Here is a 51499-nt window from a genome sequence, read left to right as displayed (position 1 = left end):
ATGCAGCGGGTGGGGCAGCATCGGCGGTGCCGGCGCCAGCAGCGAGGCGTGCGGCGCGGTCGGTGCGCCGGGCGCCGGGTCGGGGCGGGCAGGTGCAGCGGGGCGCGGGGCCGGGCCGGGGCGGGCGCGGCGGGGGAGACCGGGGCCGGCGGGGTCTGTTGCTCACCGTCCGGCGCGGGAGCGGGCGCCGGCTCAGCGCTGCGCTGCGGCGGCACCGTGTGCGGCCGGTCCTCGTCCCGCTCCGTCATCCGGCCGGCCAGCCACAGCAGTTCGGCCAGCTCCAGCGCGCTCGGGCGCGGGCCGCCCGCCGCCTCGGCCAGCACGTCGGCGAGACGGGCCAGGGCGGCCGGCCACCCGGACGGGTCAGAAGACATCGGTCTGCGCGCCCTGGCCCAGATACGGCATCAGCCGTTCCGCCAGGTCGTCCAGGGAGGTGGCGTCCAGGTCGGCGGAGCGGGCCAGGTAGATCGCGTTGAGCAGCTGGTCGGTGGCCAGGTCCCCGGCGCCCGCCCGGGACAGGAACCGCTCGATCAGCCGCCGCGCCCGCTCGTCGGGCTCGCCCAGGTGCGCGCGGACGATCTCGGCGAGATGCCGGTCGTCGGGCTGCCGCAGCCGCAGCGTGACACAGCGGCGCAGGAAAGCGGGCGGGAACTCCCGCTCGCCGTTGCTGGTCAGCACCACGAACGGGAAGGCCCGGCAGCGCACCCGGCCGCGCTCCACCGGCACCCGCTCGTCGGTGCCGTCGACCATCACCTGGGCCCGGCCCTCGGGCGTGTGCCGGGCGGAGCGCACCAGCTCGGGGATCTCGTACTGGCCCTCCTCCAGCACGTTCAGCAGGTCGTTGGGCAGGTCCAGGTCGCTCTTGTCGATCTCGTCGATGAGCAGGGCGCGCGGGCGGTCGTAGGGCAGCAGGGCGGTGCCCAGCGGGCCGAGGCGCAGATGGTGCTCGATGCCGGCGTCCGCCGCCTGCGGGCCCTGCCGGGCGGCGTACAGCCGGGACAGCGGGTCGTACTGGTACAGCCCGTCGTGCAGGGTGGAGCGGCTGGTGATGTTCCAGCGCAGCACCGGCCCAAGGCGCAGCTCGCGCGCCACCGCGTACGCCAGCGACGACTTGCCGGTGCCGGGCGGGCCGGTGACCAGCAGCGGGCGGCGCAGGTACAGGGCCGCGTTGACCAGTTGCACGGTCTCCTCGGTGGCCTGGTAGGTGGCGGCGCGGTGGCTGCGGTCGGGGGAGACGGCGGCGGCGTCGGCGCGCTCGTCCGGCACCGGCAGCACCGGATGGCCGTCGAAGGCCCGCCAGGGCGGTGGCGGCGGCAGCCGGTCGATGCCGTCGTGCGGCTCGCTGGTGCCGGTGTAGACGGGCCACAGGGGCATGGGTTCGTGTCTCCAAGGGTGGTTCAGGGGGTTCTCACGCGACCGGGGTGTGCAGGCTCGCGGCGGGTTCCGGGAAGCAGCGCGGGTCGTCCCACAGCAGCTGCAGCTCGCGGGCCCAGTGCCCGTCCGGGCCCTCGGCGTCCGCGTCCAGCCGCAGCTTCTGCACATGCCGGGGCAGCTCGGCGGGGGGTACGCCGGTCAGGGACGCCGTCAGCTCGTCGAGGAACTCCGCGCCCGCGCACGGACCGTCGTGCCCGCCGCCGGGGCAGCCGGTGCGGCGCCACAGCAGGACCGGGACCGGAACCGTCAGCGAGACGTCGAAGTACTCGCGGGCCGCGCCCGGCGGTGAGGCGAAGCCCGCCACATGGGCGTCGCCGTCCCACAGCCGTCTGCGCAGCCCACCCGGGCGCTCCCGGGTGCCGCACTCCACGCGGTGCACGGCCGCGCCCGGCGACACGTCCAGCTTCTGCCACTTCTTGCGCAGCTGCCGGCGCAGCCGGCCGCTGCGGTGCCGGGCCCGGTCGGTGACCACCAGCGGGTAGGCGCAGCCCAGCGGGGTGGAGTCCTCGGCGCTGCACTCCCACTGCGCCACCGGCTCGTTCAGCCACTCGCGCGGCAGCACGAACGTCACCAGCTCCTCGGCGTCCGGCGCCAGCTGGTCGGCGGCCTCGTCCAGGCGCTGCTGGACATAGCCGCGCACGGCGCTGGTCGGCAGCCGGCCCGCGCCCACGGGCCGGCGCCGCCCGTCGCGGTACGCGGACACCGCGACGGTGACCTGGTCGGGCCCGGCGCCGCTGTGGTCGATCTCCACCACGACCGGCGACCAGGAGGAGGCCGGCCGCGCCCCGACCGCCGCGTCCGGCCCGTCGAGGAGTTCCTGGAGCCGGTCGGCGAGACGGTCCGCGGCCTCCGGCTCGGGGACCTCCCACTGCACGTACGCCGCGGCCCGGGACAGCGAAGGGAAGCCGCCCGGCGGCAGCGGCGGACCGAACGGACCCACCGCGTCCCCGTACAGCCGGTTGGCGTCGACGCCCGTGCCCTCGGCCTCGGCCCGCCGCACCAGCGCGTACAGCCGGCGCAGCGTCTCGGGACGGTGGCCGGTGGGCACCAGCTCGCCCAGCCCGGACCAGTACCGGGCCATGACCTCGGTGGGCAGCATCCGGCCCACCCGTACCTCCCGGCCGCCCGCGACCGCCGTGACCATGCCGACGACCGAGCCGTCCGCCAGCGTCACCGCCGCCCCGCTGAACCCGGCCACCAGCGGCTGCCCGTGCCCGGTCAGCGCCTCCAGCTGCACCCACTCGTCGGAGATCCGCGGGCCGGGCAGCGCCCGGTAGGCGGCGAGCATGCCCTCGTCGTAGCCGCGCGGGAAGCCGTAGGCGATCAGCTCCCGGCCGCCGTGCTCGGCGCCGGGCGGCGCGAACCGGGCCGGGCTCAGCGGCACGTCCTCGGCCAGCTCCAGCACCGCCAGGTCCCCGGGGTCGGCGGGCCCGCCCCGCCAGTCGCCGCGCACCGCGACGGCCGCCGATAACGCGCCCAGCGAGCGGGAGTTGGGGAACGCCACGGTCACCGGGTCCGTGTCGCTGCAGCGCACCACGTGCGCACAGGTGAGGACATGGCGGGCGGAGACCAGGAACCCGGCGCCCACCTCGGGGCCGCACTCGACGCGGGCGTGCCAGGCGGTGCCGCTCATGACGAGGTCTGCTCCGGGCCCCGGGCGGCCCCGCCCGGCGACCAGCTCAGCTTCACCACCAGATGGGCCTCCGCCGCGCCCTTGGCGATGACCGCGCCCGCCTCCGCGCTCATCTTCACCCCGAACTCCAGCTCCACCGCGTCCGGTTTCAGCGCGCCGTCGCGCAGCACCCGCAGCGCCGACTCGGCCGCCGCGCGCACACCCGCGAGGGAGTTCTCGAAGGTGCGCGTGGCCTGCGCGGTGCCGCCGCGTGAGACGAGCCGTGCGCCGGCGGCGTCCTCGACGCCCTCCACCACGACCAGGGCGCCCTCCTCGGTGGTGAACTCCACCAGTTGCTCCATCGCGCCGCCAACTCCCCCGTGAGGTTCCGACCTTGCCGGCTCCCATTGTTACGGACGGTGCGCGTGCGGTGTACCCGGTTACCGCGTCCGTCACCGGACACCTGGCGGGAATGCGCCAGGGCAGCTTTCCGCCGTCTGCCGTCAACTCCCCGTCACCACACGGCACATGACACTCTTCGGACACACGACGAAGAGAGGCGTGGATGAGCACAGGACCAGTCAGACGCGGGGCGGCCCTCCTGTCGGCCGGGCTCGTGATCGCCCTGCTGCCGGCCGGCGCGGGCCGGGCGGCCGGCCCCGGCCCGGGGACCACTCCAAGCGCCGCCCGCACGGCGGACGCCGCCCGCACCGTCACCCTCGTCACCGGCGACCAGGTCACGGTCACCGACCTCGGCGGCGGCAAGCGGACCGTGACCGTCCAGCGGCCCCGGGGCGCGAGCGGAAGCGTGCGCACCCAGACGGCGAACGGCGAGATCAGCGTCGTACCGGACGAGGCGCTGCCGTATCTGCGGGCGGGCACGCTCGACCGGCGGCTGTTCGACGTCAGCGCCCTGATCCGGCAGGGGCTCACCGACGACAAGGCCGGCGAACTGCCCCTGATCGTCACCCACGGCAAGGGCGGCAGGGCCGCCGTGCCGCCCGGCGCCCGGCGGGTGCGGGCGCTGCCGAGCGTGGGCGGGGACGCCGTACGGGCGCGCAAGGGGCGCGCGTTCTGGCAGGCGCTCACCCGGCAGGGCGGCGCCGGCAAGGTGTGGCTCGACGGGCGGGTCACGGCCGGCATGGCCGAGAGCAACGCCCAGATCGGCACGCCGAAGGCCTGGGAGGCCGGGCTGACCGGCAAGGGCGTCACCGTCGCCGTCCTCGACACCGGCGTCGACGCCGGCCACCCCGACCTCGCGGGCCGGGTCACCGCCACCAGGAGCTTCGTCGAGGGCCAGGAGGTCGCCGACCGCAACGGCCACGGCACCCACGTCACCTCCACCGTCGGCGGCAGCGGCGCCGCCTCCGACGGCCGCGAGAAGGGCGTCGCGCCCGAGGCCACGCTGGCGGTCGGCAAGGTGCTCGGCGACCAGGGCTCGGGCAGCGAGTCGCAGATCATCGCCGGTATGGAGTGGGCCGCCCGGGACGTGCACGCCAGGATCGTCTCGATGAGCCTGGGCTCGACCGAGCCGAGCGACGGCACCGATCCCATGGCCCAGGCCGTGAACACCCTCACCCGTGAGACCGGCGCGCTCTTCGTCGTCGCCGCGGGCAACACCGGTGCGCCCTCCTCGATCGGCTCGCCCGGCGCCGCAGACGCCGCGCTCACCGTCGGCGCCGTCGACTCCGCCGACCGGGCCGCGTACTTCACCAGCGCCGGGCCCCGCTACGGCGACAACGCCCTGAAGCCGGATGTGTCGGCGCCGGGCGTCGACATCCTCGCCGCCCGCTCCCGGCTCACGCCGGGCAGCGGCCCGTACACCTCCATGAGCGGTACGTCGATGGCGACCCCGCACGTCGCCGGCGTCGCCGCCCTCCTCGCCCAGCGCCACCCGGACTGGACCGGTGCGCGGCTCAAGGACGCGCTGATGTCCACCTCCCGGCAACTGGACGCCCCGGCCTACGAGCTGGGCAGCGGGCGGGTCAGCGTGCCGGACACGATCGACGCGACCGTCACCGCCACCGGCAGCGCCGACCTCGGCTACTACAGCTGGCCGTACGAGGCGAACAGGCCGGTGACCCGCACGATCACCTACACCAACACCGGTGACGCACCGGCCGAGTTGAAGCTCGCCGTCACCGGTGCGCCCGACGGCGTCGCCACCCTCGCCGACACCACGCTCACCGTCCCCGCGCACGGCACGGCCTCCACCACCGTCACCGGTGACGGCTCCCAGGCCCCCGTCGGCAACACCAGCGGGCAGATCGTCGCCTCCGACGCGGCCGGAACCCCCGTCGCGCACACCGTGTTCGGGCTGGTCAAGGAGGAGGAGCGGTACACGCTCACCGTGCACGTCAAGGACCGCGACGGCGGGCCCACGGCCGCCGACCTCGCGGTGCAGCAGCTCGCGGCCGGTGTCGACCCCTTCCCCGCCCGGGTCGGCGACTCCGGCACCCTGAAGCTGCGGCTGAAGCCGGGGACGTACAGCCTGACCTCCTTCCTCGACGTGCGCGGCAGCCGGGGCGCCGACTCTCTCGGCCTCGGCTTCCTGGCCGCCCCCGAGGTGGCCCTGGACCGGGACCGCGAGGTCACCCTGGACGGGCGCACCCTGCGTGAGGTGCGGGCCGACGTCGGCCGGCGCACCGAGACGCGGCAGCTGCTGATGGAGTACGACCGTGCCGGAGGCGGCTCCGACCTGTTCGGCGCGGTCCAGGTGCCGGTGAAGTACGACAGCGTGTTCGCGGCGCCCACCCGGAAGGTCACCCGGGGCACCTTCGAGTACCGGACCGTGTGGCGGCTGGGCAAGCCGCTGATGGAGGTGCGCGGCGTCGGCGAGGCCCTCGCGCAGCCCGGCGGCGCCCTCACCGACGGACGGCTGCGGCTGCCGCTGGCCGACGTCGGCGACGGGCCGTTCACCGGCGTCGCGGGCAAGGCGGTCCTCGCCCGCCTCACCGACGGCACCGACCCGGTGGCCCTCGCGCAGGCCGCGCAGGACGCCGGTGTGAAGGCCCTGTTCGTCACGGACGACGCGCCCGGCCGGCTGAACGCCTGGTGGGGCGCCGACGACGGCGGCGACCGGCCCTTCCCGATCGCCACCCTGAGCACCGCCGACGCCCAGCGGCTGCGTGCCGAGGGACGTGTGGACCTGACCGTCACCCGCGACACGCCCTATGTGTACGACCTGTCCGAGGGGCACCCGGGCGCGATCCCCGACCGGGACCTCACCTACGCACCCGGCGCGCGGCAACTCGCCGCCGTCGGCGTGCGGTTCCACGCCGCGAAGCCGGCCTTTGGCGGTGAGTTCCGCTACTCGATCACGTCCGCCTTCCCCGTCGGCATCGGCTTCCAGGAGCGCGCCGACTTCCCCGCCACCCGCACCGACTACGTCTCCACCGGCCCCGGCCAGCTGTGGCACGAGTCGGTGACGGCTGCCGACGGGGCGCTGGAGGAACGCAGCGGGCTGGTCGCCTACCGGGGCGGCACCCGGCCCGGGCTGAACTGGTTCCGGCCGGTGTGGCACCCCTGGCTCGGCACCGGGCTCGGCTGGGGCCAGCAGCGCAGCGGCAACCAGCTGCAGTTCAACACGCCCGGCTGGGGCGACTCCGGGCCCGACCACACCGGCTTCGGCGACGTCTGGAGCGAGGAGAGCGGCATGCACCAGACCACCTCGGTGTACGTCGACGGTGCCCTGGCCGACCGGGGGGCCGGCTCCGCCGCCTACGTGTGGAACGCGCCCGCCGACGAGCGCACGTACACGGTCGTCACCGAGACGGCACTGGACGCCGGCCGCTGGGGCAGGGCCCGGGAAGGCCGCTCCGAGTGGACGTTCCGCTCGGCCGCGACCCCCGAGGACCGCTGGACCTTCCTGCCGCTGATCAACCTCGCCTACGACGTCGGCACCGACCTCGCGGGGAATGTCCGGGCCGACAGCCGGGTCCCGGTCGGGCTCGGCGCCTCCTACGTGGTGGGCGCGAGGGGCACCGGCACGCTCGGTGGCGGGCGGCTGGAGGTGTCGTACGACGACGGGCGGACCTGGCGGGACGTGCGCCTGGACGGGTCCGGGGCGTCCTGGCGCGGCACGCTCACCGTGCCGCGTGACGCGCTCTCGGTCTCCCTGCGGGCCTCCGCCGGCGACGACCGCGGCGGTTCGGTACGCCAGGAACTCCTCGGCGCGGTCGGTGTGAAGTAGCCCCGTACGGATACCCATACGGCGGCGCCGCCTCCCTGGGACGGGGAGACGGCGCCGCCTTGTGCTGCCTCGGGCCTTCGCCCTCAGACCAGCCAGCCGATGAAGTGGACGAGGCCGGCGAGGACGTCGGTGAGCAGGTTCATGATCGTGCTTCTCCTTGCGGTGGTGCTCTGATGTGGGACCTGTGCGTCGACTACGGTCTGCAGCCCGTCGCTTGCACACCGTAAGTATCGTGCGTCTCGCCCGCCGCAGTCGCCCTCATGAGTGACGATCACCTGTTCCAGGGAGCAACTGATCGCCTGTTCGGATCACCCCGAGCTCGCCCAACTCCCTCGGTGTGATGCGGAGTTGATCCGCCGTCGCCGCCACCTCCTCCTGCGGGCGCTTGAGGATCGCCGCCGCGAGCTCGGGTGCGATGACGGAGAAGTAACTGTCCGGCGTGGCCCAGGTGTTGCCGGGTGCCGCGAGCGCCAGCGCGCCGCCCGAGCCGCCCTCGCCGATCAGCAGCGTGGTGAGGGGCGTGCGCGCGGACGCCACCGCCGCGAACACCTCCGCGATGGCCGGCCCCGCGCCCTGCCGCTCGGCCTCCGCGTCGTTGGCCGCGCCCGGCGTGTCCACCAGCGTCAGCACCGGGACGCGGAGCCGGTCCGCGAGCCGGATCAGCCGGGCCGCGGTCCGGTAGCCGGCCGGCCGCGTCGCCGTGCCGGTCTGCGCGGCGTAGGCGATGGTCCGCCCCTCGTGCTCGCCGAACCCGCAGAGCATCCCCTCCGGGTCGCGGCCGCCGCAGCGGTCGCCGCTGATCTCGACGCGCTCGGTGAAGTAGGCGTCCAGATACGCCCGTGCCCGCGGCCGGCGCGGGTCGCGGGCCCGCTGGACGGCGTCCCAGCCGGAGGCGGGCAGCTCCCGGGCCCCGAGCGCGGCCGGCACCGGAGCGGGCGCGTCACAGGGGCGCGTGAGCAGCCGCAGCCACCGGCCCAGCTCCGCCCGCAGCCGCCCCGGCTCCACGACCGCGTCCGCCGATCCCGCCGCCACCTGCGCCTCCGCCGTGTACGCGGCCGGATCGGCGTCCGGCGGCCGCACCCGGGAACCCGCGAAGCCGACCTGGGCGCCGGGCAGCGCCAGCACCACGTCGGCGCCCGCACCGAGCGTCGCCCAGCCGCCGCCGGTCGTCGGGTCCCGCAGGACGGCGATCTGGGCCAGGCCCGCCTGCCGCGTCAGCGCCGACTGGCGGGCCACCCGCTGGAGCTGGGTGAGCGCGAGCATGCCCTCCTGCATCCGGCTGCCGCCCGTGGCCACCAGCGGCACCACGGGCAGCCGATGCGCGCGGGCGTGCTCGTACGCCGCCTCCAGCCGGTCCCCGGTGCGCTCGCCGAGGGAGCCGCCGAGGAAGCCGAACTCGAAGGAGACCAGCACCGCGCGGGTGCCCTCGACGGTGCCCGTGCCGCACACCACGGACTCCCGCTCGCCGGTGCGCTCGGCGGCACGGGCGCGCTGGGCGTCGTAACCCCGCCAGGCCAGCGGCCCGTCGGGCCCGGAGCGCCGGTCGGGGGCGGGCAGTTCGGTGAAGTCGTCGGTGACCAGGGCGAGCGCGGCGCGCGCGGACAGGCGCTCAGTCATGGGGCAGGGCCCGCTTCATGATCTTCCCCATGTCGTTGCGGGGCAGGGCCTCCAGGTAACGGACCGTGCGGGGCCGCTTGTGCGGGGCCAGGCGGGCGGCGACGTGGTCCGCCAGCTCCCCGGCGGAGGGCGGGGAAGCCGGGTCGGCGGGGACGATCCACGCCACGACCCGCTCGCCCAGGTCCGCGTCCGGCTCCCCGGTGACGGCCGCCTCCCGCACCCCGGGGTGCTCCAGGAGCGCGTTCTCGATCTCCCCCGCGCCGATCTTGTACCCGCCGCTCTTGATGAGATCGGTGGCCTTGCGCCCGACGATCCGCACATACCCGTCCCCGTCGCGCACCGCCATGTCCCCGGTGCGGAACCAGCCGTCCCCGGTGAACGCGGCGGCGGTGGCGTCGGGCCGGTTCAGGTACTCGGTGAAGAGGTTCGGCCCGCGCACCTGGATCTCACCGACGCTCTCCCCGTCGTACGACGTGATGACGGTCCCGTCCTCCTCGACGAGCCGCAGCTCGACGCCGGGCAGCGGCACGCCCACCGTCCCGGCCCGGGCCTCCCCGTCGGCGCGGACGCTGGTGTTCATCAGCGTCTCCGTCATGCCGTACCGCTCGATGACCCGCCGTCCGGTCGCCGCGGCGATCCGCTCGTGGTCGTGCACCGGCAGCGCGGCCGACCCGGACACCAGCAGCCGGGCCCCGGCCAGCGCCTTCGCCAGCTCCGGGTCGCCGGGCAGGGTCTCGGCGATGCGGTGGTACATGGTCGGCACGCCGAAGAGCATGGTGGCGCCGCCGCCCAGCTCCCGGGCGACCCCTTCCGTGCTGAACCTGCCGAGGTGGCGCACCGACCCGCCGCGCCGCAGCGGGCCGAGCACGCCCAGCACCAGCCCGTGCACATGGAACAGCGGCAGCCCGTGCACCAGCACGTCGTCGCCGGTCCACTGCCAGGCGTCGGCGAGCGCGTCCAGGGTCGAGGCGATCGCCCGGCGCGGGAGGACGGCGCCCTTGGGCGGGCCGGTGGTGCCGGAGGTGTAGACGATCAGCGCCGGGTCGCCCTCGTCGCGGCCGCGGTCGTCGGGGAGCGGCCCGGCGCCGCGCACGTCGACGTCGACGCGCTCCAGACCCGCCAGGGCCGCCGGGAGTTCGTCCCCGGGCGCGGCCAGGACGAGCGCGGGCGCGCTGTCGGTGAGGATGTGCCGCAGCTCCTTCTCGCCCGACTTCGGGTTGAGCGGCACGGCCGCCGCACCGGCGAGCAGCACGCCCACGACGCCGACGGCGGTCTCCAGCGCGGGCGTGGCCCACACGGCCACCCGGCCCGGCCCGCGCACCCGCTCCCCGACGGCCCCGGCCGCCGCGGCGAGTTCCGCATACGTCAGGACCCGATCGCCGAACCGCAGGGCGACCTGCTCGCCCGGATCACCGGTGAGGGCGGGGAAGAGGGAGGACACGCGGCGACTCCTTCGACAGGGGCTGCTGTACTGGCACCAGCCTCTTCCTTACCCCAACCGCACCGCTCGGGCCGCGTCGGCCGCCATGACGTCGGCCACTGGGCAGGCACGGCGCCGGCCACTACGCGGCCTGCCCGAAGGGGAAGGCCAACCCCGGCCGTCCGCTAGTCCGAGACGGCCGTGCGTTGCAGCAGGCCCCAGGTGAACTCGGCGACCACCTCGTGGCGTACGCCGCGCGCGTCCGGGGCGGTGAAGGCCAGGCCCCAGCGGGTGGGCGCGGTGCCCTCCAGGGGGCGGGCGGGGGCGAAGGCGCGGGCCGCCTCGTCGACCGTGCAGGACCAGGGGGTGAGGTCCTCCAGGGTGCGCAGGGCGGGGGCGGGAGCGTCGGGCGCACGGACCAGCCACTCGTTCCAGACGGCGCCGCGCGGGCCGACGAGCACCTCGAAGCGCAGGTCGGGCCACAGGGGCAGCGGCCACTGCCAGGCGGCGCACTCCAGGTCGCCGATCGTGCGCTTGCCCTCGGACTCCGGGGGGCCCAGGACCGAGCGGTAGCGGGAGGCCGCCGCGCGGGCGCGGGGTGAGCGGACCATCGCCTGCCAGCGTTTGTTGGCCTCGCGCATCTCGGCCAGGGAGACGCCCAGCTCACGGCGGGCGTCCTCGACGAGGCCGGGGTTGTGGTCGGCCATGCGGCGCAGCAGGACCAGCTGGAAGTCGCGGCGGGTGAAGGGGGCGGCGGGGCGCTGGGAGGAGGGCGGCACGCCGTCCATCGTCGCCCAGCGCAGCCGGGACCGTCCTCACCATTGCCCGCGCGAACGGGATATGACTAGCCTGTGTTCGCCATGCCGATCGCCTGTTGATATTTCGAACGCATCCATTCCGACCAACAAGGGAGGGGGCCGGTCGTGGGACGCCTCGTACCTGCCGTGACCCGGGCTCTCGACATTCTGGAGCTCTTCCTCGACGGGGACGGCACGCTCTCCGCCCCCGACATCGTGCGCAGGCTGCAGCTGCCGCGCACCACCGTGCACGAGCTGGTCACCACGCTCGCCGCCCGGCAGTACCTGGTCCCCGTCCCCGGCCAGCCGGGACGCTACCGGCTCGGAGTGCGCCCGTACCAGCTCGGCAGCCGCTACGCCGAACAGCTCGACCTCGCCGCCGAGGGCCAGCAGGTGGCCCGCGCCGTCGCCGAGACCTGCGACGAGACGGTGCACGTGGCGATCCTGGAGGGCACCGACGTCATCTACATCGCCAAGGTGGACTCCACCCACGCGGTGCGCATGGTGTCGGCGGCCGGCCGCCGGCTGCCCGCCCACTGCACCTCGGTGGGCAAGATGCTGCTGGCCTCCCTCCCCGAGCAGGAGCTCGCCACCCGCATCCCGGACGACGCCGAGCTGGTCGCGATGACCCCGAACAGCATCACCGATCCGGCCGCCCTGCGCGAGGCCCTGGCGGAGATCCGCGCCCGGGGCATCGCGGTGGAGTCCCGCGAGTCCAACCCGGACGTGTCCTGCGTGGCCGCACCGGTCCGCGACCGCACCGGGCGGGTGGTGGCCGCCCTGTCCATCTCCGTGCCCATGATCCGCTGGAGCGAGGAGCGCCGGGCCGAGCTGGAGCAGCTCGCCGCCAAGGGCGCTGCCGAGCTGTCGGAGCTCCTCGGCTTCCGGAGCGCCGCATGAGGTACGAGGTCGCGGTGCGGGCCGAAGCGGCCCTCGGCGAAGGACCGACCTGGGACGCCGGAGCCGGCCGGCTGGTCTGGGTCGACATCCTCGGCTGCCGCGTCCACACCTACGACCCCGTCACCGGCCGCCGCACGGTCCGCACCACCGAGCAGCACGTCGGCGCCGCCAAACCCCGCGCCGGCGGCGGCCTGGTGCTCAACCTGCGCGACGGGGTCGGCCTGCTGGACGACGACGGCGCCTTCCGCTGGCTGCACCGCGAGCCCGTGCCCGGCCGCCGCGCCAACGACGCCGCCGTCGCGCCCGACGGTGCGCTGTGGGCGGGCACCATGCGCTACGACGAGGCCCCGGGCGGCGGCACCCTCTCCCGGCTCACCGGGCACGGGGCGGTCGAGCTGGTCCTCGACGACGTGGCGGTCAGCAACGGCACGGGCTGGAGCCCGGACGGCCGCCTCATGTACTACATCGACTCCCCGACCCGCCGCGTCGACGTCTTCTCCCACGACGGGGGGCGCGTGACGGACCGGCGCCCGTTCGTGGAGATCGAGGAGGGCGCCGGCTTCCCCGACGGCCTCACGGTCGACGCCGACGGCTGCGTGTGGGTGGCCCTGTGGGACGGCGCGGCGGTGCGCCGCTACACCCCCGACGGCCGCCTGGAGAAGGTGATCGAGCTGCCCACGCCGCGCGTGACGGCGTGCGCCTTCGGCGGGCCCGGCCTGACCGACCTGTACGTCACGACGGCCCGCGTCGGCCTGACCGCCCCGCATCCCGTCGCCGGCTCGCTGCTGGTGGTTCCGGACGCCGGCAAGGGCCTGGCCCAGCCGGCGTTCGCGGGTTAGGCGCCGTCGTCCGGATCGTCCGGTGTCTGGATCGCCTCGGTGTCTCGATCGTCCCGGCGCCCTGATCGTTCGGGTGTCTCGATCGTCCCGGCGCCCTGATCGTTCGGGTGTCTCGATCGTCCCGGCGCCCTGATCGTTCGGACATCGCGGGGCTCGGGCGTCAGGCGTCGGTCGCCGGTCCCCGCTCCAGCTCCGCCAGGATCTTGCGTTCCGCCGGGGTCATCGGCGGGCCGGACAGGGGCGGGAGCAGGGGGCCGGTCAGGGCGGCCAGCACCGCGTCGGGGCGCAGCAGGCGGGTCGGGCCGGTGCGCAGGCTCGTCACGTCCCACAAGGCCCGGGCCGCGCCGAGGGAGGACGCCGCCGAGCCGGTCAGGCGGCGTGAGTAGCGGGTGACGAGACGGTCGCCGAGGCCGGGCCGGCCGCCGCGTACGTCCGGGAACCAGATGTCCTGGCCGACCGCCGACGCCCACGCCGCCTCCACCGCCCGACCCGCGCGGCGCTGCGCCCGCCGGGCCAGGCCGGGCGCGGCCGGGCCGCCGCTCTCCAGCTCCCGCAGCAGGCCCACGGCACCCAGCGCGGCCACCGACATGCCCTGCCCGTAGGCCGGGTTGAACGTCGCCACCGCGTCCCCGAGCACGACCAGGCCCTCCGGCCACGCCCGTACCTTCTCCAGATAGCGGCGGGTGTTCTTCGTGCTGCGGCTGACGTGCACGTCGCCCAGCGGCTCGGCGCCCGAGATGAGCCGGCCGACGATCGGGTGCGGCAGGTCGAGGGTGTACCGCAGGAAGCCCTCCGGGTCCGCCGGCGGCTCCCCGCCCCGGGTGCCGGCCAGACTGACCATCCAGCGGCCCCCCTCGATGGGCAGCATCATGCCGCTGCGGCCCGGCCGGGAAGCGTACGGGTCGGCCTGGACGACGGTGAGCGGGAAGTTCTCCGCGCCCTGCGGGGTGCGGTACACGCGCGTGGCGTTGACGAGCCCGACGTCCACGGTCTTCTCGCGCACGTCCGTGATCCCCAGCGCCCGCAGGCGCTCGCCGATCCGGGAGCCGCGCCCGCCGGCCTCGACGACGAGGTCCGCCGCGAACTCCTGCTCGCCGCCGTCTCCCGCGACCCGGACGCCGCGCACCCTCTCGCGCGAACCGGTGAACTCCAGGGCCTGCCCCCGCTCGACGCGGACACCGGTGTGCTTCAGCACCAGGTCCCGTACGACCCAGTCCAGCAGGGCCCGGCTGCAGGTGATCATGCGGGGCCCGCCGTCGCGCCAGCGCCGCAGCCAGCCCTCCGGGGTAAGCGCCAGCATGCCCGAGCCGAGCGGCACCTCGTGCGCGCCGGCCGCCAGCAGCGCCTGACGCACACTCACCCCGGGTATCAGCTCCTCCATCGCGGCCAGACCGCCGGGCATGAGCAGATGGGCGTGCCGGCCCTGCGGCAGCCCCTTGCGGTGCTCCGGGCCGTCGGGCAGGTCGTCCCGCTCGACGACGACCACCTCGTCCACGGTGGCCGACAGGGCCGCGGCGGCCAGCATCCCGGCCAGGCCGGCTCCGACGACGACAGCTCTGTGCGGCATGGGGCTCCTTGGGTTCATCGAACGGGAGTTCAGCGAGGGGAGGCGGCCCTTACCGTACCCGCGCTCCCGGTCGCGCCGAGGGGGGATCGGCACAGTGCCTGCGCCAGTTCCACCAGGCCGCCGGTGCCCGGGACCTCCGTGGCGTGCAGCCGGTAGGGGCAGGGGGCGTCCAGGGGCGGCTCCTGCGCGGCGGCCCGGCGGGTGGCGGCGGCGAGCATCGCGGCCTCCCCGGCGATGCGGGCCTGGTGGGTGGAGCGGCCCGCGCGCAGCGCCTCGTCCACGGCGCGGGCGCGGACCCGGTCGTCGAAGTACGGGGCCAGCGCGAGCAGCGCGTCGTGGATGGACACCTCGCGCCAGCGCAGCCGTTCCTGCGGCAGCCACCACCAGGACGCCTCCGGCTTGGGCGCGGTGGAGGCGAACCGCACCGCCGACCACAGCGGGTGCAGCGCGCGGTGGTCGGCGAGCCCGCGCCACTGCGCCACGGCCGCCGGCAGCAGCCGCGGCAGCACGAACCCCGCCGAGCAGATCAGCGCGCCCAGGGAGGCCATGGGCGGGGCCAGGGTGGTGGACAGGAAGTCCAGGTCGTGACCGGTCCAACGGGCGGCGATCGCCGTGTACTTGGTGGCCTGGAAGCCCAGCAGGTCCAGCAGCGCGCCGGCCAGGATCAGCCGCAGCCCGGCGCGCAGCAGGCCGGTGACCTCGCGGCCCCACTTCAGGCACACCGCGCACATCACGACCATGGCGGCGCTGTGCCCCAGCAGGTAGAGCAGGATCATCTCGCGCAGGCCGGGGGTGGTGGCGTAGAACGTGTCGAGGTCGCGCAGCCGCTCGGTGCGGGCGTCGCCGAGCGCGAACAGCACGACGATGGCGACGATCAGCGCGCCGTAGGCGGCGACGCAGCGCAGCACCAGGCGCCGGACGTGCGCCCGTGAGCCGCCGCGCCAGTTGATCAGCAGGATCAGCAGGGAGCAGCTGTACGCGGAGAGCATCCCGTACGTGAGCGGGGCGCCGAAGTTGGGGATGCCCGTGAGGTCGTTGACCGCGGACAGCGTCAGCGGGGCGGCGCACACGAAGACGAGCGAGCCGAGGACGATCGCCGCGCACGTCGACACGGTCAGGGGGTTGCGCAGCGCGGTGCGGGGCCGGCGGAAGATCAGCACGGACGACAGCCCGAACACCAGGGCCGCCAGATACACGACGAGACTCATACCGGCCGCACCCCGTTCACCGCCCGCGCGGCGGCGACGAGAGGAGAGGACACGAGCGCGTCGGCAACCCGCCCCAGATCCACGGGCCCACCCACGGGAAGAACCGCCCGCCCGCCACCGTGCCCGACCGACACTTGCCGCGCCGCGGAGACGGCGCCGGGCGAGGGGGCCGGTGCCCCGGCGGGGCAGGGGAGCGGAGCGCTGGCGAGGCCGGGGGAGGGCGTCCCGGCGGGGCCGGGAAGCCGAGTGCCCGTGACGCCGGGCAACGGCGCTGAGGCGGGGAGAGGGAGCGGCGGTGCCCCGGCCGCGCGGGCGGGATCGGGAAGGGTCCCCGTGGCGGTGGGCTGTTGGGCGGGGTCGGCCGGAAGCGGCGTCCCGCCCGGCTCGGGGTACTGCCTTCCGACTGCTCCGAGGCGCGGCGTCTCCGCAGCATCGAGGAGCGGCGCCCCGACGGGGGAGACGAGCTGCGCCCCGTCGGCCCCGGGCGGCGGTGTTCCGCCGGGGCCGGGCAGCGGCGCCCCTTCTGTTCGCGGCACCGGTGTCCCCGTGGCGGTGGGCTGTTGGGCGGGGTCGGTGGGTGGGTGGGGCCGGCGGTCCTGGTGGGCCGCTGCTGCTATGACCGCTGCCCAGGCCGTGGCCTCCGCCTGGCTCGGGTCGCCGTCGGTGTGCAGGGCCGCCGCGTAGGTGTCCGCGTACAGCAGCGGGTCGTAGGCGCTGTCCAGATGGCCCAGCGCGTTGTGGATGCTGGTCTGGCGCCACATCAGCCGGGTCGGCGGCGATGCCCAGCGCGGCCTCGGCAGCCGCAGGGCGCGGCGGGTGAGGACGTCGTCCAGCTCCCGCTCCAGCGGCGCCAGACGCGCGTACGCCCGCCCCGCCCGGCGCCACTGGGCCAGCCGGGGCCCGGTCAGCGGTACGAGGATGCCGATCGAGGTGAGCAGCGCGCCCAGCCCTGCCGCGGCCGGCGAGACGGCCGTGTCCAGCGCCGACCAGTCGCGCCCCGACCAGCGCGCGGCCACCGCGACGAGCTTGGCGGCGCTGAAGCCGGCGCTGCCCAGCGTGCCCACGCCCAGCGTCAGCAGCCCCGCGCGCAGCCAGCCGGTCACCTGCCGGGCCCACCTGAGCGCGGAGACCATGGTGACGGAGGCGGCGATGAGGTGCGCGACCAGGTACAGCACGATCATCTCTGCGATGAACGGCGTCGTCGCGTAGTAGGTGTCCAGGTCGGTACGGCGCTCCACCGGCGCGTCACCCAGCGCGAACGCCGCCCCGATGCCGACGATCACGCCCGTGTAGGCGGTGATCCAGCGGCGCGCGGTGCGCGTCACGTCGGGACCGCCCCGCCAGCGCACGATCAGCACCTGGGAGGCGGCGCCGTACGCGGTGATCGCCGCGTACGTCAGCGGCGCGGCGAGGTTGGCGACGCCGCTGAGCCGGTTGACCGCGCCGATGGTGGGCGGGGCGCCGAGGAAGAAGCACAGCCCCGCGAGGCCCAGCACCGCGCAGATGGCCCGCAGATAGGGGTCGTGCCGGTGCCGCACCAGATCGGGGGCCTTCACGGCGAGCCCGAGCCACAGCACTGAGCAGCTGACGTAGTTGGTCAGGCCGTTCATGTGCCCGTCCCGCGGTAGTTGAGCGCGGCCCCGATCCGCCCGGCCAGGTCCTGGGCGCCGCCGGTGTCGGCCGCGAACACCGAGTCCGGGGGTGCCTCCAGCCAGGCTCGCAGCCGGCGGCCCATCAGCATGCCGAAACGGTCCGCCTCCTGCTCCTCGGCGAGGCTGAAGTCGGTGCGGGCGGCGACCGGCTGCGGCAGCTCGCCGAGCGCCCCGGGTTCGTCGTCGCGCCGGTTCATGTGCCACACCTCGTGGCAGAAGATCACGATCTGGTGCCACACCGCGGCCCGCCGGTCGACGACCACGATGTCCTGGCCCTCGCGCTCCAGCCACAGCCCGCTCGCGGTGTGCGGCGGGAACACCTCGCGGTGGACGGTGACCTCGCGCCCCCGCCAGGCGCTCACCGAACCGACCAGTGCGGCGAACAGCGTCTCGGGGTCCGTGGGCAGGGGGACCCGTATGGGGTCGATGAGGGCATCGGCGAGCCGACGCATCTCCTTGCTCGTACGCCAGGTACGCACTGTTCTCGGCACCGTCCCGGTGTGCTCGTGCGGTCAACTGTGCACTATGCCAAGTCCCCGCTCCCTCAGCTACCTCGTGCCCCGGGCCGGGCCGAGGCGGCCGGCGCGGGCGCGCACCTCCTCCAGCACGTCCCGCCGGCGCAGCGCGCGGGAGACGGCGCCGATCTCGCGCAGCAGCCGCACCGTGTCCACGCCGTCGCCCGGGGCCTCCTCGCCCTGCCGGTCGCGGCGGTTCTCGACGGCGTCCAGCAGGGTCACCGCCGCGGCGAGCGCCCGCGCCCGGTCCGGCGGGTGCCCGAGGGCGACGGCGGCGTCGAGGGCCCGGCGGCGCAGGTCGTCGTCGAGGTGGCGGGCCAGCGGTAACAGGACGTCACGGATGAACGTCTCGCGCCGGATCAGCCGCAGTTCGGGCGCGGTGCGCAGGACGAACGGCACCCCGGAGCCGTGCACGGACCGCAGCAGCCGGTACAGCGGCTGCAGTTCGCGGTGGGCGAGCCGCATCCGCCAGCGGTCCTGCAGGTACTGGCCGATGTGCGGCAGGATGAAGCCGACCGCGATCAGCACGGCGGACAGCCCGGCGACCGGCGGCGCCGCGTTGGTGCTCAGCCAGTCCAACCGGTGCCCGCTCCAGCGGGCGGCCACGGCGGTGAGCTTGGCGGCGTCGAAGACGAGGTTCATCGCGTACCCGGCGCCGAGGAAGACCAGCCCCCAGCGCAGCCAGCCGTCGAGGCCGTCGGTGCGCACCCAGTTCCAGATCAGCCGGGACGTGATGAGCACGGCCACGCAGTGCGCGAGCAGGTAGAGCAGGATCTCCTCGCGCATGAACGGGGTGGTGGCGTAGTACGTGTCGAGGTCCCGCAGCCGTTCCACGGGGGCGTCGGCGAGCGCGAACAGCCCCCACAGGGCGACGATGACCGCGCCGTAGGAGGTGAGGACCAGCCGCCGGGCGCGGCGGGTGGTCGGCGAGTGCCCGGACGGGCCGTTGCGCCAGGCGATGATGAGCAGCAGGCAGGACCCGCAGAACGCGGTGAGCAGCGAGTACACCAGCGGGGCGGCGATGTTGGGCACGCCGGTGACCCGGTTGGTCCAGGCGATGGTGGACGGCGCGACGAACACGAACACCGCGCAGGCCAGCAGGAGCAGTCCGCCGACCGCGCGCAGCAGCGGGTCCTTCCACAGCCGCACGATGGTGGGCAGTTTGATGGCCAGCGCGGACGCCAGCACCAGGGTCGGTATCCACCAGAACGAGGTGTAGAAGTCGGTGACGAACGCCGACGGGGAGAGCGCCAGCCGGTCGGTCACCGCGGGTTCCGCCCGGGGTGGCCGAGGGAGCGCTGCAGTGCGTCGGCGGACCGCCCGTCGCCGGCGCCGGTGCCCCGGCCGGGGCCGGTCCCCGCGATCAGGTCCCGGCACAGCGCGGCCAGCCGGTGGCCGAAGCCGTCGGCCTCGGCCTCGTCGCGCGAGCGGGAGCCGGCGCGGGAGCCACCGCGGGCGGCGGCGCCCAGCGCGAGGTCCTTCCAGCCGGGCCGCCCGGCCAGCGCGCGGGCCGCGGCCGGGGTGGCGACCTGGTGCCGGTGTCCGGCGTGCAGATGCCACAACTCATGGCCCAGCACGACCAGTTGCTGCACCTCCTCGGCGCGCTCCTCGACGATGACCAGGTCGAAGTCCTGGAACTCCACCCACAGTCCGGTGACCCCGATGCCGTCCGGGAACCTCTCGAAGCGCAGTTCCACCGGGCGCCCGCCGCGCCGCTGCGACATCGCCGCGCACAACGCCCGGCACAGGGCGCGCACATCGCCCGGCGGCCGTTCGGACCGGCGTACGGCGGCGGTGAGCGAGGCGGCGAGGGCGCGCTTGGCGGAGATGTGAAGCCGCGAGTGCCGCAGCTGCTCCACGATGCCCATCCCGCCTCCTTCCGCCGCCGCCTTGAGGGTTGTTCGAGCCTACGTGGCCGGGCGTGTCCGCGTCACGTGATCGCGCCCGGGCCGGCGCGGCCACCTCTCACTTTTCGAAAACCCGGCCGGAAGTCGTGTCCGAACCATTGACGCGCCCGCTCTTCAACCTTACGGTCCCGTTCGAAGTTACGAGCGCCATTCGAAATACCGAACAACCGGGCCCAGTACCCCGGTGACCAGTCGTGTTGCCGAACGGCGCTGCGGGCAACGGGCACGACACCGACCACACGTAAGGGCAGGCAATGGGACGACCTGGCCTGAATCGCAGGCAACTTCTGGCCACCGCGGGCGGTCTGGCCGTCGCGGGAAGCCTCGGCTTCGCGGCCCTCGGCACCGGCGCCGACGCGCTCGCCTCCGGCGCGGACACCCGGGTGCGCTACTGGAACCTCTTCAGCGGCGGCGACGGCTCCAACATGATCGCCATGCTGGACGCCTTCCGTGAGGCCAACCCCGGCATCGCGGTCAAGGACTCCACCCTCCAGTGGGGCAACCCCTTCTACACCAAGCTCGCCATGGCCGCCGCCGGCAACCGGGCACCGGAACTCGGCGTCATGCACCTGGGCCGGGTGGCGGGCTTCGCACCGGGGCGCCTCCTCGACGCGTGGGACATGGACCTGCTCGCCGAGTACGGCGTGCGCAAGGAGGACTACAACCCCGCGCTGTGGAACCGCGGCGTCATCGACGGCAAGCTCTACGCCCTGCCCCTCGACATCCACGTCCAGCTCTGCTTCTACCGCAAGGACGTGCTGAGGAAGGCGGACCTGCTCGGCGACGACGGCCGGATGGTCCCGGTCACCTCCACCGCCGAGTGGTTCGACGTGCTGAAGAAGGCCAGGGCGGTGCAGAAGAAGGGCCTGCAGACCATCGGCCTGTGGACCAACGACCAGAACTTCCAGTGGTGGTTCTTCGTCGCCTTCTACACCCAGCTGGGCGGGCAGTGGTTCGACGACAAGCGCACCGAGGTCCTCTTCGACGCCGACAAGGCCACCCAGGTCCTGGAGTTCCTCCGGCAGCACGTCACCGACGGCTACGTCATCCCGGGCGCACCCACCGGCGAGCAGTTCATCAACGGCGCCCCCTTCACCTGGGAGGGCAACTGGTCCGTGCCGGTCTTCTCCGGCGCGAAGCTGGACTACGGCGCGACCCCGCTGCCGCCCGTCTTCGGCAAGCCGGCCACCCACGCCGAGTCCCACGCCTTCGTCCTGCCCCACCAGGCCGGCCGCGGCGGCGCCACCAACGAGGGCGCGCACAGGCTCGCCGCCTACGTCGTCCGGCACGCCCTGCAGTGGGCGGCCGGCGGGCACATCCCCGCCTACACGCCGACCCTGTCCACGGCCGCGTACAAGAGGCTCACCCCGCAGAACGAGTACGTGAGCGCGATGGACCACCAGGCCACCGAACCCAAGGTGTGGTTCGCGGGCTCCACCGGTGTCCTCGCCCAGGACCTCGGCCCCGTCGTCGTCTCCTCGACGATGGGCTCCGCGAAGCCGGACGCCGCCGCCCGGCGGATGAAGGACCGTCTCACCAAGCTCCTCGCCGCCAAGAACCCGATGGACGGCCACACCGCCGCGCAGGGAGGTGCGGTCGCATGACGACGACCAGCGCTGAGACCGTCATCGCACCGGCCCTCGCGAAGCCCGCGGCCGCCGGCGCCACCGTCCGCCGCAGGCAGGGACTCCAGCACGGCGGCTGGTTCGTCGCCCCGTTCCTCGCCCTCTTCGCGCTGTTCGTGATCTGGCCGCTGCTGCGCGGCATCTACCTCAGCTTCACGGACGCCAACATCTCCGGCGAGTCCGCCCACTTCGTCGGCCTCGACAACTACCGCGAGGCGCTGCACGACGCGGCGATGTGGGACGCGCTCGGCCACAGCGCCTACTTCACCCTGCTCGTCGTCCCCTGCATCACGGTCCTCGCCTTCCTGCTCGCGATGCTCGCGCACAACATCGAGCGCGGAAAGTGGCTGTGGCGGCTGTGCTTCTTCGCGCCGTTCCTGCTGCCGTCCACGGTCGCCGGCAACATGTGGCAGTGGCTGTTCACCCAGGGGATCGGCCTGTTCAACCAGACCTTCGGGCTCGACACACCCTGGCTGACCGACAAGTCCTACGCCATGCTCGCCATCGTCATCGAAACCCTGTGGTGGACGGTCGGCTTCTCCTTCCTGCTCTACCTCGCCGCCCTCCAGGGCATCCCGGAGCACCTGTACGAGGCCGCCAAGCTGGACGGCGCGAACGCCTGGCACCGCATGGTCCACATCACCCTGCCGATGCTGCGCAACATCACCGGCCTGGTGATCGCACTGCAGATCCTCGCCTCCCTGCAGCTCTTCGACCAGGCCGTCGTGATGATGGACTTCGGCCCCGGTCCGGAGCTCTCCACCCGCTCCTTCGTGCAGTACACCCTCGAACAGGGCTTCACCAGCTACCGCGTGGGCTACGCCTCCGCGATGTCCATCATCTTCTTCGTGATCATCGCGGCCGTCGCCCTCGGGCGGATGTGGCTGCTGCGCACCCGTGAGGAGGGCGGCCGATGACCACCGCCACACCGCTCCGCGTCAAGTCCCGCAAGCCCTGGACACCCAGCCAGATCGTGCTGACGCTGCTCGGCGCCGCGGTCTCCGCCGTCTTCGTGGCGCCCGTCGCCGCGGCCCTGTTCACTTCCCTCAAGTCCGAGGCCGAGGCCGCCGAGATCCCGCCGCACTGGCTGCCGAAGGTGTGGACGGGCCAGGCGTGGAAGGCCCTGTGGGAGACCGGCAACATCACCAACTGGTTCGTGAACTCCCTCGTCGTGTCGGTCCTCGTCACGGCCGTCGTGCTGGTCGTCTCCGCGCTCGCCGGCTACGGCTTCGCCCGCACCGAGTTCCGCGGCAAGGCGGTGCTCATGGGCGTCGTGATGTCGGGCCTGATGATCTCCCCGGCCGTCCTCGGCGTGCCCCTGTTCACCACCGTCCAGCAGATGGGCATGGTCGACACCTACTGGGGCATGATCCTGCCGCAGTGCGCGCCCGCCGCGATGGTCTACATCCTCTACAAGTTCTTCCAGGGCATCCCGCGCGAACTCGAAGAGGCCGCCTTCATCGACGGCGCCGGACGCTGGCGGGTCTTCTTCACCGTCGTGCTGCCGCTGTCGCGCTCCTCGCTCGCCGCCGTCGGCATCTTCACCTTCATCGCCTCGTGGAACAACTTCCTGTGGCCCTACATGGTGACCAACAACCCCGACCTGATGACCATGCCGAACGGCATCGCGACCGTCATGAACTCCTACGGCATCCAGTGGGCCCAGCTCATGGCCGGCGGCCTGATGGCCGGGCTGCCGCTGATCGTCGTCTTCGTCTTCTTCCAGCGCCAGATCGTGGCGGGTGTCGCGCACACCGGCCTCGCCGGCCAGTGAACCCCGTCAGGAGAACCAGCGTTGAAGCGCACCCGACTCGCGACCGCCGTCGCCGCAGCCGTCGTCGCCCTGCTCCCGACCACGGCGAGCGCGGACGTGACCTACCCCGACCCGCAGCCGATCACCGGCCAGCAGATCATCCACGACCCCACCGTCATCCGTCTCGCATCCGGCGGCTACGTCGCCTACTCCACCGGCGGCGTGATCGGCGCCCGCGTCTCCCGGGACAAGAAGCAGTGGGACGACGCCGGCAACGCCTTCGCGGCCCCGCCGGCCTGGTGGTACGAGTACAACGACACCGGCGACCCCTGGGCCCCGGACATCTCCTTCCGCGACGGCCGCTACTGGCTGTACTACGCCGTCTCCTCCTGGGGCACCAACCACTCCGCGATCGGCGTCGCCACGTCCCCCACCGGCCTGCCCGGCACCTGGATCGACCACGGCAAGGTCTTCAGCTCCGAGAGGACCGACGCCTGGAACGCCATCGACCCGGCCGTCCTCAGGGCCGACGGCAAGCTGTGGATGACCTTCGGCTCCTACTGGACCGGCATCCGCATGGTCGAACTCGACCCGAGGACGGGCAAGGCGCTCCCCGGCGCGAGCGTCCACCACCTGGCCACCCGCCCCGACGCCCCGTACGCCGTCGAAGGCCCGTACATCGTCCGGCACGGCGCCTACTACTACCTCTTCGCCTCCTACGACGCGTGCTGCGCCGGAGTGAACTCCACCTACAAGATCCGAGTCGGCCGCTCGACGTCCGTCACGGGCCCCTACGTCGACAGCACGGGCAAGCCCCTGCTGGAGGGCGGCGGCGAACTCCTGCTCGCCGGCCACGGCCGCTACGTGGGCACGGGCGGCGAGTCGGTCTTCCGCGACCGAGGCGAGGACTGGCTGGCGTACCACTACTACGACGCGAAGGACAACGGCACCCCAAAGCTGGGCCTGAACAAGCTGACGTGGAAATCAGGCTGGCCGGGACTCACCTGAAAGGGGCGCGGGGAACTGCGCGACCAGCCACACACAACAGTCAGCCGCCAACGAATCACAAACCACCCACCGCGAAAGGCGAACATGCCCACCGCCCGCTTCACCCTGGACCCCGCCTTCACCATCGCCCAGGTCAACCCCCGTCTCTTCGGCTCCTTCGTCGAACACCTCGGCCGCTGCGTCTACACCGGTATCTACGAACCCGACCACCCCACCGCGGACGAGGCCGGACTCCGTACCGACGTACTGGAACTCGTACGCGAGTTGGGAGTCACGGCCATCCGCTATCCGGGAGGCAACTTCGTCTCCGGCTACAAGTGGGAGGACTCGGTGGGCCCGGTCGAGGAACGGCCCCGCCGCCTCGACCTCGCCTGGCGCTCGACCGAGACGAACTGCTTCGGCCTGTCCGAGTACATCGCCTTCCTGAAGAAGATCGGCCCCCAGGCCGAGCCGATGATGGCGGTCAACCTCGGCACGCGTGGCGTCGCCGAGGCGCTGGAACTCCAGGAGTACGCCAACCACCCCGCCGGCACGGAACTGTCCGAGCGGCGGATAGCCCACGGCGACAAGGACCCCTTCGGCATCAGGCTGTGGTGCCTCGGCAACGAGATGGACGGCCCCTGGCAGACCGGCCACAAGACGGCCGAGGAGTACGGCCGTATCGCGGCCGAGACCGCGCGGGCCATGCGCCAGATCGACCCGAAGGTCGAACTCGTCGCCTGCGGCAGCTCGGGCCAGTCGATGCCCACGTTCGCCGAGTGGGAGGCAACGGTCCTCGCCGAGACCTACGACCTGGTCGACTACATCTCCCTGCACGCCTACTACGAGCCGGTCGACGGCGACGTCGACTCCTTCCTGGCCTCGGCCGTCGACATGGAGTCCTTCATCGAGAACGTCGTCGCGACGGCCGACCACATCGGGGCGAGGCTCAAGTCCAAGAAGAAGATCAACCTTTCCTTCGACGAGTGGAACGTCTGGTACCTGTCCCGCACGGAGGCCGAGGTCAGTGCCCTCGACTGGCCGGAGGCCCCGCGCCTGCTGGAGGACAACTACAGCGTCACCGACGCCGTCGTCTTCGGCTCCCTGCTCATCGCCCTGCTCCGGCACGCGGACCGGGTGACGGTGGCCTGTCTGGCGCAGCTGGTCAACGTCATCGCCCCGATCATGACCGAGCCCGGCGGCCCGGCCTGGCGGCAGACCACGTACTTCCCCTTCGCGCAGGCGTCGCAGTACGGCCGCGGCGAGGTCCTGGACGTCCGCGTCGACTCGCCGACCTACGAGACGAAGCGGTACGGCGAGGCCGACCTGCTGCACGCCACCGCCGTGCGCGCCGAGGACGGCACGGTCACCGTCTTCGCCGTCAACCGCGGCCGGACCGAGCCGCTGCCGCTGGAGGTCGCCCTCAGCGGCCTGGACCTGACCCGGGTCGTCGAGCACAGCGCCCTCGCCGACGCCGACCCGGACGCCCGCAACACGCTCGCCGAGCCCGAGCGGGTCGTCCCGCACCGGGTCGACGGCACGGCCCTCGCCGATGGCCGGCTGACGGCCGTACTGGAGCCGCTGTCCTGGAACGTGATCAGGCTGGCGTAGAGCAGCAGTCCTGGGCCGGGCACCGGCGCCGGCGAGCTGAGCCGCACAATGAACGCATGAGGATCTCGGCACGGGCGGACTACGCGGTGCGGGCGGTGCTGGAGCTCGCCGTACGGCAGGAGGGCGACGACCCGCTGAAGGCGGAGACGATCGCCGCGGCCCAGGCCATCCCGCACAAGTTCCTGGAGGGCATCCTCGGCGACCTGCGCCGCGCCGGCATCGTGGACAGCCGGCGCGGCGGTGGCGGTGGCTACCGGCTGGCCCGCGAGGCGTCCGCGGTCACGGTGGCGGACGTCATCCGGGCCGTCGACGGTCCGATCGTCTCGGTCAGGGGCGAGCGCCCCACGGGCCTGACGTACACCGGCAGCGCCCAGCCCCTGCTCCCGCTGTGGATCGCCCTGCGCGCCAACGTCCGCCAGATCCTGGAGGGCGTCACGGTCGCCGACATCGCGGCCGACGCCCTCCCGGAGCAGGTACGGCGCCTGGCGGCGGAACCGGCGGCGTGGGAGAACCCCTAACGCCGGGCGTCCTTCAGGGCCCGCGTGAGCGCCTGGTCCCCCTGCCCGAGCAGGGCCTTCTCCAGGCTGTGGTCGTCCCGCCGGCCGAGCCGCTCCCCCTGAGCGAACCCGTCCGTGCCGAGCACCCGCCCGCACCACTCCCCGCGCCCCACCACATGCCCGTCGTAGGGCACCACGCCGCCCTCCCCGAGCGCCACCCACCGCCCCTCCCGCCACCGCAGGGCGAGGACGTAGGTGTGGCCCGGCACGACCCGGGGCGCCTCCCCGGTCAGCACGTCGACCCGGTCGCCGCCCGCGCGGGTGACCTTCCAGCCGGGGGCGACGTAGTCGAGGGTCGCGCCGACCCCGGGGTGGGACCGCTCCCGTGACACGTACGGCACGGACTCGGCGCGCAGCCGCACGGTGCGCTCGACGTCGTACCGATAGGCACCCAGGGCGAGTTCCCGCCGCCCGCTCTCCCGCTCGCTCACGGCCCGGCCGACGACCACGGCATCGGCGTACGCCACCCAGTCCCGGGCGGTCTCGGACGGATACGGGTTGTCCGGATACCCGCACCCGTTGACGGTGTCGAGGCCGCCCCACCCGACGAGCACACCGCCGACGACACCGAGGGCGGCCAGGGCGGCGACGAGGGCACCTGTCACGGAGGAGGCGGGCAAACGGGCTCTGCGCATCTGTTGATCTTGGGGGCCACCCCCTCGACCGGCTGTGGTGGAAGCCATAACTCCGGTCACAGCCGTGTCACAGGAGGGCGCCGCGAATGGCCGGAGGCCGCCTTCACGGATCCCTCACACATCCTCGACAGTCAGTCCGACACAGCCACCCCCCAGTGAACGGACGGAGAAACCATGACTGGTGGACTCCTCCTGAGCGGCGCCGTCGCCGCTCTGCTCGCCACGGCGTTACCGGCGGCTCAGCACCCGTCCTCCGGGTTCACCGACCCGCCCCCGGACAAGATCGTCATCAAGGTCGCCACGGTGAACGGCTCCGGGTGTCCCCAGGGCACCACCGCGGTCGCCGTCTCCGAGGACAACACGGCCTTCACCGTGACCTACAGCGACTACCTGGCCCAGGCCGGAGGCAACTCCGACCCGACGGCGTTCCGCAAGAACTGTCAGCTGAACCTCGTCGTGCATGTCCCGCAGGGCTTCACCTACGCCGTGGCCAGCGCCGACTACCGCGGTTTCGCGGCACTCCAGCAGGGCGCGAGCGGCGCGCAGAGAGCCTCGTACTACTTCCAGGGCTCCCCGGCCACGGCGTACCGCAACCACCCCCTGTCCGGCCCGTACAACGACAACTGGCAGGCCACCGACACCACGGACTGGGCCCAGCTGGTCTGGGCACCCTGCGGGGTCCAGCGCAACTTCAACATCAACACGGAGCTGCGCGTGAGCGCCGGCACCTCGGCACCCGGCAAGGTCAGCTTCATGACGATGGACTCGACGGACGGCGACATCAGCACGGTGTACCACCTGGCGTGGAAGGAGTGTCCGGGCCGCTGAGCCGGCGCGGGGCCCCGCGGTCACCGTCCCGTGCGCGGTGACCGCGGGGCCAACCTCCGTTGCTGCGCGGGTTATTGACGCGCGGGGGGTCGGACTCTACGGTCCCGTCCGATGACGCGACCGTTGTTCGAAACCACGAACGACGCGCCCCCACCGAAGGAGCGTCCCCATGAGCCGCACGTCCCGGAGAGCCGCCCTCCTCGCCGTCCCCGCCGCGATCCTGCTGGCCCTCGTTCCGCAGACCGCCTCCGCCTACCCCAACCCCGGCACCGTCACCGGCAGTACCGTCGTGCACGACCCGTCGATGATCCGCACGTCCGCCGGGCGGTACCTGCTGTACGCCACCGGTGGCGGACTGGCCTACCGGACCTCCGCCGACCGGGTCGCCTTCACGGCCGGGGCCGACGCCTTCTCCGCCAAGCCGGGCTGGTGGGCGTCGTACAACACCGAGGCCTGGGCGCCGGACATCTCGTACCACGGGGGCAAGTACCTGATGTACTACGCCGTCTCGAAGTTCGGCTACAACACCTCCGCGATCGGGCTCGCGGGGTCCACCACCGGCCTGCCCGGTTCCTGGACCGACTACGGGATCGTCTACACCTCCACCACCTCCAGCGACTACAACGCCATCGACCCCAACCTCTTCGTCGACGACGACGGCACGTGGTGGCTGTCCTTCGGCAGCTGGTGGACCGGCATCAAGATGATCCGCATCGATCCGTCCACCGGGAAGCAGTACGCGGGGGACACCACCCGCTACTCCCTCGCCTCCCGGCCCACCGGGACCAAGGCCGTCGAGGCGCCCTTCGTCGTCAAGCGGGGCGGGTACTACTACCTCTTCGCCTCCTACGACACCTGCTGCGCCGGCACCAGCTCCACCTACAAGGTCAAGGTCGGCCGGGCCACCTCCGTCACCGGGCCGTACTACGACAAGAACGGCGTCGCGCTGATGAACAACGGCGGCACCCCGGTCCTGGAGTCGCACGGCAGCGTCATCGGCCCGGGCGGACAGTCGATCATGAACGACGTCGACGGGGACCTGATCGTCTACCACTACTACGACGGCAACGACAACGGCACCCCGAAGCTCGGCGTCAACCTGCTGAACTGGAGCAGCGGCTGGCCCGTCGCCTACTGAGGCGGCCCGTGGCTCAGCCCGCACGCCCCATGCCGGCCGGGTTGGGCCAGCCTGCCGCCGGTGCCGTCGTCAGGTCGTCCGGCATGCCCGTCGTACCGCGCACCTGGGCCGCCGTGAGGCCGCCGCGGGCCGGTGTCCCCGGCGGGGTGGGCAGGGGCTGGGGCTGGGGCCACGGCTGGGCCGGCGGCAGCGGCACGCCGCCGCCGTTGGTCTGGCCGACCAGGCGGTCCACCGCCGCCGTGCCCGAGCTGTAGCTGGTCCCGTTGCCCAGCTCGGGCACGGCGGCTCCCCTCCTGGACGTCCCGTAGAGCACCTGTTCCAGGCCGGACACCAGGCGACGCACGTCCACCTGGGGGCGCACCACGAGCCGCAGGAAGCGACTGGACGAACCGATCTTGTTGCCGCACTCCCGGACCAGGATCCGGTGCTCGGTGAGCAGCCGGTCGCGGACCACGGTGCCCTCGGCGCCCACGGGCAGGCGCACGAAGAGGAAGTTGCCCTGGGACGGGTAGACCGTCAGGCCGGGCAGGGCCGACAGCGCGGCCGTCATCTCCAGGCGGTCGCGGCGGACCTGCTGGAGGCTCTGGGCGTACTCCGTGCCGTGGTCGCGGAGCATGAACACCACGTGCTCGGCGAAGGAGTTGAGGTTCCACTTGGGCAGCGCCGCCCGCACCTTCCCGGCCAGCGCCGGGTTCGCCACCAGATAGCCGAAGCGCACGCCGTGCAGGCCGAAGTTCTTGCCCAGGCTGCGCAGGACGATGACGTTCGGGCGCAGCACGGCCTCCTGGACGACCGACGGGTCCGCCTCCGCGTCGGCGAACTCCAGGAACGACTCGTCCACGACCACCAGGTCCAGGTCCGCCATCGCGTCCAGGAACTGCACGAGCGCCTGTTTGTGCTGGTAGCCGCCGTCGGGGTTGTTCGGGTTGCAGATCACCGCAACGCGGGTGCCCCGGGATCGGATGAACTCGGCGTAGCGGGACAGGTCGAGGGCGAAGCCGCCCGCCTCCTGCAGCGGGAACATGTCGACGCGTTTGCCGGTCTCCAGCGGCTGGTCGGTCCAGCGGCCGAAGGTGGGCACCGGCACCGCCAGGGACTCGCGGACCAGCAGATGGTCGATCCAGGTGATCAGCTCCGTGGAGCCGTTGCCCATCGCCACGCAGCTCGGCGGCAGCTGGAGCAGCGCGCACAGCTCGGCGGTGATCGTCTCGGCGCTGCTCGGGTAGTAGGTGACGATCTCACGCAGCCGGGACGCCATCTCGTCGAACATCGCCGGGGTGGGGAAGTACGGGTTGCAGGGGATGCAGAAGTCCAGCGGTCCCGCCCCGTCGCTCTCCCGTGCCAGCGCCGCCATCGAGGGGGAGTGCGCGGCGGTGCTGCGGAACAGCGAGGTGACGTTGTCTGCCAAGGGGACCTCCGTGTCCAAGGGCGGCCCGTGCGGGGGAGCACGGGCCGCCCTTGAGTACGCAGGACGGCGGGGCGCCGTTCAACTCCGGTGCGCCGTCACCGGTTTCAGGCGGAGAAGCGGTGGACCGTGCGTGTTCGGTACGTCTCGCCCGGGCGCAGCACCGTCGAGGGGAACGCCGGCTGGTTCGGGGAGTCCGGGAAGTGCTGCGTCTCCAGGCACAGCGCGTCGCCCTGGCGGTAGGTGCGGCCGCTGGTGCCCGTCAGGGTGCCGTCGAGGAAGTTGCCGGAGTAGAACTGCAGGCCCGGCTGGTCGGTGGCGATCCGCAGGGTGCGGCCGGAGGCAGGGTCGCGCAGGGTGGCTATGTGCTCGGGTTCGGCGGTGATGCCCTTGTCCAGCACCCAGTTGTGGTCGTAGCCCTTGGCCAGGACCTGCTGCGGATGGCCGGCCCGGATGTCCCGGCCGACCGGCTTGGCGCGGCGGAAGTCGAAGGGGGTGCCCGCGACCTTCGCCAGCTCGCCGGTGGGGATCAGGCCCGCGTCGGTGGGGGTGTACCGGGCGGCGGCGATCTGCAGTTCGTGGTCCTCGATGCTGCCGCTGCCCTCGCCGGCCAGGTTCCAGTAGACGTGGCTGGTGAGGTTGACGACGGTGGCCTTGTCGGTGGTGGCCTCGTAGTCGATGATCCAGTCGCCGCCCCGGGTGAGCGTGTACGTCACGGTCGCCCGCAGCGTGCCCGGGTAGCCCATGTCGCCGTCGACGCTGGTGTGGTGCAGCCGCAGGCCGACGTCGGAGCCGGACACGAAGGGCTCCACGTCCCACACCCGCTTGTCGAAGCCCTTGGCCCCGCCGTGCAGGCTGTTGTCGCCGTCGTTGACGGACAGCTGGTAGGTCTTGCCGTCCAGGGTGAAGCGGCCCTTGGCGATGCGGTTGCCGTAGCGGCCGATCAGGGCGCCGAAGTACGGGCTGGACGCCACGTAGTCGTCGAGGCTGTCGAAGCCCAGGGAGACGTTGGCGCGGCGGCCGTGCCGGTCGGGGATCTCCAGGGACTGGACGATGCCGCCGTAGGACAGCACCTTCAGGGCGGTGCCGCCGTTCTCCAGGGACCAGCGGTACACCTTCGTGCCGTCGGCGAGCGTGCCGAAGTGCTCCTTCACCGGCCTGCGCCCGTGCGAGGCGGCCCCGGGCGCGGCCTCGGCCGTGCCGCCGAGTGCCGACGCGGCGATGCCCGCCGCCGCTGCCGAGGCGATGACCGTGCGTCTGTTCAGTTCCATAGGTGCGGCTCCTTGACGGATAAGGAGAGGGCCCCGCTCCGGTGAGCGGGGCCCCGGTTGACTCACGAACCGGACTTGCGCTTGTTCCACACGTCGAAGCCGACCGCCGCCAGCAGGGCGAACCCCTTGATGACCTGCTGCCAGTCGGTGCCGACGCTCAGGAGGTTCATGCCGTTGTTCAGCACGCCGAGGACGAGACCGCCGATGATCGCGCCGAGCACGGTGCCCACACCGCCGCTCATGGACGCGCCGCCGATGAACGCCGAGGCGATCGCCTCAAGTTCGTAGTTCAGGCCCGCCTTCGGGGAGGCCGCGTTCAGGCGGGCGGCGATCGCCAGTCCCGCCAGGGCCGCGAGCGCGCCCATGTTCAGGAAGACGAAGAAGGTGACCTTCTTGTCCTTGACGCCGGACAGCTTCGCCGCGGGCAGGTTGCCGCCGATGGCGTAGATGTGCCGGCCGAACACCGAGTTGCGCATGACGTAGCCGTAGCCCACCACCAGCGCGCCCAGGATCAGCAGCACGATCGGAGCGCCCTTGTAGCTGGCGAGCAGCATCGTGACGACGAGGATCGCGGCGACGATGGCCGTCAGCTTGAGCAGGAAGAGGTTGCGCGGGACCACGTCCAGCGAGAACTCCTGCTGGCGGCGGCGGTCGCGGACCTCCTGGACGACCGTGAAGACGATCAGCGCAAGCCCCAGCAGCAGGGTGATGTTGTGGTAGTTGGTGTTCGGGCCGGTCTCCGGCAGGAAGCCGTTGCCGATCTTCTGCAGGCCGTTCGGGAAGGGGCCGAGGGTCTGGCCCTCCAGCAGGATCTCCGTGAAGCCGCGGAAGATCAGCATGCCGGCCAGGGTGACGATGAACGACGGTATGCCGAGGTAGGCGATGAAGTAGCCCTGCACCGCGCCGGCGACCGCGCCCGCCAGCAGGCACAGCACCACGGCGACGGGCCAGGCCACATGGTGTTCCACGGTCAGGACGGCCGCGAAGGCGCCCACGAACGCCGTGACCGAGCCGACCGACAGGTCGATGTGGCCCGCGATGATCACCAGCATCATGCCGATCGCGAGGATCAGCACATAGCTGTTCTGCAGGACCAGGTTGGAGACGTTGCGCGGCAGCAGCAGGTCGCCGTCGGTCCACACCGCGAAGACGGCGACGATCAGACCGAGCGCGAGCAGCATGCCGTACTGCCGCATGTTGCGGCGCAGACCGCCGATCACCAGCTGGAGCAGGTTCTCACCCGGGGCGCCGCCGCCCCCCGCGCCCGGCGGGGCGGCGACCGGGCTCTTGGTCACTTCGGTGCTCATCGCGTTACCTCTTTGTCCTTCGTCATACGGCGCATCAGCACTTCCTGCGTGGCCTCGGCCCGGGGGACCTCGCCGGTGAGCCGGCCGGCGGCCATGGTGTAGATCCGGTCGCACATGCCGAGCAGTTCGGGCAGTTCGGAGGAGATGAAGACGACCGCCTTGCCCTGCGCGGCCAGCTGGTCGATGACCGTGTAGATCTCGTACTTGGCGCCGACGTCGATGCCGCGGGTCGGTTCGTCCAGGATCAGCACATCGGGGCCGGCGAAGATCCACTTGCTGAGGACGACCTTCTGCTGGTTGCCGCCGGACAGCTTGCCCACCGGTTCGAACACGGTCGGCGCCTTGATGTTCATGGACTTGCGGAAGCCCTCGGCGACCTGGCGCTCCTCGTGCTCGTCGACCACGCCCCGCCGGGCGACCTTCTTCAGCGCGGTCAGCGAGATGTTGCGGTTGATCGTGTCGATCAGGTTCAGGCCGTAGTGCTTGCGGTCCTCGGTGACGTACGCGATGCCGTGCGCGACCGCCTCCGCGACGGTCTTGGTGCGGATCTCCTTGCCGTCCTTCAGGACCGTGCCGCCCGCGTAGCGGCCGTAGGTGCGGCCGAAGACGCTCATCGCCAGCTCGGTGCGGCCGGCCCCCATCAGGCCCGCGATGCCGACGATCTCCCCGCGGCGCACCTGGATCGACACGTCGTCGACGACCTTGCGCTGCTGGTCGATCGGGTGGTGCACGGTCCAGTTGCGGATCTCCAGGGCCGGCGCGGTGCCTTCCTCCGGGTGGTGCGGGGTGCGCTCGGGGAAGCGGTTGTCGAGGTCGCGGCCGACCATGCCGCTGATGATGCGGTCCTCGGTGGTCTCGGCCGCCGCCACGTCGAGCGTCTCGATGGAGCGGCCGTCGCGGATGATCGTGACGGAGTCGGCGACCTTGCGGATCTCGTTGAGCTTGTGGGAAATGATGATCGAGGTGATGCCCTGGTCCTTCAGCTGCAGGATCAGGTCGAGGAGCTTGCCGCTGTCCTCGTCGTTGAGCGCCGCGGTCGGCTCGTCGAGGATGAGCAGCTTCACCTTCTTCGACAGCGCCTTGGCGATCTCCACCAGCTGCTGCTTGCCCACCCCGATGTCGGCGACGCGGGTCTCGGGGTGCTCGTCGAGGCCGACGCGGCGCAGCAGCTCGGTGGCGTGCCGCAGGGTGTCGTTCCAGTTGATCAGGCCGCGCTTGGCGTGCTCGTTGCCGAGGAAGATGTTCTCCGCGATGGACAGATACGGCACCAGCGCCAGCTCCTGGTGGATGATGACGATGCCGTGCTGCTCGCTGGCCCGGATGTCCTTGAAGCGGCAGAGCTCTCCCTCGAAGAGGATGTCGCCCTCGTAGCTGCCGTACGGGTGGACGCCGGAGAGCACCTTCATCAGGGTCGACTTCCCGGCGCCGTTCTCCCCGCAGATGGCGTGGACCTCGCCCTGGCGGACGGTCAGCGTGACGTCCGACAGCGCTTTGACACCGGGAAAGGTCTTGACGATCGAGCGCATTTCCAGGACGGGTCCCGCCATGGTCGTGCCTTCCAATCCGTGTGGGTGCCCGGTTACTTGAGCTGGCCGGCGGTGTAGTAGCCGCCCGCGACCAGGACCTTGTCGTAGTTGGTCTTGTCGACGCTCACCGGCTGCAGCAGGTAGGCGGGCACGACCTTGGCGCCGTTGTCGTAGGTCTTGGTGTCGTTGACCTCGGGCTTCTTGCCGTTCAGCACGGCCTCGACCATGTTCGAGGCGACCTTGGCCAGCTCCCGGGTGTCCTTGTAGACGGTCTGCGTCTGCTGGCCCGCGATGATCGACTTCACCGAGGCCAGCTCGGCGTCCTGGCCGGTGAGGACCGGCAGCGGCTTGCCGGCCGAGCCGTAGCCGTCGGACTTCAGGGCGGAGAGGATGCCGATGGAGATGCCGTCGTAGGGGGAGAGGACGGCGTCGACGCGGGCGCTCTTGTAGGACTTGGTGAGGATGTCGTCCATGCGCCGCTGGGCGGTGGCGCCGTCCCAGCGCAGCGTGGTGACCTGGTTGAGCGAGGTCTGCCCGGAGCGCACGACGAGCTTCTTGGAGTCGATGTACGGCTTCAGCACGCTCATCGCGCCGTTGAAGAAGTACTTGGTGTTGTTGTCGTCGTTGGAGCCGGCGAACAGCTCGATGTTGAAGGGGCCCTTGCCGCTACTCAGGCCCAGCTTGTCGGCGATGTAGGTCGCCTGGAGCCGGCCGACCTTCTCGTTGTCGAACGAGGCGTAGTAGTCGACGTTCGGCGTGCCGAGGATGAGCCGGTCGTAGGCGATGACCGGGATGTTCGCGTCCTTGGCCTGCTGCAGCACGTTGCCCAGGGACTTGTTGTCGATGGCGGCGACGATGAGGGCCTTCACGCCCTGGGTGATCAGGTTCTCGATCTGGGAGACCTGCTGGTCGGGGTCGTCCTCCCCGTAGACCAGCTTGGTCTTGAAGCCCTTGGACTCCAGGTCCTTCTTGACGTTGTTGCCGTCGGCGATCCACCGCTCGGAGGACTTCGTCGGCATCGCGATGCCGATGGTGCCTCCCTTGGCGGATCCCGAGTCCTCCTTGCTGCCTCCCTCGCCGTTCTGGCCGCAGGCGGTCAGGGCGAGGGCGAGCGAGGCGGTACCGGCTATCGCGGTCAGTGCGGCTCTGCGGTTGCGCATGTCATCTTCCTTGATGTCGAGCACGGCCGACTGCGGCTGTGCGGCAACGCTGTCAGGAGTGGTACTGGGGCACCGGCGAACGGTGGGTGGTGCGGGGGCCGACGAACAGTCGTGTGGGATTGTGTTCGGCTCCGTCGTCTTCTGTGAAGAGGGGGTTGCGAAAATTTATGAACGTGTTTCGAAGCGCTGGAGATCGCCGGGCAGCCGGGAGCCGAGCGGGGCCATGTCGTCCCCGGCCCCGTGCCGGGCCAGCAGGTCCAGCGCCAGCCGGCCGCGCCGCACCCGCTCCTTGGCGGTGGCCAGCGTGACGTCCCGCAGATGGTGCCCGTAGGGGTAGATCCCGGGCGCCTTGGACAGGCCGAACTTCAGATACAGCGGGGCGCCGCGCCGGATCAGCTCGGCCACCTCGTACATCCGGATGTAGCCGCCGAGGTCGTCCGGCGCCTCGATGTACATGTCCATGGGCGCGGCGGACGCCCTCCGGATCTCGGTCAGATGGTCCAGGGTCAGGTCGCTGGGCACATTGACCGAGTCCGCGCCGAGCCGCTCGTAGACGGCGTACGACGCCGGATTGACGGGGCCGATCAGCGCCGACACCTTCAGGGTCGTGTCGGCCGGGATGATGCCCTCGACACGCGCCCGGTGCAGCGTCCACAGCACGCCCTCGTCGGCCACCAGCAGGCACTTCACACCCAGCTCGGTGGCCCGGACCGCGTCCTCCACGCAGCCGGCGACGGCGTCGTGGCCCCGGGCGCGCAGCCCCGCCCCGCGCGAGTCGGTGCGGGTCGAGCCGCCGATGTCCCAGGTGCCGCGCGGCCCGGTGAACAGACACAGCTCGATGTCGCGTTCGGCGGTGGCCTCGGCCATCTCGGTGATCTCGGCGTCGCTCAGCATCCACACACCGCTGCCCTGGCTGATGCGGTGGATCGGCACATCGAGCCGCGAGGCCTCCTTCAGCACCACCGACAGCGCCTCGGGGCCCTCGCACGAGGGGATCTCGGTGCGCCAGTGGCCGCCGCCGGGGAAGGTGTGCGGCGAGGCGTCGGCGGGGTCGGGGGCGGGTGCGCCCAGGCCGAGCGCGGAGAGCGCGGGCTCACCGGGCCGGCGGGCTGCCGTGGCGGAAGCGTCGGTCACAGGTTGTCCTTAAAGTCCTGGTGTCCAGAAGCCCTGGACGTTCGATATGTCGGACGAGGTTCGCGGCTGTTGGCATACGGGGGTGGTGGTACGCCGGTACGAAAGACCGTCAGGTCGCCCCCCGTACCGGCGTACGTCTCACGGCAGCGGCCTACGGATGCAGAAGAACCTTGCCCACCTTCGGATCGCCCGACCCCACCAGCTCCATGGCCCGCGGGAACTCGGCCAGCGGCAGCTCGTGCGTCACCAGCGGCACCGGGTCCAGCAGTCCGGCGGCGAACACCCGCACGGTGTGCGCCCAGGCGTCCGGCGGCGCCCCGAAGACGGTGTGCACCTCCAGCTGCCGTACGACGAGATCGGTCGGGTCGAGCCCGCCCGCGCCCGGCGCCGGGATACCGGTCAGCACCAGCCGCCCGCCCCGCCGCAGCAGCGCGGCGGCCGTACGGGCCGCGTCCGCGGACCCGGCGGTCTCGATCACGACGTCGAAGTCGCCGGGAAGCTCCTCCTCCTTGGTGCGGAAGTCGGTGGCGCCGAACTGCCGCGCCAGCGCCTCCCGGTCCCTGCGCGTGCCCACGGTCAGCAGCTCGGCCGGGGAGCCGGCCCGCAGGAACTGCACGGCGAACATGCCGAGCGTCCCGGTGCCGACCACCGCGACCCGCTCACCGGGCCGGGCGTTCGCCTTGAGCGCGGCGGCCGCGACGCAGGCGGCCGGCTCCAGCAGCGCGGCGGCCGTCAGATCGGCGTCGTCGGGCAGCACGTGCAGCAGCCGGGCGGGCAGGGTCAGCGTCGGCGCCATGGCACCGGGCTGGGTGAACCCGGTCTCCTCGTAGCCGGCGCTGCACAGCGTGGTCTCACCGGCGTGACAGCGGTCGCACACCTGGCAGTTGCGAAAGCCCTCGCCGACCACCTTTCGGCCGACCAGGCCCCCGGGGACCCCGGATCCCACGGCTTCGACGGTGCCGGACCACTCGTGACCGGGCGTCAGCGGGTAGCGGACGTACCCCTCGGGCCGGTTGCCCTGGAACACCTCGCGGTCGCTGCCGCAGATCCCCACCGAGTGCACCCGCACCAGCGCCTCGCCGGCCTGCGGTGCGCGCGGCGTGTGCTCGGCGAGCCGGTGCTCGCCGGGCGCCTCGACGACGACGTGGCCGGTCACTGCGTGCCCTTCGGCTGGCGCTTCTCCCAGCCCTCGGCCCACAGGTCGAACCGGGCCTGCTGCTGCGGGAACTCGGCGGCCGCGTCCACGTCCAGCTCGACGCCGAGGCCCGGCGCGTCGGAGAGCTGGAAGTAGCCGTCGACGACCTCGGGGGCGCCCTTGACCACCTTCTTGATCTCCCCGTCGGCGAAGTCGTTGAAGTGCTCAAGGATCTTGAAGTTCGGTGAGGTGAAGCCGACCTGGAGGGAGGCGGCGGTGAGCACCGAACCACCCACGTTGTGCGGGGCGATGAGCATGTAGTGGGTCTCGGCGGTCGCGGCGAGCTTGCGGGTCTCCCAGATGCCGCCGATGTGGCCGAGGTCGGGCTGGATGATGTCCACGGCCTGGCTGTCGAACAGCTCCCGGAACTCGATCCGGTCGTGGATGCGCTCGCCCGTGGCCACCGGGATGTCCACCTTCGCGGCCACCTTCTGAAGCGCCTTGAGGTTCTCCGGCGGCACCGGCTCCTCCAGCCAGGCCGGCTGGAAGGGCGCCATCTCCTTGGCGAGCCGCACCGCGGTGGCGGGGGAGAAGCGGCCGTGCATCTCCAGCATCAGCTCGGTCTCCGGGCCGATCGCGTCCCGCACGGCCTCGATCAGCGAGACCGCGTACAGGGTCTGCTGGTGGTCCAGTTCGAAGTGGCCGGTGCCGAACGGGTCGATCTTCAGCGCCTTGTACCCGCGCTCCACGACGCCCTGCGCGGCCTTGTGGTACGCCTCCGGGGTGCGCTCGGTGGTGTACCAGCCGTTGGCGTACGCCTTGACCCTGTCGGTGACCTTGCCGCCCAGCAGCTGCCACACCGGCACGCCGAGGGCCTTGCCCTTGATGTCCCAGCAGGCCATCTCGACCACCGCGATGCCGGACATCACGATCTCGCCGGCCCGCCCGTAGTCGCCGTACTTCATCCGGCGCACCAGGTCCTCGACAGCGAACGGGTCGGAGCCCAGGATGTGGTTGGTCTCGGCCTCCTTCAGGTAGCCGAGGAGGGCGTCGGTGTGGCCCAGCATCCGGGTCTCTCCGACTCCGGTCAGCCCCTCGTCGGTGTGCACCTGGACGTAGGTCAGGTTGCGCCACGGCGTCCCGACCACGTGTGTGCTGATTCCGGTGATGCGCACGGCAGTTGCCCTTCGCTGTTCGAGATTTCGTCACACGTTCGAAATGCTGGCGAGACAGTAAGGACGGGGCGGCGGCAGCGTCAAGGGGTCCAACGGGTAACGGTTTCGAGACTTTCGGTGAGCGGACGCTTGCCTTCCCACACAACCTTCACAGCGGTGCCTAGGAACGTTACCGGCGGCGCACCTAGTCTTCCCGCGTCATGGACTTCTGCCACTCCTGCCACCGCCACCTCAACGGCGCCCTCGCCTGTCCGGGCTGCGGCGTCCCGGTGGAACAACTGCGCCCGAGCGCCCACGCCGAGCAGCACACGGGGGCGGAGTACGGATACGCGACGTACGGCTACGGCGACCAGGCCGCGACGCCGGGACACGCGCCGGACACCGCGTACGCCCAGGGGCAGGCTTACGCGGCGCAGGCCGCGCACGCCGGGTACGGGGCGTACGGCGAGGAGGCGGCGCACGCCGGGCACGGCGCGTACGACGAGCGCGTCGCCTACGACATGGGGCACTCCACGGACGCCGACGAGAGGGAGGACGTGGAGGACGACGAGGCCGTCGAGGACGACGCCGAGGATGACGCCGGGGACGCCGACGAGGCGCCGGCCGGCCGCCGTGAACGCCGGGCAGCCGGCGGAAGGGGCGCCGGCGGCCGGTCCGCCGAGCCGGACGGGAGCCGGCGCGACCGCAAGGCCGCCGCCCACCGCAGGCGCCGCCGCCGCACCCTGCTGATCACCGCCGGTTTCGTCCTGGCCGCCGGCGGCCTGAGCCTCGCCGAACTCGGCATCGATGCCCCGGGCTTCTCCGCCCCCGACCCGGCGGCGGCCGGAGGCGATGCGGCGGACGGCGCCACGAGCGGGGACGCGGAGCCCGACGCGGACCAGTCGTCCCGGCCGCACCAGGTCCCGGCGTCGGACACCCGCCCCGCGTCCTCGGCGTCACCGGACGCCTCGGCCTCTGCGTCGCCGTCCCCGTCGGACAGCGCGTCCCCGAGCACCACCGCCTCCACGCCCGGCACCAGCCCGACCAGGGCGGCCACCCCCGCGCCCGCTCCCTCGGCGACCCGCACGGCGGCCCCCGCCCCGGCGCCCACGCGTTCCTCCGCACCGACGCCCCCGCCGCCGGCCCCGGACCCGGAGCCCACCCAGACCTGCAACCGTTTCCTGTGGTGGTGCACCTGAGCCCGCGCCCGCACTGACGGACGCGTCCCCTCCCGGGCGTTGAGTGGAATCGGTGTCTTTCGCCGTACCGGTCTGTGTGCGACCGGCGTGGAAGACCACGGACATGATCTCCGTCAGGCACCATGAGGGGCGGAGAGCAGGGGAGGAGAGCGGATGGCTCAGGAGATTCACGGCACCGTGGCCGACGGGTTCGAGGCGGTGCGTGCGGAGTTCGCGTCCTTCGTGGCCGCGGAACGGCCCGACTACGAGGGCCAGTTGTGCGCGTACCTGCACGGACGCCGGGTCGTCGACCTGTGGACGGGCGGCGAGGCCGACTCCCTGTACGGCGTGTTCTCGTCCACCAAGGGCGCCGCCCACCTGGTGGTCGCGCTCCTCGTGCAGGACGGCACCCTGGAGCTGGACCGCAAGGTCACCTACTACTGGCCCGAGTTCGGCGCCGAGGGCAAGGCCGCGGTGACCCTGCGGGAGCTGCTCGCCCACCGCGCCGGGCTGGTCGGACTGGACGCCGGGTTCTCCGCGGCGGAGATGGCCGACGACCGCGCCCTCGCCGAACGGCTCGCGGACCAGAAGCCGTTCTGGCGGCCCGGCACGGCGTTCGGCTACCACGCCCTGGTCATCGGCGCGCTCACCGGCGAGGTGGTACGCCGGGCCACCGGCCGCACGCTGCAGGAGGTCTACGAGGAGCGCGTGCGGGCACCGTACGGGCTGGACTTCTACCTGGGCCTGCCCGAGTCCGAGGAGCCGCGCTTCCGCACCGTGCAGCCGATGGCCCCGACCCCGGAGCAGCAGGCCCGGCTGGACGCGCAGCCCACCGGGCCGCACACGCTGACCTCGATCGCCTACAACACCCATGTCCCCGAGCCGGGAACCCTGGAGGGCTACGCCAACTCCCGCCTGGTGCGTGCCAAGGGGCCGGCGTCGGCGGGCGGCGTCGCCTCCGCGCGGGGCCTGGCGACGATGTACGCGGCGGCGATCAGCGAGCTGGACGACCGGCCGCCGCTGCTGAAGCCGGACACCATCGCCGAGGTGGGCCAGATCCACTCCGTGGGCTACGACCTGGTGGCCCGTACCCACAAGGCCTTCGGACTGGGCTTCCAGGCGACCGCCGACCAGTGGTACCCGTTCCTCGGCGCGGGCACCTTCGGCCACAGCGGCGCCGGCGGCTCCCAGGCATTCGCCGACCCCCGCTCCGGCCTGGCCTACGGCTACACCCGCCGCCGCATGTCCTTCCCCGGAGGCGCGGCCCCGGAGAACACGGCACTGGTCAGGGCCGTACACGAGGCGGCACTCGGGAACAACTGACGGCGACACACGAACGCCGGGCGCGGGGGCCGACCCGGAAGGGGCGCGGGGAACTGCGCGACCAGCCCCCACAACCCGCACCCGGACGACCACCGCACCCGGCGGACGAGAGGAACCGTCTCTCAGACGAGCGTCACGGTGATGTTGCCCCGCGTCGCCTTGGAGTACGGGCACACCTCGTGCGCCTTCTTCACCAGGCTCGCGGCCGTCTCCGCGTCCACGTTCGGAATGTTCGCGGAGATCTCCACGATGATCCCGAAGCCCTCGTCGTTCTTGCCGATGCCGACCTTGGCGGTGACGGTCGAACCGGAGATGTCGGCGCCCTCCTGACGGGCGACGACACCGAGCGCGCCCTGGAAGCACGCGCTGTAGCCGGCGGCGAACAGCTGCTCCGGGTTGGTGCCGGCGCCGCTGCCGCCCATCTCGACCGGCGGGTTGACGACGACGTCGAGCTTGCCGTCGTCGGTGGCGACCCGGCCGTCGCGGCCGTTCTCGGCGGTGGCGACGGCGGTGTACAGGACGTCGGACTGCGAAATGGGCATGCGGTTGTCTTCCTCCTCGGTCCGCCACGACTCGCGCCCACGATCGACGGCGGATTTCGGAAAGAAGTTACCGTATACCGGAAGACCCCGAAAGGCCGGAGCCTGCCTCAGAGCTTGACGACCATCTTGCCGATGTTGTCGCCGCGCAGGACCCCGAGGAACGCCTCCAGGGTGTTCTCGATGCCCTCGACCACGGTCTCCCGGTACTTCAGCGCGCCCGAGGCCACCCACGGGGCGACCTCCTGGACGAACTGCGGCTGCAGGTCGTAGTGGTCGCCGACCAGGAAGCCCTCGATGCGGCCCCGGGTCTGGATGAGCCGGGCCAGGTTGCGCGGGCCGGGGGCCGGCTCGGTGTTGTTGTAGACGGAGATCATCCCGCAGACCGCGATCCGGCCGCCCTCGCGCAGGGAGCCGATCGCCGCCTCCAGGTGGTCGCCGCCGACGTTGTCGAAGTACACGTCGATCCCGTCGGGCGCGGCGGCGCGCAGCTGCTCGCCGACGGGGCCGTTCTTGTAGTTGAAGGCCGCGTCGAAGCCGTACTCGTCCACCAGCAGCTTGACCTTCTCGTCGGACCCGGCCGAGCCGATCACCCGGGAGGCGCCCTTGAGCTTGGCGATCTGCCCGACCTGGCTGCCGACGGCACCGGCCGCGCCGGAGACGAAGACGATGTCGCCCTCCTTGAAGGAGGCGGTGCGCAGCAGCCCGGCGTAGGCGGTCAGGCCGGTCATGCCGAGGACGCCGAGGTAGGCCGAGAGCGGGACCTCGGCGGCCGCGTCGACCTTGACCGCGGGAACGGCCGTCGGGCCCACCTTGACGGCGTGCCTGGCGTCCACGACGGCGTACTCGCGCCAGCCGAAGAAGTGCAGGACGTGGTCGCCGACGGCGATGCCCTCGGCGTTGGAGGCGACGACCTCGCCGACCGCGCCGCCCTGCATGGCCTTGCCCAGCTCGAACGGGGCGACATAGGACTTGGCGGCCGACATCCTGCCGCGCATGTAGGGGTCCACGGAGAGGTACTCGTTGCGTACCAGGACCTGGCCCTCGCCCGGTTCCGGCACCTGAGCCTCGACCAGGGCGAAGTCCTCGGGCTTCGGCCAGCCGACGGGGCGGCTGAGCAGGTGCCACTCGCGGTTGATCATGACAGGCCTTTCGATTTACTTCAGTACCTGAAACAACGATGCTCCTGAATATTTCAGGTTGTCAAGTAAGCGGGTATCCTGGAGATCATGTCCACCCCACACACGACCCGCCGCCCCGACCCGCTGACCCTGGAGGTCGTCGAGCTCATCGGGGACGTCGTGGCCCGCTTCTACGCGGACTACGAGGAGGCCGCGGGCGAGCACGCGCTGACCGGCGCCCAGGCGCGGCTGCTCAGCCTGCTGTCCCTGGAGCCGCTGCCGATGCGCAAGCTGGCGCAGAAGCTGAAGTGCGAGCCGTCCAACGTCACCGGGATCGTGGACCGGCTGGAGGCGCGCGGCCTGGTCGAGCGCCGCCCTGACCCCGCGGACCGCCGGGTCAAGCTGGCGGCCGCCACCGACGAGGGCCGCCGCGTCGCCCGGGACCTGCGCGACGGCCTGCGCTTCGCCCGCGAGCCGCTGGCCGGCCTGTCCGACGCCGAGCGCGAGTCCCTGCGCGACCTGCTGCGCAGGATGCTCGACGCCTGAGCGGCCCGCGCGCGGGGCCCGGCCCCCGGGCCTCGCTAGAGTGCTGCCATGCGTGATCTCGGGGTGGGCTTCGGCTATCTGCTCAAAGGCCAGCGATGGGTGGCCCGGCACGGCAAGAGCTACGGCTTCGGGCTGCTGCCCGGGCTGGTGACGCTCGTGCTGTACGCCGCGGCGCTCGTCGCGCTCGCCGTCGGGGGCGAGGACTTCGTCGGCTGGGCGACCCCGTTCGCCGACGACTGGTCCAGCCCGTGGCTCGGCCTGTTCCGCGGCTTCCTCACCGCCGTCCTGTTCGCGCTCGGCCTGCTCCTCGCCGTGCTCACCTTCACCGCCGTCACGCTGCTGATCGGCCAGCCCTTCTACGAGAGCCTCTCCGAGCGGGTCGACCGCGATGTGTCCCCCGACGGCACCGCGCCCGAGTCGGACCAGCCGCTGTGGCGCGAGCTGTGGGTCTCCGGCCGCGACAGCCTGCGCATCCTGGTCCGGGCCGCGCTCTGGGGCGTGCTGCTCTTCGCCCTCGGCTTCGTGCCCGTCGTCGGCCAGACCGTGGTCCCGGTGATCGGGTTCTTCGTCACCGGCTTCTTCCTCACCGAGGAGCTGACCGCCGTCGCCCTGGAGCGGCGCGGGGTCGCCCTGCGCGAGCGCCTCGCCCTGCTGCGCTCGCGCAAGCTGCTCGTCTGGGGCTTCGGGACCCCGCTCGGCCTGGCCTTCCTCGTCCCCTTCGTCGCCGTGTTCCTGATGCCGGGCGCGGTCGCCGGTGCCACGCTGCTCGCCCGCGACCTGCGCGGCGAGGAGATCGACGAGGGCGAGGGCGAGAGGAACGACCGCGACGGCGGCGACGCCGCTATGCCGCTCCCGCAGCCACCGACAGGATCGCCCGCACCTGGGCGATGATGTCCAGCCGGTTGCGCTCGAACTCCGGGTCCGTGACCGCGCCCGTGGCCGGGTCGGTGTTGCCGGCGCCGAACTGCAGCACCGGGGTGTGCACATGCCCGCCGGGCAGGCGCTCGTGCAGGCCGAGCCGGTCGCGCAGCAGCGTCGCCCGGTAGGCGATCTCGTTGGACAGGTAGTTCCCGCCGCCCCCGGCCCGCGCCGCCGACCCCGGCGTCGGCCCGTCCGGCCGCACCACCGGCTCACCGCCTCCCGCCGGTATCTCGGTCACGGAGGTGTTGTCGTACACCGGGAAACGGCCCGTGTCCGCCGCCGTGATCCGGGCGTACGGCAGGGTCGTCGTCGTCCACTGCGGCTGCGACGCCGGGTCGGTGACCGGGATCGGGCCGGGCGTCCCGGTGTTGTCGTTGTCCGGGGAGCCGCCCCTCCAGGCCCCGTTGGTGCGCTCGACGTCGAAGCGCCCCACCCGGCCCTGGCTCACCGTGGTGAACAGGTCGACCCGCGGCAGCCACGGCCGCAGCGCCCGCTCCACGGCCCCCTGTTCAAAGTCCCGCCAGCGCACCGGGAACACCACCGTCTCCACCCGCGCAGGACCGCCGGCCGTCTCGATCACCGTGCCGTCCAGGGCCAGCGCACTCGCGCCGGACGGATTGGAGATCCGGATGTCCCTGTCCAGCGTGAACGGGTCGAAGCCGGTGACGAGAACCCGCTTGAGCCCCTTGCCGGCGTGCGGATACCGGACGTCGTCCTGACCCCGCGAGGCGCGCTCCAAGGCGTCCAGGAGGGCGTCGCGTCGCGCCTGGGTCAGCTCGAACCCCGGCTGCCACTGCCGTACTTCCCGTGTCATCGCCAGCCGCGCCCAGTACAGCGGCCGGTCGTCGTCCCGGCTCAACTCGCCCGCCGGACCGCGCCCCTGCGCCCGGTCCACGGCCCGCCGCCACAGCGCGGACCCTTCCCGGACGACGACCTGGTGCGCCTGCGACCAGGAGCGCGCCTGGCCCAGCGCCCGGGCGAAGTCCGGCGTCACGGTGTCGAATCCGGAGCGGCGCAGGATCTCCTGCGGTACGGCCCTGTCGAGGCGCTGTTCCTCGGCGGTCGGGGCGAGGGGCGCCGGGGCGGCCGACGCCGTGGTGGGAACGGCCAGTACGGCCGCGAGGGCGGGCCCGAGCGCGGCAGCGCGAACGCGTCGTGACATCAAGGCGGTTGGGGTCCTTCCGTCGCCGTGGGGAGCGCACTTGTGGGACGGGCGCAGTATCGCGTGACCCGAGTGGCGCGCGCCATGGTGCCGTCGGTCAGGCCGGAACGCGTGCCGCGGCCTCGCGCAGCGCGGTGAGGAAGGCGCGCACGGCCGGGGTCGGGGACGCGCCCCGGGGGGTGGCCGCGTACACCGCCCGGGGCGGGGCGTCCTCCTGCCGTACCGGCACCAGGGCGACGTCCGGCCGCACGGACGCGGCGGCCAGCGCCGGGACCAGGGTGACGCCGAGGCCGGCGGCCACATAGCCCTGCTTGGCGGTCCACTCGGCGACGACATGAGCGACGCGGGGCCGGAAGCCCTGCCGGACCGCCGCGGCGAGCAGGGTGCCCTCCGGCCGCGGACTGCCCGCGATCCAGTCGGCGTCGGCGAACCGGTCGAGACGCACCGGCGCACCGGCCCCGGCCAGCGGGTGGCCGGCCGCCACGGCGACGTACAGGGTCTCGTCGAGCAGGTGGTGCAGGTCGCACACCTCCAGCGGGGCGCGGCCCGTCGCCGACACCACCGCGAGGTCGAGATGCCCGGCCGTGACTTGGTCCAGCAGGGCGGGGGACAGGCCCTCCTCCCGGGTGACGCGGACGCCGGGGTGGCGGGCGCGGAAGGCGGCCAGGGCCTGTGGGACGAGTGCCGCGTCGGCGGTCGCGAACGCGCCGAACCTGAGCCGCCCGCCGGCCGCCGCGCGCAGGTCGGCCAGCTCGCGCGCGGCGCCGCGCAGCGTCTCGGTGACGGTCTCGGCGTGCGGGAGGAGCGTGCGGCCCGCCTCGGTGAGCCGTACGCCGCGCGGCAGCCGGTCGAACAGCGGGCCGCCGCCCAGCGCCGACTCCAGGGAGGAGATCTGCCGGGACACCGCGGACTGGGTCCAGCCCAGCGTCCGCGCGGCCACGGTGAACGACCCGTGCCGGGCCACCTCCAGGAAGACGCGCAGCCAGACGGTGCTGAGGTCGGGGGTCTCGTCGTAGGGATGCGAAATGCGCATGTCAGCGATGCTAGACATTCGCTTGTCGCATCCCGTGCCCGGTCCTAGCGTCGACGGCATGGAGAAGATCGCCTTTCTGGGGCTCGGCCGCATGGGCACGCCCATGGCCGCGAGGCTGCTGGCCGCCGGTCACCCGCTCACCGTCTGGAACCGCACACCGGCCAGGGCCGCACCGCTCGTGGCCGAGGGGGCCGTACTCGGTGCCTCGCCGGAGGAGGCGGTGCGGGACGCCGACGTGGTCATCACGATGCTCACCGGACCGCGGGCGCTCACGGCCGTCGCCGACGCCGTCGTCCCCGCGCTGCGGCCGGGCACGACCTGGATCGAGATGTCCACCGTCGGCCCGGACGCCATACGGGAACTGGCCGAGCGGCTGAAGGACGGGGTGACGCTGGTGGACGCGCCGGTCATGGGCAGCACCGACCGGGCCGCCGACGGCACGCTCGGCATCCTCGCCGGCGGTGAGGCGTCGGCCACCGAGCACGTGCTGGTCCGGCTGGGCACCGTCACCCGCACCGGGCCGCTCGGCTCGGGCGCGGCCCTCAAACTCGTCCTCAACGCGGCGGTGATCGGCGGCGTCGGCCTCGTCGCGGAGGCGCTGCGGCTCGCCGACGCGCTCGGCCTCGACGGCGACACCGCCCGCACCGCGCTGGCCGGCAGCCCGCTCGGCGGAGTGGTGGCCCGCGCCTTCGCCGAGGGCGTGCACTTCGCCACGGACCTCGCCGTGAAGGACCTGGAGCTCGCCACCGGCGCCGCCGCACTGCCCGTCGTCCAGGCCGTCTCGGACCACTTCCGGCGTGCCGCGGCCGAGGACCCCGGCGCCGACATCGCGCACGCCGTCCCCCGCATCCGTACCGCCTGAGCCCCGAGGAGCACGATGAAGGTCACCCTGGACAACCCGGCCGGCGCCCCGCAGCCCGCCAACGCCTACTACTCCCAGGTCGCCCGCGTCGAACACGCCGACGGCAGCGCCCTGTTGTTCGTCTCCGGCCAGGTCGCCGAGGGCGCGACGGTCGCCGAGCAGTCCCGTGGCATCTTCGAGGCGCTGGGCGCCCTGCTCGGGGCGCACGGCGCGACCCTGGCGGACGTCGTCAACATCCGCACCTACCTCACCGACATCTCCCGGCTGCACGAATACGGCGCCGTACGCCGGGAGTTCCTCACCGGCACCGCGCCGACGAGCATGACGTTCGAGGCGCCGCGCCTGTTCAAGCCGGACGCCCGGATCGAGATCGAGGTGGTGGCCGCGGTACCGGCCGGACGGTGACGGGCGTGCTCAGCACCAGCCGGGCGCCGGGGGCAGTGGCCAGCGGGGCGGGGTCGGCAGCGGGCCGTCCGACAGCAGGGGGGTGTGCGGGCCGCGGCCGCACAGCCAGGCCAGCAGCGCGGGGCCGGGGCCGGTGACGGCGGGGCCGTCCGAGCCGGTGTCCCAGTCGCGGTCGAGGTCGGTGGCCCGGACGCGGGCGAGGGGGAAGTCCCGGGCGGCCAGGGCGGCGACGGTCTCGTCGAGGGCCCGGGCGACATAGCCGGCGGGCCAGTCGGTGACGCGGTACCCGAGGTCCAGGTCGACGTGGTGGGTCTCCAGTTCACGCTGGGCGCGGTGGAGGGTGTACCAGGCCGGGTGGCGCCAGCCCGCGAGGGCGCGGACCAGCGTGGGCCAGCGGTCCGCGGGCATGGCCTCCGCCGTGTCGAGAAGCCGGTGCAGGCTGCCGCGCAGGTCGGCCACCAGCGCGGCCGCGTCCCGCTCGGCGCCCTCGCGCAGCGCCCGGTCCAGGGCGGCGGCGTCGGCCCGGGGGCCGGGTGCGGTGCCGGTGCGGGCCAGGGTCAGCAGCCACACGTAGGCGTCGGCGCTCCGGGCGAGATGGGTCAGGACGTGGGCCCGGCTCCAGCCGGGCAGCGTGGAGGGCCGGCGGGCCCGCGCGTCGGTCAGCGCGTCGAGGGTGACGTCGAGGCGGGTGGCCGACCGCCGTACGCCGTCGAGGAGTTCGCCGATGCGGGCGGGGCCCGGGTCCGTGGTGCCGGTCACGGGCGGTGACCCCCCAGCCGGCCGGTGAGCAGGGGGCCGACGGCCGCGATGCCCTCGGCGACGGCCCGTTCGCCGACGTCGCCGAAGCCGAGGACGAGCTGCGCGGGCCCGCCGTGGTCCGCGGCGCGGCAGGCGCCGATGCCGTACAGGCCGACCCCTCGGGCACGGGCCGCGGTGACGACCTGGTCCTCGTCGGCGTCCTCGGGCAGCCGGGCCACGGCGTGGAAACCGGCGGCGAGACCGGTCACCGGCACGTCGGGGGCGTGCTCGGCGAGCGCGGCGAGCAGGGCGGTGCGGCGGGCCGCGTAGAGGGCGCGCATCCGGCGCAGATGGCGGTCGAAGCGTCCGGACTCCATCAGCGCGGCCAGGGCGAGCTGGTCGAGGGTGGGGGTGCCGCGGTCGCTGCGGTGCTTGTGTTCGGTGAGCGCCCCGGTCAGCGCCGGCGGGCAGAGCATCCAGCCGAGCCGCAGGGCCGGGGCGAGGGACTTGCTGACCGTGCCGAGCAGGACGACGCGGTCCGGCGCCAGGCCCTGGAGCGCGCCGAGCGGTTCCCGGTCGTAGCGGAACTCGGCGTCGTAGTCGTCCTCGACGACGATCGCGTCGCGGCCCCTGGCCCACTCGATCAGGGCGAGCCGGCGTTCCGGGGCGAGGGCGACGCCGGTCGGCCACTGGTGGGCGGGGGTGACGACGACGGCGCGGGCGTCGGTCGCGGCCAGCGCCTGGACGTCGACACCGTGGGCGTCGACCGGGACGAAGACCGCGCGCAGGCCGGCCGCCTCGGCGGCCGCGCGGGCCGCGCCGGGGGAGCCGGGGTCCTCGAAGGCCACGGTCCGCACTCCGCCCTCGGCGAGCACTCGAAGGACGAGACCGAGGCCCTGGGCGTAGCCGTTGCAGACCAGGATGTGGTCCGGAGCGGCCGCGGCGGCGCGGACCCGGCGCAGATAGCCGGCCAGGACTTCGCGCAGGTGCGCGCTGCCACGGGCGTCGCCGTAGCCGAACGCCGCCGTCGGCATCGCGCGGGCCGCCTCCCGCGTGGCCCACAGCCAGTCCCGCAGCGGGAAGGAGCCCAGGTCCGGTACGCCCCACCGGAAGTCGGCCAGCAGTGGCGCGGTAGCGGGGGGCGGCTGTGCGCCGTCCGGCGGGGCGGCGGCGCCCGACGCCACCCGGGTCGCGGAACCCGGGCGGGCCACCAGGTAACCCTCGGCCCGCAGCTGCGCGTAGCACTCCTGCACCAGTCCGCGGGAGAGGCCGAGCGTGCGGGCGAGCTCCCGGGAGGACGGCAGCCGCTCGCCCACCGTCAGACGGCCGCCGCGGATCGCGTCCCGCAGCGCGTGCTCCACCTGCGCGCGCAGCGGTCGGCCGCTGCCACGGTCGACGGCCAGCAGCAGTTCGGGCGGACAACTGGACCACTGAACCGGCATGGAAGTGGAGCTTATCGGTGATCCGGCCGACCGCGTAGCGTCCCGCCGTGACCGAGACAACCGACGCGGGCGGCCGTTCCCGCACCCCTCGACCGCCCCTGCTGACACGGCCGTTGCTGCTGCGCTGCGTGTCCATCCTGGGGGCCTCCACCAGCTTCTACCTGCTGCTGTCGGTCGTCCCCGGCTACGCCTCGGCCGACGGCGCCGGCGGCCGGTCGGCCGGGCTGGCCACCGGCGCGCTGATGGCGGGCACGGTGGTGGGGGAGCTGGCGACCCCCGCCCTGGTCCGTCGCCACGGCTACCGGGCCGTGCTCGCGGTGGGCCTCGCCCTGCTGGGAGTGCCGGCCCTCGCGCTGACGTCGTCCCGCGCGCTGTGGTGGATCGCCGCGATCTGCCTGCTGCGCGGAGGGGGCTTCGCGTTCACCGTGGTGGCGGGCGGTGCGCTGACCGCGGCGCTCATCCCGGCCGAACGGCGCGGGGAGGGTCTGGCGTTGGTCGGCGTCGTCGGCGGCGTGCCCGCGCTGCTGGCGTTGCCGCTGAGCGTGTGGCTGGTTGCGCACGTGGGTCACACGGTGGTGTTCACGGCCGGGGCGCTGGCCGCGCTCGCCGCGATCCTCGCGGTGCCCGGTCTGCCCGACCGCATCCGCGCCTCGGGACGACCCGTCAGCATCGCCGAAGGGCTGCGCACGCCCGGACTGAGGCGCCCGGCCGTGGTGTTCGCGGCCATCGCCGTGGCCGCCGGGATCGTGGTCACCTTTCTGCCCCTGGCCGTCCCCGACTCGGCCACGGGTCTGCTCGCCGTGGCCCTGTTCGTCCAGCCCGCGGCGACCACGGTGGCGCGCTGGCTCGCCGGCCGGCACGGCGACCGGCACGACGCCGCCGCGCTGGTGCTGCCCGGCCTGCTGCTCGCGGCCGCCGGCACGCTGCTGATGGCGCTCACCACCACCCCGCTCGCCGTGCTCGTCGCGGCCGGTGTGTTCGGGATCGGCTTCGGCATCGCCCAGAACGCCACGCTGACCCTGATGTACGCACGCGTGCCCCTGGCCGGCTACGGCACGGTCAGCGCGCTGTGGAACGTCGCCTACGACGCCGGCATGGGCGTCGGCGCGCTCGTCTTCGGCGCGCTCGCGGACCGGACCGGCTACCCGTGGGCCTTCGCCCTGACCGGCACGGCGATGCTGGCCGCCCTGGCCCCCGCCCGGCGAGACCGTGCCGGGCACGCTCGCCGTGCGTAGCCCGGCACGGGCACCTCAGTCCACCGGCTCGCCCAGCAGGCGCAGGAAGTCGCGGAACGCGGCCGGCATGTCCACCGTCTCCGGGTCCAGCAGCCACTGGTACTGCAG

At 73.1% G+C, this 51499-nt stretch carries 46 protein-coding genes and 1 pseudogene (1 of these 47 only partly in view); 18 read left to right on the top strand and 29 right to left on the bottom strand.

Going from position 1 to position 51499, the window contains the following annotated elements:
• The 4 genes and pseudogenes from C3489_RS38680 to C3489_RS15270 all read right to left on the bottom strand — a co-directional run.
• Window positions 1–374: pseudogene (locus tag C3489_RS38680) on the bottom strand (hypothetical protein); the annotation flags it as partial.
• Window positions 364–1374, bottom strand: a complete 1011-nt coding sequence (locus C3489_RS15280) for a MoxR family ATPase (protein WP_103782359.1) — start codon at window positions 1372–1374, stop codon at window positions 364–366. The pseudogene C3489_RS38680 and the gene C3489_RS15280, both read right to left, overlap by 11 nt.
• A 34-nt stretch (window positions 1375–1408) precedes the next feature.
• A complete protein-coding gene (locus C3489_RS15275; protein WP_103782358.1) occupies window positions 1409–3067 on the bottom strand; it encodes a trypsin-like peptidase domain-containing protein in 1659 nt (552 codons plus the stop codon).
• Entirely contained in the window at window positions 3064–3408 is a 345-nt protein-coding gene (locus tag C3489_RS15270; RefSeq protein ID WP_103782357.1) for a CU044_2847 family protein, read from the bottom strand. The genes C3489_RS15275 and C3489_RS15270 overlap by 4 nt, the downstream gene beginning before the upstream one ends.
• 203 nt (window positions 3409–3611) lie before the next feature.
• Between C3489_RS15270 and C3489_RS15265 the strand changes: the two genes are divergently transcribed.
• Window positions 3612–7238 (top strand): S8 family serine peptidase, encoded by a 3627-nt coding sequence (locus tag C3489_RS15265; protein WP_103782356.1) that lies wholly within the window; start codon window positions 3612–3614, stop codon window positions 7236–7238.
• Between the two features lie 258 nt (window positions 7239–7496).
• On the opposite strand, the gene C3489_RS15255 is transcribed toward C3489_RS15265, so the two are convergent.
• From C3489_RS15255 to C3489_RS15245, 3 genes are all read right to left on the bottom strand, one after another.
• On the bottom strand, window positions 7497–8855 hold the full coding sequence (locus tag C3489_RS15255; RefSeq protein WP_103782354.1) for a carboxyl transferase domain-containing protein: 1359 nt from the start codon (window positions 8853–8855) through the stop codon (window positions 7497–7499).
• On the bottom strand, window positions 8848–10296 hold the full coding sequence (locus tag C3489_RS15250; protein ID WP_103782353.1) for an acyl-CoA synthetase: 1449 nt from the start codon (window positions 10294–10296) through the stop codon (window positions 8848–8850). The genes C3489_RS15255 and C3489_RS15250 overlap by 8 nt, the downstream gene beginning before the upstream one ends.
• A gap of 164 nt (window positions 10297–10460) precedes the next feature.
• Window positions 10461–11063, bottom strand: a complete 603-nt coding sequence (locus C3489_RS15245; protein WP_103782352.1) for a hypothetical protein — start codon at window positions 11061–11063, stop codon at window positions 10461–10463.
• Window positions 11064–11198: 135 nt separating this feature from the next.
• Here C3489_RS15245 and C3489_RS15240 point away from each other — a divergent pair, with 135 nt between their 5' ends.
• Window positions 11199–11972 carry an IclR family transcriptional regulator gene (locus C3489_RS15240; protein ID WP_103782351.1) on the top strand — a complete coding sequence of 258 codons (774 nt, stop codon included), beginning with the start codon at window positions 11199–11201 and terminating at the stop codon, window positions 11970–11972.
• Entirely contained in the window at window positions 11969–12811 is an 843-nt protein-coding gene (locus tag C3489_RS15235) for an SMP-30/gluconolactonase/LRE family protein (RefSeq protein WP_103782350.1), read from the top strand. Before C3489_RS15240 ends, C3489_RS15235 begins: the two co-directional genes overlap by 4 nt.
• A 160-nt stretch (window positions 12812–12971) precedes the next feature.
• Here the strand turns inward: C3489_RS15235 and C3489_RS15230 are convergent, their stop codons facing one another.
• The 6 genes from C3489_RS15230 to C3489_RS15205 all read right to left on the bottom strand — a co-directional run bounded on the left by C3489_RS15230 (window position 12972) and on the right by C3489_RS15205 (window position 19621).
• Window positions 12972–14378 carry an NAD(P)/FAD-dependent oxidoreductase gene (locus tag C3489_RS15230; RefSeq protein ID WP_103782349.1) on the bottom strand — a complete coding sequence of 469 codons (1407 nt, stop codon included), beginning with the start codon at window positions 14376–14378 and terminating at the stop codon, window positions 12972–12974.
• Between the two features lie 29 nt (window positions 14379–14407).
• Window positions 14408–15586: an MAB_1171c family putative transporter gene (locus C3489_RS15225; RefSeq protein WP_103782348.1), complete on the bottom strand. Its 1179-nt coding sequence runs from the start codon at window positions 15584–15586 to the stop codon at window positions 14408–14410.
• Window positions 15583–17196: an MAB_1171c family putative transporter gene (locus C3489_RS39860; RefSeq protein WP_308460809.1), complete on the bottom strand. Its 1614-nt coding sequence runs from the start codon at window positions 17194–17196 to the stop codon at window positions 15583–15585. Before C3489_RS39860 ends, C3489_RS15225 begins: the two co-directional genes overlap by 4 nt.
• Complete coding sequence (locus C3489_RS15215; RefSeq protein ID WP_103782347.1) at window positions 17193–17690, bottom strand: toxin; 498 nt, start codon at window positions 17688–17690, stop codon at window positions 17193–17195. The genes C3489_RS39860 and C3489_RS15215 overlap by 4 nt, the downstream gene beginning before the upstream one ends.
• Window positions 17691–17786: 96 nt before the next feature.
• Window positions 17787–19019, bottom strand: a complete 1233-nt coding sequence (locus C3489_RS15210; RefSeq protein ID WP_103782346.1) for an MAB_1171c family putative transporter — start codon at window positions 19017–19019, stop codon at window positions 17787–17789.
• Window positions 19016–19621, bottom strand: a complete 606-nt coding sequence (locus tag C3489_RS15205; protein ID WP_103782345.1) for a toxin-antitoxin system, toxin component family protein — start codon at window positions 19619–19621, stop codon at window positions 19016–19018. Before C3489_RS15205 ends, C3489_RS15210 begins: the two co-directional genes overlap by 4 nt.
• 293 nt (window positions 19622–19914) lie before the next feature.
• On the opposite strand from C3489_RS15205, the gene C3489_RS15200 reads away from it, so the two are divergent.
• From C3489_RS15200 to C3489_RS15175, 6 genes are all read left to right on the top strand, one after another.
• Complete coding sequence (locus C3489_RS15200; protein WP_103782344.1) at window positions 19915–21264, top strand: extracellular solute-binding protein; 1350 nt, start codon at window positions 19915–19917, stop codon at window positions 21262–21264.
• Window positions 21261–22202: a carbohydrate ABC transporter permease gene (locus C3489_RS15195; RefSeq protein WP_103782343.1), complete on the top strand. Its 942-nt coding sequence runs from the start codon at window positions 21261–21263 to the stop codon at window positions 22200–22202. Before C3489_RS15200 ends, C3489_RS15195 begins: the two co-directional genes overlap by 4 nt.
• Window positions 22199–23059 (top strand): carbohydrate ABC transporter permease, encoded by an 861-nt coding sequence (locus C3489_RS15190; protein ID WP_103782342.1) that lies wholly within the window; start codon window positions 22199–22201, stop codon window positions 23057–23059. The genes C3489_RS15195 and C3489_RS15190 overlap by 4 nt, the downstream gene beginning before the upstream one ends.
• Before the next feature lie 21 nt (window positions 23060–23080).
• Window positions 23081–24046 carry an arabinan endo-1,5-alpha-L-arabinosidase gene (locus C3489_RS15185; RefSeq protein WP_103782341.1) on the top strand — a complete coding sequence of 322 codons (966 nt, stop codon included), beginning with the start codon at window positions 23081–23083 and terminating at the stop codon, window positions 24044–24046.
• An 84-nt stretch (window positions 24047–24130) separates the two neighbouring features.
• Window positions 24131–25636 (top strand): alpha-N-arabinofuranosidase, encoded by a 1506-nt coding sequence (locus C3489_RS15180; protein ID WP_103782340.1) that lies wholly within the window; start codon window positions 24131–24133, stop codon window positions 25634–25636.
• Window positions 25637–25692: 56 nt separating this feature from the next.
• On the top strand, window positions 25693–26154 hold the full coding sequence (locus C3489_RS15175; protein WP_103782339.1) for an Rrf2 family transcriptional regulator: 462 nt from the start codon (window positions 25693–25695) through the stop codon (window positions 26152–26154).
• On the opposite strand, the gene C3489_RS15170 is transcribed toward C3489_RS15175, so the two are convergent.
• Window positions 26151–26828 (bottom strand): hypothetical protein, encoded by a 678-nt coding sequence (locus C3489_RS15170; RefSeq protein ID WP_103782338.1) that lies wholly within the window; start codon window positions 26826–26828, stop codon window positions 26151–26153. The genes C3489_RS15175 and C3489_RS15170 overlap by 4 nt on opposite strands.
• 174 nt (window positions 26829–27002) lie before the next feature.
• Here C3489_RS15170 and C3489_RS15165 point away from each other — a divergent pair, with 174 nt between their 5' ends.
• Together C3489_RS15165 and C3489_RS15160 are read left to right on the top strand one after the other, a co-directional pair.
• Window positions 27003–27656: a DUF4360 domain-containing protein gene (locus C3489_RS15165; RefSeq protein ID WP_103782337.1), complete on the top strand. Its 654-nt coding sequence runs from the start codon at window positions 27003–27005 to the stop codon at window positions 27654–27656.
• A 169-nt stretch (window positions 27657–27825) separates the two neighbouring features.
• Window positions 27826–28794, top strand: coding sequence for an arabinan endo-1,5-alpha-L-arabinosidase (locus C3489_RS15160; protein WP_103782336.1), 969 nt, complete (start codon window positions 27826–27828; stop codon window positions 28792–28794).
• A gap of 13 nt (window positions 28795–28807) precedes the next feature.
• Here C3489_RS15160 and C3489_RS15155 read toward each other — a convergent pair whose 3' ends face one another.
• The 8 genes from C3489_RS15155 to C3489_RS15120 all read right to left on the bottom strand — a co-directional run bounded on the left by C3489_RS15155 (window position 28808) and on the right by C3489_RS15120 (window position 38907).
• The gene (locus C3489_RS15155; protein ID WP_103782335.1) at window positions 28808–30202 is read right to left on the bottom strand and encodes a histidinol-phosphate transaminase; all 1395 of its coding nucleotides are present in this window, start codon (window positions 30200–30202) and stop codon (window positions 28808–28810) included.
• A gap of 104 nt (window positions 30203–30306) precedes the next feature.
• Window positions 30307–31470: an aldose epimerase family protein gene (locus tag C3489_RS15150; protein ID WP_103782334.1), complete on the bottom strand. Its 1164-nt coding sequence runs from the start codon at window positions 31468–31470 to the stop codon at window positions 30307–30309.
• 62 nt (window positions 31471–31532) lie between these two features.
• On the bottom strand, window positions 31533–32777 hold the full coding sequence (gene mmsB / locus C3489_RS15145) for a multiple monosaccharide ABC transporter permease (RefSeq protein WP_103782333.1): 1245 nt from the start codon (window positions 32775–32777) through the stop codon (window positions 31533–31535).
• Complete coding sequence (mmsA, locus tag C3489_RS15140) at window positions 32774–34324, bottom strand: multiple monosaccharide ABC transporter ATP-binding protein (RefSeq protein ID WP_103782332.1); 1551 nt, start codon at window positions 34322–34324, stop codon at window positions 32774–32776. The genes mmsB and mmsA overlap by 4 nt, the downstream gene beginning before the upstream one ends.
• A 32-nt stretch (window positions 34325–34356) precedes the next feature.
• Window positions 34357–35463, bottom strand: a complete 1107-nt coding sequence (gene chvE, locus C3489_RS15135) for a multiple monosaccharide ABC transporter substrate-binding protein (protein ID WP_103782331.1) — start codon at window positions 35461–35463, stop codon at window positions 34357–34359.
• Window positions 35464–35628: 165 nt separating this feature from the next.
• Window positions 35629–36597 carry a hypothetical protein gene (locus tag C3489_RS15130; RefSeq protein WP_103782330.1) on the bottom strand — a complete coding sequence of 323 codons (969 nt, stop codon included), beginning with the start codon at window positions 36595–36597 and terminating at the stop codon, window positions 35629–35631.
• 151 nt (window positions 36598–36748) lie between these two features.
• Complete coding sequence (locus C3489_RS15125; protein ID WP_103782329.1) at window positions 36749–37753, bottom strand: zinc-binding dehydrogenase; 1005 nt, start codon at window positions 37751–37753, stop codon at window positions 36749–36751.
• Window positions 37750–38907 (bottom strand): mandelate racemase/muconate lactonizing enzyme family protein, encoded by a 1158-nt coding sequence (locus tag C3489_RS15120; RefSeq protein ID WP_103782328.1) that lies wholly within the window; start codon window positions 38905–38907, stop codon window positions 37750–37752. Before C3489_RS15120 ends, C3489_RS15125 begins: the two co-directional genes overlap by 4 nt.
• Window positions 38908–39107: 200 nt before the next feature.
• Here C3489_RS15120 and C3489_RS15115 point away from each other — a divergent pair, with 200 nt between their 5' ends.
• Together C3489_RS15115 and C3489_RS15110 are read left to right on the top strand one after the other, a co-directional pair.
• Complete coding sequence (locus C3489_RS15115) at window positions 39108–40085, top strand: hypothetical protein (protein ID WP_103782327.1); 978 nt, start codon at window positions 39108–39110, stop codon at window positions 40083–40085.
• A 153-nt stretch (window positions 40086–40238) separates the two neighbouring features.
• Window positions 40239–41387, top strand: a complete 1149-nt coding sequence (locus C3489_RS15110) for a serine hydrolase domain-containing protein (protein ID WP_103782326.1) — start codon at window positions 40239–40241, stop codon at window positions 41385–41387.
• A 122-nt stretch (window positions 41388–41509) separates the two neighbouring features.
• Here C3489_RS15110 and C3489_RS15105 read toward each other — a convergent pair whose 3' ends face one another.
• Window positions 41510–41929 carry an organic hydroperoxide resistance protein gene (locus C3489_RS15105; protein WP_103782325.1) on the bottom strand — a complete coding sequence of 140 codons (420 nt, stop codon included), beginning with the start codon at window positions 41927–41929 and terminating at the stop codon, window positions 41510–41512.
• Window positions 41930–42036: 107 nt separating this feature from the next.
• Window positions 42037–43068, bottom strand: a complete 1032-nt coding sequence (locus C3489_RS15100) for an NADP-dependent oxidoreductase (protein ID WP_103782324.1) — start codon at window positions 43066–43068, stop codon at window positions 42037–42039.
• Window positions 43069–43155: 87 nt separating this feature from the next.
• Between C3489_RS15100 and C3489_RS15095 the strand changes: the two genes are divergently transcribed.
• Window positions 43156–43593: a MarR family winged helix-turn-helix transcriptional regulator gene (locus tag C3489_RS15095; RefSeq protein WP_103782323.1), complete on the top strand. Its 438-nt coding sequence runs from the start codon at window positions 43156–43158 to the stop codon at window positions 43591–43593.
• 48 nt (window positions 43594–43641) lie between these two features.
• On the top strand, window positions 43642–44484 hold the full coding sequence (locus tag C3489_RS15090) for an EI24 domain-containing protein (RefSeq protein ID WP_103782322.1): 843 nt from the start codon (window positions 43642–43644) through the stop codon (window positions 44482–44484).
• Here C3489_RS15090 and C3489_RS15085 read toward each other — a convergent pair.
• A complete protein-coding gene (locus C3489_RS15085; protein WP_103782321.1) occupies window positions 44435–45676 on the bottom strand; it encodes a pyroglutamyl peptidase in 1242 nt (413 codons plus the stop codon). The genes C3489_RS15090 and C3489_RS15085 overlap by 50 nt on opposite strands.
• Window positions 45677–45773: 97 nt before the next feature.
• On the bottom strand, window positions 45774–46709 hold the full coding sequence (locus tag C3489_RS15080; protein WP_258054703.1) for a LysR family transcriptional regulator: 936 nt from the start codon (window positions 46707–46709) through the stop codon (window positions 45774–45776).
• 58 nt (window positions 46710–46767) lie between these two features.
• Here C3489_RS15080 and C3489_RS15075 point away from each other — a divergent pair, with 58 nt between their 5' ends.
• Window positions 46768–47571, top strand: coding sequence for an NAD(P)-dependent oxidoreductase (locus tag C3489_RS15075; protein ID WP_103782319.1), 804 nt, complete (start codon window positions 46768–46770; stop codon window positions 47569–47571).
• 15 nt (window positions 47572–47586) lie between these two features.
• The gene (locus C3489_RS15070) at window positions 47587–47976 is read left to right on the top strand and encodes a RidA family protein (RefSeq protein WP_103782318.1); all 390 of its coding nucleotides are present in this window, start codon (window positions 47587–47589) and stop codon (window positions 47974–47976) included.
• Window positions 47977–47985: 9 nt separating this feature from the next.
• Here C3489_RS15070 and C3489_RS15065 read toward each other — a convergent pair whose 3' ends face one another.
• Both C3489_RS15065 and C3489_RS15060 read right to left on the bottom strand, forming a co-directional pair.
• Window positions 47986–48735 (bottom strand): maleylpyruvate isomerase family mycothiol-dependent enzyme, encoded by a 750-nt coding sequence (locus tag C3489_RS15065; RefSeq protein WP_181139678.1) that lies wholly within the window; start codon window positions 48733–48735, stop codon window positions 47986–47988.
• Window positions 48732–50156: a PLP-dependent aminotransferase family protein gene (locus C3489_RS15060; RefSeq protein WP_103782317.1), complete on the bottom strand. Its 1425-nt coding sequence runs from the start codon at window positions 50154–50156 to the stop codon at window positions 48732–48734. Before C3489_RS15060 ends, C3489_RS15065 begins: the two co-directional genes overlap by 4 nt.
• Window positions 50157–50203: 47 nt before the next feature.
• Between C3489_RS15060 and C3489_RS15055 the strand changes: the two genes are divergently transcribed.
• Window positions 50204–51391, top strand: a complete 1188-nt coding sequence (locus C3489_RS15055; protein WP_258054702.1) for an MFS transporter — start codon at window positions 50204–50206, stop codon at window positions 51389–51391.
• A gap of 15 nt (window positions 51392–51406) precedes the next feature.
• Here the strand turns inward: C3489_RS15055 and C3489_RS15050 are convergent, their stop codons facing one another.
• Window positions 51407–51499, bottom strand: the final stretch of a protein-coding gene (locus tag C3489_RS15050) for a TetR/AcrR family transcriptional regulator (RefSeq protein WP_103782316.1). 489 nt of this gene lie beyond the right edge of the window; only the last 93 of its 582 coding nucleotides appear in the window; its start codon lies beyond the right edge, outside the window; its stop codon occupies window positions 51407–51409.

This window comes from Streptomyces sp. Ru71 (genome assembly GCF_002920535.1).
Taxonomy (GTDB): domain Bacteria; phylum Actinomycetota; class Actinomycetes; order Streptomycetales; family Streptomycetaceae; genus Streptomyces.
Note: the sequence above shows the minus strand (reverse complement) of the source record. Positions and strands in the feature narration are given on the sequence as shown.

What these genes read in the sequence shown, in the direction of transcription:
- C3489_RS15280 (WP_103782359.1), bottom strand. Translation starts at nt 1,374, where the DNA reads ATGCCCCTGTGGCCCGTCTACACCGGCACCAGCGAGCCGCACGACGGC.
- C3489_RS15275 (WP_103782358.1), bottom strand. Translation starts at nt 3,067, where the DNA reads ATGAGCGGCACCGCCTGGCACGCCCGCGTCGAGTGCGGCCCCGAGGTG.
- C3489_RS15270 (WP_103782357.1), bottom strand. Translation starts at nt 3,408, where the DNA reads ATGGAGCAACTGGTGGAGTTCACCACCGAGGAGGGCGCCCTGGTCGTG.
- C3489_RS15265 (WP_103782356.1), top strand. Translation starts at nt 3,612, where the DNA reads ATGAGCACAGGACCAGTCAGACGCGGGGCGGCCCTCCTGTCGGCCGGG.
- C3489_RS15255 (WP_103782354.1), bottom strand. Translation starts at nt 8,855, where the DNA reads ATGACTGAGCGCCTGTCCGCGCGCGCCGCGCTCGCCCTGGTCACCGAC.
- C3489_RS15245 (WP_103782352.1), bottom strand. Translation starts at nt 11,063, where the DNA reads ATGGACGGCGTGCCGCCCTCCTCCCAGCGCCCCGCCGCCCCCTTCACC.
- C3489_RS15235 (WP_103782350.1), top strand. Translation starts at nt 11,969, where the DNA reads ATGAGGTACGAGGTCGCGGTGCGGGCCGAAGCGGCCCTCGGCGAAGGA.
- C3489_RS15230 (WP_103782349.1), bottom strand. Translation starts at nt 14,378, where the DNA reads ATGCCGCACAGAGCTGTCGTCGTCGGAGCCGGCCTGGCCGGGATGCTG.
- C3489_RS15225 (WP_103782348.1), bottom strand. Translation starts at nt 15,586, where the DNA reads ATGAGTCTCGTCGTGTATCTGGCGGCCCTGGTGTTCGGGCTGTCGTCC.
- C3489_RS39860 (WP_308460809.1), bottom strand. Translation starts at nt 17,196, where the DNA reads ATGAACGGCCTGACCAACTACGTCAGCTGCTCAGTGCTGTGGCTCGGG.
- C3489_RS15215 (WP_103782347.1), bottom strand. Translation starts at nt 17,690, where the DNA reads ATGCGTCGGCTCGCCGATGCCCTCATCGACCCCATACGGGTCCCCCTG.
- C3489_RS15205 (WP_103782345.1), bottom strand. Translation starts at nt 19,621, where the DNA reads ATGGGCATCGTGGAGCAGCTGCGGCACTCGCGGCTTCACATCTCCGCC.
- C3489_RS15200 (WP_103782344.1), top strand. Translation starts at nt 19,915, where the DNA reads ATGGGACGACCTGGCCTGAATCGCAGGCAACTTCTGGCCACCGCGGGC.
- C3489_RS15195 (WP_103782343.1), top strand. Translation starts at nt 21,261, where the DNA reads ATGACGACGACCAGCGCTGAGACCGTCATCGCACCGGCCCTCGCGAAG.
- C3489_RS15190 (WP_103782342.1), top strand. Translation starts at nt 22,199, where the DNA reads ATGACCACCGCCACACCGCTCCGCGTCAAGTCCCGCAAGCCCTGGACA.
- C3489_RS15180 (WP_103782340.1), top strand. Translation starts at nt 24,131, where the DNA reads ATGCCCACCGCCCGCTTCACCCTGGACCCCGCCTTCACCATCGCCCAG.
- C3489_RS15175 (WP_103782339.1), top strand. Translation starts at nt 25,693, where the DNA reads ATGAGGATCTCGGCACGGGCGGACTACGCGGTGCGGGCGGTGCTGGAG.
- C3489_RS15170 (WP_103782338.1), bottom strand. Translation starts at nt 26,828, where the DNA reads ATGCGCAGAGCCCGTTTGCCCGCCTCCTCCGTGACAGGTGCCCTCGTC.
- C3489_RS15165 (WP_103782337.1), top strand. Translation starts at nt 27,003, where the DNA reads ATGACTGGTGGACTCCTCCTGAGCGGCGCCGTCGCCGCTCTGCTCGCC.
- C3489_RS15160 (WP_103782336.1), top strand. Translation starts at nt 27,826, where the DNA reads ATGAGCCGCACGTCCCGGAGAGCCGCCCTCCTCGCCGTCCCCGCCGCG.
- C3489_RS15150 (WP_103782334.1), bottom strand. Translation starts at nt 31,470, where the DNA reads ATGGAACTGAACAGACGCACGGTCATCGCCTCGGCAGCGGCGGCGGGC.
- mmsB (WP_103782333.1), bottom strand. Translation starts at nt 32,777, where the DNA reads ATGAGCACCGAAGTGACCAAGAGCCCGGTCGCCGCCCCGCCGGGCGCG.
- mmsA (WP_103782332.1), bottom strand. Translation starts at nt 34,324, where the DNA reads ATGGCGGGACCCGTCCTGGAAATGCGCTCGATCGTCAAGACCTTTCCC.
- chvE (WP_103782331.1), bottom strand. Translation starts at nt 35,463, where the DNA reads ATGCGCAACCGCAGAGCCGCACTGACCGCGATAGCCGGTACCGCCTCG.
- C3489_RS15115 (WP_103782327.1), top strand. Translation starts at nt 39,108, where the DNA reads ATGGACTTCTGCCACTCCTGCCACCGCCACCTCAACGGCGCCCTCGCC.
- C3489_RS15110 (WP_103782326.1), top strand. Translation starts at nt 40,239, where the DNA reads ATGGCTCAGGAGATTCACGGCACCGTGGCCGACGGGTTCGAGGCGGTG.
- C3489_RS15105 (WP_103782325.1), bottom strand. Translation starts at nt 41,929, where the DNA reads ATGCCCATTTCGCAGTCCGACGTCCTGTACACCGCCGTCGCCACCGCC.
- C3489_RS15100 (WP_103782324.1), bottom strand. Translation starts at nt 43,068, where the DNA reads ATGATCAACCGCGAGTGGCACCTGCTCAGCCGCCCCGTCGGCTGGCCG.
- C3489_RS15095 (WP_103782323.1), top strand. Translation starts at nt 43,156, where the DNA reads ATGTCCACCCCACACACGACCCGCCGCCCCGACCCGCTGACCCTGGAG.
- C3489_RS15090 (WP_103782322.1), top strand. Translation starts at nt 43,642, where the DNA reads ATGCGTGATCTCGGGGTGGGCTTCGGCTATCTGCTCAAAGGCCAGCGA.
- C3489_RS15085 (WP_103782321.1), bottom strand. Translation starts at nt 45,676, where the DNA reads ATGTCACGACGCGTTCGCGCTGCCGCGCTCGGGCCCGCCCTCGCGGCC.
- C3489_RS15080 (WP_258054703.1), bottom strand. Translation starts at nt 46,709, where the DNA reads ATGCGCATTTCGCATCCCTACGACGAGACCCCCGACCTCAGCACCGTC.
- C3489_RS15075 (WP_103782319.1), top strand. Translation starts at nt 46,768, where the DNA reads ATGGAGAAGATCGCCTTTCTGGGGCTCGGCCGCATGGGCACGCCCATG.
- C3489_RS15070 (WP_103782318.1), top strand. Translation starts at nt 47,587, where the DNA reads ATGAAGGTCACCCTGGACAACCCGGCCGGCGCCCCGCAGCCCGCCAAC.
- C3489_RS15060 (WP_103782317.1), bottom strand. Translation starts at nt 50,156, where the DNA reads ATGCCGGTTCAGTGGTCCAGTTGTCCGCCCGAACTGCTGCTGGCCGTC.